Genomic DNA, 56,060 nt, shown 5'->3' with positions numbered 1-56,060 from the left:
TGCCACGCAGCAGGGCACTGTCGATCACTTGCTGGTCCAGTCGTCCGGCGAGCTCGAAACCGGTCACATCCATCGGCGACGTCCCCTCGATTCTATGAAATCAAAGTTTTTATTATGAAATCATAGTAGTGGATCGAAGCTACGATCTGTCCATGCCGGCCCGGGACTCGATCGACCGCCACATCGCCTACTGGCGCGCGGAGGTGCCCGGCCTCGATCCCGACGTCGAAGGTGTCGTCACCCGGATGCAGATGCTGGTCCGGCACCTGCAGCGCCGGCGCACCGAGGCCCTCGGCGAACTGGGACTGCTCAGCTGGGAGTACGACATCCTCTGGCAGTTGCGCGCCGCCGGACCGCCGTACCAGGTGACGCCGACCGCTCTGGCCATCGCACTGGACACGCATCCGGCCACGCTGACCCACCGACTCGACCGACTGACCAGGGCCGGCCTGGTCGAACGGGCCCGGGACCGGGCCGACCGCCGCAGCGTGGTCGTGGTGCTCACCGACCAGGGACACCGGGCCTGGGAATCCGCAATCGGCTCGCAGGCAGACGCGGAGGGACTGCTGCTCGCCCCACTGTCCGAAAGCGAACGTCGAACTCTGGTCCGGCTGCTCCGCAAGGTGGTACTGGCAAGCGAGAAGGACGGCACGGAGCTGATGGTCGTCCCGCGATCGGTCCAGCGCCCGGAGCACTGAACCACTCGGGAGAGGGAGGCTGCTCCCTCGCGGGGGTGAGGGTCCAGCGCGTGGGACCCGACAGGCTGGAGGCATGACAGAGAACCCAGTACCACCGTGGGCGAATCGGCTCGCCCACCTCATCCCGTTCCTGGTGCTGCCGTCGGGGCTGTGGCGGCTGGGCCTGGTGGCCGGCTCCTCGATGGGCATGCTGGACGACGGGGGCCGGCCGGCGCAGCTGCACGGGTGGGGTGAGCACGTCTACATCGTCTGTCTGACGCTGTTCTCGGAAGCCGTCGCGCTGACCGCGTTCGGTTTGGTCCGCCGCTGGGGCGAGGTCGTGCCGGGCTGGATCCCCTGGCTGGGCGGCCGCCGGGTCGCGCCGTACGCCGCCATCGTGCCGGCCACCCTCGGCGGCCTCAGCCTGATCGCGATCTGGACCTACGGCTTCCGGGACGCGTTCAGCGGTGACTTCCTGCCGTTCGCCTCCGACGCCGGAGCTGCCTTGATGATCGCCTGCTACGCCCCGCTCCAGCTGTGGGGCCCGGCCTTGCTGGTGCTGACCTGGGCCTACTACCGGCGCCGGGTGACGACCGTTCAGCGCGCCCGAGGCCGCGGTTTCAGCCGGGTTCCGGGCAGCGGTGGGGCCGGCAGCGGGTCACCGACGTAGCCGGCCACGGCCGGGAACCGGTCCGAGCCGCCGGCCTCGATCGACGCCATCCACTCGGTGCGCGCGGCCACCACTTCCTCGTGCGAGCGCCCGATGAAGTTCCACCACATCACCAGCTGCTCGTCGAACGGCTCGCCGCCGAGCAGCAGGCAGCGCGCTCCCCCGGACGACGCCGCCAGCTCGATCGCGTCCCGGCCGGTCCCGAAGTACGCCATCTCCCCGAACGCCGGAGTGAGGTCACCGACGCGCAGCGACCCGTCGACCACCAGGACGGCGTACTCGAACTCCGGCGTGAGCGGAACCGTGACGGTCCGGCCGGGTTCGAGCAGCAGGTCCGCGCCGACCAGCGGGGTGTAGGCGGGCGCGGGTGAGGTGACGCCGCCGACGGTGCCGACCATCACGGTCCCGCGGGCGCCGTCGAGGTCGAGCACCGGCAGGTCGGCGTACGCACTGAAGGCCGGCGTCACCGTGTTCCGCTCCGCGTCGGGCAGCGCGACCCAGAGCTGGGCGCCGTGCAGCAGCGGCGGTGCCGACGGCAGCGTCACCTCCGAGTGGGCGATGCCCGGCCCCGAGGTCATGATGTTCAGCTCGCCGGGCCGGACCATCGCGTGCGATCCGGCCGAGTCGCGGTGCTCGATCTCGCCGGCGAACAACCAGCTCACGGTCTGCAGGCTGGTGTGCGGATGGGGTGGCACCAGCATGCCGCGCTCCCCCGGCCCGTCGTACGGGTCGACGCGCGCGGTCAGGTCGTCGGGGCCGTAGTGGTCGACGAAGCACCAGGCGCCGACATCCGGCGGTTCTTGTTCGGCAGCAACCTGCGCACCTTGGTGGTCCGGCCGAGCACCACTTCGCGCGGCGCCAGCAGCTCGAGCACCGGACCGTCGGCCTGCGACGCGCAGAGCAGTTCGGCCGGGTCCTTCTCCAGATCGCTCATTGCACGAGTATGGACTCCGACCTGTGATCGCTGGAGGAGCACCCGTGCACGACGTCCTGGACCTTCGGGACCTCGCCCCCGACGACGCCGAGCAACTGGCCGTACGACGAGCTCGACCCGGCGCTGTCCGACGCGCCGGGCGTCGCGAGCACTCCGAGCAGCGGACCTAGGAGTTGGTCCAGTCCAGCAGGGCCTGCTGGTCCCAGGTGTTGATCACCGAGTCGGGGTCGACGCCGCACTCCTCGGCGCGTTCGCAGCCGTAGACCTGCCAGTCGAGCTGGCCGGGGGCATGCGCGTCGGTGTCGATCGAGAACTGGCAGCCGGTCTCGACCGCCAGGGTCAGCAGGCGCTTGGGTGGGTCGAGGCGTTCGGGGCGGGAGTTGATCTCCACCGCGGTGCCGAACTGGCGGCAGGCCTCGAACACCACCTCGGCGTCGAAGTCGGACTCCGGCCGGGTGCCGCGGCCGCCGGTGACCAGCCGGCCCGTGCAGTGGCCGAGCACGTCGACGTGCGGGTTGGCGATCGCACGGACCATCCGCTCGGTCATCGGCTCCGAGGCCATCCGCAGCTTGGAGTGCACGCTGGCGACGACGAGGTCGAGCCGGGCCAGGATCTCGGTGTCGCAGTCCAGCGACCCGTCGTCCAGGATGTCGACCTCGATGCCGTTCAGGATGGTGAAGCCGTCCAGCTCGTCGGCCAGCTTCTTGTTGAGCTCGGCAACGACGTCGAGCTGCTGCAGCCGGCGCTCCCGGGACAGGCCGTTGGCCACCGTCAGCCGGGGCGAGTGGTCGGTCAGTGCCATGTAGCGGTGCCCGAGCCGGGCCGCCGTCCGGGCCATCTCCTCGATCGGGCTGCCGCCGTCGGACCAGTCGGAGTGCAGGTGCAGATCGGCCTTCAGCGCCGACCGCAGCGCCGTACCGGCCTTCGTCAGGTCCTCGGCGCCCTGCTCCAGCTTCACCAGGTACGCCGGGGTGGCGCCGTCCATCGCCTCGACGATCACCGCCTCGGTCTTCGGCCCGATACCCGGCAGCTCGGTCAGCGTGCCGGCCCGGCGCCGGGCCCGGACCTCGGCCGCGGGCAACGCCTCGATCGTGTCCGCCGCCCGCCGGTACGCCTTCACCCGGTGGGTCGGCTGCCGGTCGCGCTCCAGGTAGTACCCGATCGCCCGCAACGCCTCGACCGCCGCCACCACCCCAGCCTTGTCGCTCATGGACCCCATCATGGCGGGTCGGGGGGACAACCCGGGCGAGCTATGGTCGTGCCGTGGCGAAGGGTGAGCGGAACGCGCACGCGGCACGCGCCGAGCGGCTGCAGAACGCGACCGGCGCCCTGTCGACGGCGGCGATCACGGCGATGGACGAGAAGCTGCCCTGGTTCGGCAAGCTGTCGGCGCAGGACCGGTCCTGGATCGGGCTGGTGGCGCAGTCCGGCATCACCGCGTTCGTCGACTGGTTCCGCGACCCCGAGGCGCACTCGTCGATGCCGACCCGGATGTTCGGCTCGGCGCCGCGGGAGTTCACCCGGGTGATCAGCCTGCACCAGACCGTCGACCTGGTCCGGACCACGATCGAGATGATCGAGAACACCATCGGCGACCTGCTGCCGCCCGCCGACGTACCGGTGGTCCGGGAGGCGATGCAGCGCTACGCCCGCGAGGTGGCGTTCGCGGCGGCCACGGTCTACGCGCAGGCGGCCGAGATGCGCGGCGCGTGGGACGCCCGGCTGGAGGCCCTGGTGGTCGACTCGGTGATCCGCGGCGAGGCGGACGAGTCGGTCCGCTCCCGCGCCTCGGCGCTGGGCTGGACCGGTACGGCGGTGTCGGGCGCGGGAGGTTCGTCGGAGGTCGCGGTGGTGGTCGGCCGGGCCCAGCCGGCCGAGTCCGGGACGGCGAACGTGGCCGACGCGGTCCGGCACGCGGCCCGGGAAGCCGGGGCGGACGCACTCTGCGCGATGCAGGGCGACCGGCTGGTGGTGGTACTCGGGGGTACGAGCAAACCTGTCGAGATCGTACAAAAGCTGGAGCGCTGGTTCGGACCGGGACCGATCGTCGTCGGACCGGTGGTGCCGGACCTGATGGCCGCGGTCACCTCGGCCCGGGCAGCGGTCGCCGGACTGCGTGCCGCGCCCGCCTGGCCCGGTGCGCCGCGCCCGGTGCAGGCCGACGAACTGCTGCCCGAGCGGTCCCTGTCGGGTGACGGTCACGCTCGCCGGCAACTGGCCACCGAGGTGTACGGCCCGCTCACGATGGGCGACGGAGTGCTGCTCGACACGGTCGCGGCGTACCTGGACTCGGGAGGTTCGATCGAGGCCACGGCCCGGGTGATGTTCATCCATCCCAACACCGTCCGGTACCGGCTGAAGCGGGTCGGCGACCTGACCGGCTACGCGCCGGGCAACCCCCGCGACGCTTTCACACTTCGTGTCGCACTGGCCCTGGGTCGCCTGCTCAACCCGGAACCGGGTGCGCACGTTTTGTAGGTTTCCCACAAAGTCGGGGCGGTAGAATTCGTGCTGCCTTCCGGTCCGCGGACGGCCCGGCTCAGGGAGAGTTGTCACGTGCTCGTCATCGTCGCGCCCGGACAGGGCGCCCAAGCCCCAGGATTCCTCGAGCCGTGGCTGGAGGATCCCGTCTTCGAGAACCGGCTGCACTGGCTGTCCGCGGTGGCCGGTCTCGACCTCGCCCACTACGGCACCAAGGCCGACGCGGACACCATCCGCGACACCGCGATCGCCCAGCCGCTGCTGGTAGCCTCCAGCATGCTGGCCGCGCTGGCGGTGTTCCCGCACCCCGGCGACGCGTTCACCAAGATGGGCGCGCTGGCCGGCCACAGCGTCGGCGAGATCGCCGCGGCCGTCGGCGCCGGCGTGATCAGCGCCGAGCAGGCGATGGTCCTGGTCCGCGAGCGCGGCAAGGCGATGGCCGCCGCGGCCGCACAGACCGCGACCTCGATGACCGCGGTGCTCGGCGGCGACCGGGACGAGATCCTGGCCAAGCTCGAGCAGTACGGGCTGACCGCCGCCAACGACAACGGCCCCGGCCAGATCGTTGCCGCCGGCACGGTCGAGGAGCTGGCCGCGCTGGCCGCCGACCCGCCCGCGAAGACCCGGCTGGTACCGCTCTCGGTGGCCGGTGCGTTCCACACCAAGCACATGGAGCCCGCCGTCCGGACGCTGGCCGGCTACGCCCGCTCGATCACCACGCACGACCCGCGCAGCCGGCTGATCTCGAACCGGGACGGCCAGATCGTGCACGACGGCCGCGACGTGCTGCAGCGGCTCGTGCAGCAGGTCAACGCGCCGGTCCGCTGGGACCTGTGCATGCAGACGATGGCCGACCTGCAGGTCACCGGCATCCTGGAGATGACCCCGGCCGGCACCCTGACCGGGATCGCCAAGCGCGTGCTCAAAGGCGTCGAGACGTTCGCCCTGAAGACGCCGGACCAGCTGGACGACGCCCGCGCGTTCGTCGACAAGCACGGCAGCCCCTCGGAGATCGACGCCTCGCCGACCTGGCGGCTGCTGGTCGCGCCGATGAAGGGCACGTTCACCCGCGAGTCCCAGGTCACCCGTGAACCGGGTGACACCGTAGAAGCCGGTGAGGTGGTGGCGACCGTGAAGAGTCTGCGCGACGAGCTGGAGGTGCGCGCCCCGCACGGCGGCATCGTGGTGGAGTGGCTGGTCGAGGAAGGTGACCCGGTCGCGCCGGGGCAGCCCCTGGTCCGCCTGCACCCGAGCGCGGTGAACTGATGAGCGCCCCGATCAGCACGTCCACCGGCGCCGAGCACGCCGCCGTTCTCGGGCTCGGCTCCTACCGCCCCCGCCGGGTCGTGCCGAACTCGGAGATCCTCGAGCACATCGACTCCAGCGACGAGTGGATCCAGACCCGCTCCGGGATCAAGGAGCGGCGCTGGGCCGAGGCCGACGAGACCGTGCTGATGATGTCGACCGAGGCCGCCAAGGAGGCGCTGGCCGACGCCGGCGTCGACCCGGCCCAGATCGGCTGCGTCGTCGTCGCCACCGTCACGCACCTCTACCAGACCCCCGCGATCGCGACCCAGATCGCCGTCGCGGTCGGCGCGCCGACGGCCGCCGCCTTCGACATCTCGGCCGCCTGCGCCGGCTTCTGCTACGGCATCGCGCTGGCCAACGACCTGGTCCGCGGCGGCAGCGCGAAGTACGTGCTGGTGATCGGCGTCGAGCGGCTCAGCGACATCACCGACCGGACCGACCGCGGTACGGCGTTCATCTTCGCCGACGGCGCCGGCGCGGCCGTGGTCGGCCCGTCCGACGAGGCCGGCATCGGCCCGGTCGTGTGGGGCTCGGACGGCACCCAGCACCACGTGATCAGCCAGAAGGAGTCCTGGCAGGAGGCGTCCGGCAGCTACCAGTGGCCGCACCTCACGATGGACGGCAACCCGGTGTTCCGCTGGGCGTCGTTCGAGATGGCCAAGACCGCGCAGCAGGCGCTGGACGTGGCCGGCGTGAAGGCCGAGGACCTGGACCTGTTCGTGCCGCACCAGGCGAACATGCGGATCACCGACGCGATGCGGCGCACGCTGAAGCTGCCCGACCACGTCACGGTGGCCCGCGACATCGAGCGGCAGGGCAACACCTCGGCCGCCTCCGTCCCGCTCGCGATCAGTACGCTGCGCGAGAACGGCGAGGCGAAAAGCGGCGACCTGGCCCTGATCATCGGCTTCGGCGCGGGCCTGGTCTTCGCCGCCCAGGTGATTCGCCTGCCGTGACGAAGACGTCCGGGACGGCTCAGGTGGCCGGCCCGGCACACAGGTACGACACCGGAAATCCGAAAGGGAACAAACACTGATGGCCAGCACCGAAGAGATCCGCTCCAGCCTCGCCGAGATCGTCAACGAGATCGCGGGCATCCCGGTCGAGGACGTCCAGCTGGACAAGTCCTTCACCGACGACCTCGACGTCGACTCGCTCTCCATGGTGGAGGTCGTGGTGGCCGCCGAGGAGAAGTTCAGCGTGAAGATCCCCGACGACGAGGTCAAGAACCTGAAGACCGTCGGCGACGCGGTCGCGTTCATCGAGCGCGCCCAGAACGGCTGATCGAGTCCTCTCGATCGTGCTGGCAGCCGTGCGCTCACCGGGCCACCCGCCCGGTGAGCACCGGCCGCGGGCCGATCGCCCGTTGTCCCGAACCCGCTGCACCGCCGAAGGATTGAGGTAACCATGTCGAAGACCCGAGTCGTGATCACCGGGCTCGGAGCGACGACCCCGGTCGGGGGCGACGTCGCCAGCACCTGGGAGGCGCTGCTGGCCGGCCGGTCCGGCGCCAAGCTGCTGACCGCGGACTGGGTGGAGGAGCTGCCGGTCAAGATCGCCGCGCCGGCCGCCGTCGAGCCCACCGAGATCATCGAGCGGGTCAAGGCCCGGCGGCTGGACCGCAACGCGCAGTTCGCGGTGGTCGCCGCCCGGGAGGCCTGGGCCGACTCCGGTCTGGCCGACGTCGAGCTGGACAAGACGCGCCTCGGTGTCTCGATCGCCACCGGCATCGGCGGCCTGCTCACCACGCTGACCAACTACGACGCGCTGCGCAACGGGCCGCGCCGGGTCTCGCCGCTGGCGATCCCGATGCTGATGCCGAACTCGGCCGCCGCCAACGTCGGTCTCGAGCTCGGCGCCCTGGCCGGTGTCCGCACCCCGGTGTCGGCCTGCGCCTCCAGCAACGACGCGATCGCGCTGGCCGCCGACCAGCTGCAGCTCGGCCGCGCCGACATCGTCGTCGCCGGCGGCGCGGAGGGGTCGATCGCCGGCCTGCCGCTGGCCGCCTTCGGCCAGATGATGGCGCTGAGCCGGCGCAACGACGAGCCCGAGCGGGCCTCCCGGCCGTGGGACGCCGACCGGGACGGCTTCCTGCTCGGCGAGGGTGCCGGCATCCTGGTGCTGGAGACCTACGAGCACGCGGTCGCCCGCGGCGCCAAGATCTACGCCGAACTGGCCGGCTCGGGCATCACCGCCGACGGCCACGACATCGTGCAGCCCGACCCGGCCGGTTCCGGCGCGGAGCGGGCGATGCTGATGGCGCTGCAGGAGGGCGACCTGGCCGCCGACGACATCGTGCACATCAACGCGCACGCCACCTCGACCCCGGCCGGTGACGTCGCCGAGTCGGTGGCGATCCGCAAGGCGCTGGGAAGCGCCGCCGACCGGGCGGTCGCGACCGCGCCGAAGTCGATGTTCGGGCACCTGCTCGGCGCGGCCGGTGCGGTCGAGTCCATCGCGACCGTGCTCGCGCTGCACCACCGGGTGGTTCCGCCCACCATCAACCTGGACAAGCAGGACGACGCCGTCGAGCTCGACATCGCCACCGAGCAGCGCAAGCTGGGTGACGGGGACCTGGCCGCGCTGAACAACTCCTTCGGCTTCGGCGGCCACAACGTCGCCCTGGCCTTCAAGACGGTGTGACGACTCGCTCGTCAGCCCTTCGGCCGGCCCGGGTCTTCCTGGGCCGGCCCACATCCCCGGCTCGCCACCCGGCCGGCGTTGTTTCCTCCGAGCACCGGGAGATGCCATGACCACCGCCCCCGTGAAACCGGCCAAACTGCCGCGCGAGCAGGACCCGCGTAACCCGGTCGCCCGGCTGACGGCCCTGCTCGACCCGGGTTCGCTCGACCTGATCACCCCGGACGACCTGTCCGGCATGCTCGCGGTCCGCGGCACGATCTCCGGTGCGCCGGTGGTCGCGTTCTGCTCCGACGCCACCGTGATGGGCGGCGCGATGGGCGACGCGGGCTGCGACGTGGTCGTGACGGCGTACCAGGTGGCGCGGCAGGAGGAACTGCCGATCATCGGGTTGTGGCACTCCGGCGGCGCCCGGCTGGCCGAGGGCGTGCTCAGCCTGCACGCGGTCGGCAAGATCTTCTTCGAGATGACCCAGGCCTCGGGCAAGATCCCGCAGATCTCGGTGGTGCTCGGCCCGGCCGCCGGCGGCGCGGCGTACGGGCCGGCGCTGACCGACGTGGTGGTGCTCGGGCCGGAGGGCCGGATCTTCGTCACCGGCCCGGACGTCGTTCGCTCGGTCACCGGCGAGGACGTCGACATGCTGCGGCTGGGCGGTCCCGAGCCGCACGGCCGGCGGTCCGGGGTCGTGCACATCACCACCGACTCCGAGGCGGCCGCGATCGAGCAGGCCCGCCGGCTGGCCGACCTGTTCGCGAACCAGGGCGAGGTGTCCGGCGACGTCCCGGACACCGACCTGTCCGGCCTGCTGCCGGAGTCGGCCAAGCGCGCGTACGACGTCCATCCGCTGGTCGGCGGCGTGCTCGACGAGGACTCCGGCGTCGAGCTGCACCAGCGGTGGGCGCCGAACATCGTCACCACGCTCGGCCGGCTCGGCGGGCGCACGGTCGGCGTGATCGCCAACAACCCGTTGCGGCTGGGCGGCTGCCTGGACGCGCTGAGCGCGGAGAAGGCGGCCCGGTTCGTCCGGATGTGCGACGCGTTCGGCGTCCCGATGGTCGTGCTGGTCGACGTCCCGGGCTACCTGCCGGGGGTCGGCCAGGAGTGGGACGGCGTCGTCCGCCGGGGTGCCAAGCTGCTGCACGCGTTCGCGGAGTCCGTCGTACCGCGGGTCACGCTGGTCACCCGCAAGACCTACGGCGGCGCCTACATCGCGATGAACGCGCGCTCGCTCGGCGCGACCCGGGTGTTCGCCTGGCCGCGGGCCGAGGTGGCGGTGATGGGCGCGGTGGCCGCGATCCGGATCCTGCACCGGCGCAAGCTGGCCGAGGTCCCGGTGGAGCTGCGGCCGCAGGTCGAGGCCGAGCTGGCCGCCGAGCACGAGAAGATCGCCGGTGGCATCGAGCGGGCCCGCGAGATCGGCGTTGTCGACGAGGTCGTCGAGCCGGCCAAGACGCGCTCGGCCCTGGCCGCCGCGATCGCCGCCGCGGAGTCCACCGGCCGGGTCCGCGGCCGGCACGGCAACATCCCGCTCTGAGCTCCCCGCAGCAGAAAGGGCGCGAACCCGAGGGGTTCGCGCCCTTTCACGTGGTGCGGCCGCTGTTTGCGACAACCGGGGGTGTCCCGACACCCGGTGGCCCAGCGGCCACGGCCTGGTCCGCAGCCGGTGGCTGCGGAAGTTCTGGGTCCAGCATGGAGCAAACCGCCGCCGAAAGCTCCTGCCTTCAGGGCATTCTTGCCAAGTTCTCAGGTTTGTCGAGCGGTTGATTCACTGGTCAGACCACCTGGTGCAGCCAGCGGACCGGAGCACCGTCACCCGCGTAGCGAAAGGGCTCGAGCTCGTCGTCCCACGGCCGGCCGAGCAACCGCTCCACCTCCTCGCTCAGATCCGCCTCGCCGCTGGCGGCCTTGAGCATCGCGGCCTTCAGCCGGTCCTCGGGCACCATGATGTCGCCGTGCACCCCGGTCGTCGCGTGGAACACCCCGAGCGTCGGCGTGAACGAGTAGCGCTCACCCTCGACGCCGTTGCTGGGTTCCTCGGTGACCTCGAACCGCAGCTTCTGCCATCCGCGCAGGGCCGACGCCAGCTTCGCCGCCGTGCCGGCTTCCGCCTGCCACGACAGCTCGGCCCGGTACGTGCCCTGGGCCGCCGGTTGTGGCGTCCAGTCCAGCTTCACAGGCACGCCAAGGATGCCGCCCGCTGCCCACTCGACATGCGGGCACAGCGCTGACGGCACCGTGTGGACGTACAAAACGCCACGAGTCGTCGCCACCAGGACCTCCTTGTGCTCGAGCTGCGCCTTCCCCAGCGTTCTCGAACACGGTCTCGAAAGTCCCGGACAGCGAGACCCATCTTGCACCACCGGCCCCGCTGACACCAGCCACCTCGCCGTGTCAACTACATCACCGTCGTGTCGCAATCCGGCACCGATCGGTCCGAAACCCCACCAGGGCAAGCGTGAACACGGACCGCGGACCGCGAACAGGTCGTGCCTTGTTCACGGTCCCGGTGAGGTGGTCGCGGCCGTCAGACCGCCGTACGCGGCGTCCTACGGGAAGCGGGTGGCCATCGCGACGCAGGCTCCGGCGGCGCCGAGCGTGAAGAGCATCGCGATTCCGGCGAACCGCGACGTGACCTCCTTGTCGACCTTGTCGTAGCCGACCGAGGAGCCGATGTCCTTGTAGACGTCCTCCAGCTCGCCGGCCGACTCCGCCGTGTAGGCCTCGCCGCCGGTGATCTCGGCGACGCTGCGCAGCTCGGCGCGGTCCGGGGGAACCCGCTGCCGGATCCCGTCCATCTCGATGAAGCCGGAGTCGGTGCCGAAGGTGATCGTGTAGATCGGGGTGTTCTTCTCCTTCGCCGCCTGGGCGCCTTCCTGCGCGGTCCGGCCGACGGTGCGCTTGCCGTCGGACAGCAGCACGATGCGCGCCGGGGCCGGGTCGTTCGGGTGCTCCGGGTCCGGCGGAACCTGAGTCAGCGCCTGCAGTGAGGTGAAAATGCCCTCACCGGTCGCGGTCGACTCGGCCAGCTCCAGCCCGTCGATCGAGCGCTGCACGGTGGCCCGGTCGGTGGTCGGCGGCACGATGATCGACGCGGTCCCGGCGAAGTTCACCAGCGCCACGTTGAACTTCGACGGCAGCTGGTTGACGAAGTTCTTCGCCGACTTCTTCGCCGCCTCCAGCCGGTTCGGGTCGACGTCAGTGGCCATCATCGACAGCGAGACGTCGATCGCGACCACGATCGTGGCCCGTTCCCGCGGCACCTTGACCTCGTCCTTGGGCTGCGCGAACGCGACGATGCAGGTCGCCGCGGCGAGCAGCGCCAGCGCGACGGCGACGTGCCGGCGCCACTGCGGCCGGCGGGGCGCCACCCGGTCGAGCAGCGCGATGTTGGTGAAGCGCAGCGCGTACTGCGCGCGCCGGTGCTGCAGGTAGATGTACGCCGCGACCACCAACGGGATCAGCAGCAGGAACCAGAGTCGGGCCGGAGACAGGAACTCCATCAGCGAGCCACTCCCTTCGGCGGTTGGTGCAGGCGCGGTGCGACTCGCTTGTAGGCGAGCACGAACCGCACGGTGTCGGCGACCCAGTCACGGTCGGTCCGCAGAACCAGGTGTCCGGCTCCCACCCTACGCAGGGCGGTCCTGGTGCGTTCCCGCTGTGCGAGTGCCGCCGCGGCGTACTCCTGGCGGACCCGGCGTTTGCGGGTGTCGATCTCACGGACCGCACCGGTCTCCGGGTCGCCGATCATCACCACACCGATGTTCGGCAGCTCGAGCTCGCGGGGGTCGACGATCTCCACCGCGAGCACCTGGTGCTGCGCGGTCAGCTTGCGCATCGCGCGCTCCCACGACGGTTCCATCCGGGCGTCGATCTCGCCGTCTTCGGGGGTGAGGAAGTCGGACACCACCACGCGCAGGCCGCGCTTGCGCTGCGTCCGGGCCATCGACTCCAGTGCGCCGGCCAGGTCGCTGCGGGCCTTGTGCTCGCCGTGGTCCTTCTCGGCGAGCAACGCCCGGAGCAGCCCGTACAGCGCGAGCCGCCCGGAGCGGGCCGGCCAGCGTCGCAGCGTCGAGTCGCGCAGCATCAGCCCACCGAACCGGTCGCCGAGCCGATGGGTCAGGAAGCCGACCGTGGCGACGGCGGCGACCGCCAGCTCGCGCTTCTCCAGCTGCGAGGTGCCGAAGTCCATCGAGGCGGACAGGTCGACCAGGGCCCAGGTCTCCAGCTCGCGGTCCGCGATCAGGTCGCGCACGTGCGGCATCGTCGTCCGGGCAGTGACGGCCCAGTCCATCCGCCGGACGTCGTCGCCCACCTGGTACTCCCGCGCCTCGGCCAGCTCGGTGCCGGGCCCGGGCAGCAGGCCGAGGTGCTCGCCGTGCAGGTACCCCTCCAGCCGCCGTACGACGGTCAGCTCGAGCCGCCGCAGCGCGCGTTCGGGAGCGAGCTGCGAGATCGTCATCGCAACCCGCGGGTCTGGTCGGTTGGCCATTATCAGACGAACTCGGGGCGGCCGCTGTCGTGGCCGTCGCGCCAGACCGGCTGCGGCGGCGGCACGGTGGCGAGGATCCGCTCGACCACCGCACGCGGGTCGATGTTGTCCGCGACCGCGTCGAACGTCAGGCCGAGCCGGTGACCCATCACGTCCAGCGCGACGGTCTGGACGTCGCTCGGCAGCAGGTAGTCGCGGCCGTGGATCAGCGCCAGCGCCCGGCCGGCGGAGATCAGGCCGAGGGTGGCGCGCGGGCTGACGCCGAGCTCGATGATCGGCTCCAGGTCGGGCAGGTGGAAGTCGGTCGGGGTCCGGGTCGCCATCACCAGCCGGACGGCGTACTCGGCGACCAGGTTGTGCACGAACACCTGCTCGGCCGAGCGCTGCAGCTCCATGATCGTCTCCGGCTGCAGCACCTGGCGCGGCTGCGGCGGGTCGACGCTCATCCGGCGCAGGATCTCGAACTCCTCGTGCCCGCGCGGGTGCGGGACGTCGATCTTGACCAGGAACCGGTCCCGCTGCGCCTCCGGCAGCGGGTAGACGCCCTCGCCACGTCGCATCCCCTGATTTGCGCAGCAGGTTGTCGCGCGCCGTACCGGAGAAGCTCGGGTCCGGCCACGGAATAGGCACCTTGACGGTGTCCCCGAGAACCTCGTTCGAGGTGCCGACAACGGCGTCCGAGCCGACCTGCCGAGCACCGTCGACGCCGGTGAGCCAGGTCGTCGGTGCAACCGCGAAGCTCGTGGCCAGCAGACCAGCGGCGAAGACCCAAACCAGCTGTCCCATAGCGCTGCCGTTCGCTCGGCGTTGCGCGTACGCGGCGATGCCACCGAAAGCCAGAGCCGACGGCAACAGCCAGCCCACCAACTCTGTATTCACAGAGCCGATCGCAGCTGCCGCAGTGTCGGTGAGCGGCTTGATGTCGGTAAAGGAGAACAGCCACCATCCGACCGAGATCGCCGCCCGGGTGATGGCGACGATGTAGAGCATCACCATGTGGGCGTAGCCGTTGAAGACCGCTTCCACCGGGTCCCGGAAGCTGCTCTCGAAGTCCAGCCCATAGACGGTCGGACTGTACTGCTCGAACAGGGTTCGGGTGTCGCCGTGGGTCAGGTCGGGGGTGGGGAGAAGGTCGCCGAAGCCGGTGGGGTTGGTGGGGCCGGTGTCGGGGTCGGCGGCCAGGGCGGTCTGGCAGGTGAGGATGGTGGTGACGGCGAAAACGGTGAGCGCAGTTCGAAGCCTGCGCACCCGCCTCATCCGACGTGCTCCTTCTTGCCGGGACTGGGGCTCGTTTCGGGTGGGGTCGGGTTGTACATGGCCTTGTTGTAGCCGGGGTCGTCGGCCTCTTGGTCGTAGACCTCGTCGGGGCCGATGGGGGCTTCGTGGCGGGAGGGGTGGGGGGTGTGGCCGTTGCCGTTGGGGGCGGCGGGGGCTGGGGCGGTGCCGCTTTGCTGGGCTACCGGAGGGGTGGCTTGGGAGGGGGCGGCGGGGTGGGGTGCGGGGGTGCTGCCGTTGGCAGGGGTGTGGGGGGTGGCGGAGGCGGCGCCGTTGGGGTGAGGGGCTGGAGGTACCTGCGTCCCGTCTCCTGGGTGCGGCATCCGGGTTGCGCTGCTGGGTTGGGCGCCCGGGAATGACTGGGCCTGGGTGGCGCCGGTCAGTTGAGGGACAGCAGGCGCCGGGGTGGCGCCGTTGGAGTGCGTTGCCGGACTGGCCGCGGGGGTGGCGCCGTTGGTGTAGGCAGGGGTCGGCTCGTCCTGCGGGAGAAGGGTTGGGTCCTCCGGGTGGACAGGCGGGTCGACCTGGGTGTGCGCCTCGGCCTGGGCGTGGGCCGTGGAGGCCGGCTCGGGCAGGAGGTCTTCCTCGTCGTCGGCGAACGGGTCCGGCTCTTCGTACGGCGCGATGATCGGCTGGGTCGGTTCGAGGTCGCGGTCGGACTCCGGGGTGGTGCGCAGGAGGTCGGCGACGCGCTGGCTCGGGATGTCGATCTGGACGGTGGCGACCTCGTCCCAACGGTCGCGCATGATGCAGTGACCGTGCCGGATGCTCTTGCCGTTGCCAGCGGTGTTGATGCCGCGGACAAGCGTCTGGTACGGCGGGGTCTGCGGCCGGCCGAGGAGCTCGAGCAGGGAGTCGACCTGCTCGCGGGAACGCAGCGAAAAGGCGAACAGGGTGGTGATCTGCTCGACCAGACCGGGCAGCTTCAGGATCGACGCCGGGTCCTGCGTGTCCAGCACCAGCGAGGCGCCGAGGGCACGGCCGACACGGGCGATGTAGTCCAGGAAGCTGGCACCGTCCGGAGTCTTGGTGAGCAGGTGGACCTCGGGCACGATGACGACCTTGGAGCGGCCGCGGAACTCCCGGCGACCGGTCGTCCGGACCATCCAGGCCAGGCAGCCGCGCAGGCAGGCCATGCCGACGCGCTCGATCGGGGACCACGACTCGGGCGCGGACTCCGGCGAGGGCAGGGTGAGGCCTGGCATCTGGACGACCCAAAGGCCCGGGTTCGTGGTCAGCGAGGAGAGACCCGAAGGAGGGCCGGCGACGACCGAACCCAGGCCGGTCTCGACGAGGTCGCGCAAGGCGAAGCCGACGGTCCTGGTGGTCTCCGACTCGGAGGCGCAGAGCCGTTGGATGACGCCCCACGACGATGGATCGGGCGACTGGATCTCGGCGCGCGTCGCGGCGACAACGGGAGCTTCGGCCGCGCCGCGCAGATGTGGAGGTAGCAGAAGCATCAGCTGCGACGGGGCTTGCAGCAACGCGTCGTCCATCGGCAGCACGCGAAGCAGGTCCGCAGCACCGGAGAACTGGGCGGTGATCTCGATGACAGCCGTCGGTACGCCGTACTCCGCGGCGACGGCCGAGACGCCGCCCGCGTCGCCCTTCAGGTCGAGCAGCGGCACCCAGGCCCCGGCGAACGCGGAGTCGAGGCCCCCGAGCATCGCGGCCGTCGTCTTGCCTCGACCGGATCGGCCGAGGAACAACGTCGTGGTCGCGTCACCGAGCGCCGAACCGGCGGCCGCGTCGAAGCGGACCAGTCCGGGCGTGGAGCCGGTGAGGTAGCCGATCGCAGGGCCGGTCGCGTCACCGATCGACGCGCCGCCCCAGAACCAGGAACCGAAGAACGCGGTCGACTCACGGACATGGCCGAGGTCGGGCACCCGGAGCTGGTCGCCGGGCAGCGACTCCAGCCACAGGTCGCGCTGCTCGTCGGCGCCGGCGGCCACGGTGATGCCGCGGTCGGCGTAGTGCGCGATGACCGCGTCGACGTACGTCTCGAGGTCCTCGCGGGTGTCCGCGCTGACCAACAGACGGGGGTGGTCCTCGACCAGGGTCAGGCCGCTGCGGTTGATATCGCGCTTGACCTCGCGCATCACCCGCTCGGTCTCGACGATCTCGTCGGCGGTCTCCTCGGCGGTGCCCTTGGCGGCCGAGCGGCGCTGCTCCTTGGCGCTCTTACGGGTCTCGTCGACCAGGTGCCGCGCGGTCTTCTTGGTCAGCACCCGGAACCGGACCGACGCCTCGACGGTGACGTCGATCTCGTCGCCGTCGTCGTCGATCGCCTTGATCTCGGACAGTGTGCGCAGCCACTCCCCCGGGCCCGGGGTTTCGAGCTCCTCCGGGAAGTCGGTCATCGCCAGCACGGTCGTGTACGCCGCGATCTGGCCGCGGGTGTCGTAGATGCGCAGGTGGTCGGTGTACGGCACGACTCGTCCGGCCGTGAGGCGGGCCAGCGAGGCGCCGGTGATCAGACCCCGGCGGGGAGCCGCGACGGCGCCGCGGTGCATCTCACGGCTGATCAGCCAGGAGATCACCTCGGCCGGCGCGGTGTGCGCGCGCCAGACCGTCGAACCGAGCTGACGGGCGAGCTTGCGGACCCGCTCATCGAGGTGCGCGAGCTCGCGGGCGCTGACCCGCCAGGACGTCGTACCGAGGGCGTCGCTGATCGAACCGCGGACCTGCGCGGTGGCGCGCGGATCCCGGTCACTCAGGTGGACACCGAGCGCGACGTACCGCTCCGGCATGCGCATCTCGTCGATCCGGTCCGCGCGGGTCTGCGCCCAGGCCTCGTGGTCGCCGAGGCGGTAGTGGCCGGCGATGCTGTCCAGGTAGTCCTGGCCGGTGGAGCGGCCCCAGACCACCTTGAGGTGGCTGAGCCGGTCGCCGAGGATCGTCGCGGCCGCGCTGACCGCGGCGTCGAGAGCGGCGTCCTGCTCGGCCTCGGTGGCCAGGTCGGTGTTCGCGACCGAGATCAGGAACCACGCCTCGGCGCTGCGCTCGGTGACCAGCAGGCCGTCGGCGATGGCGACCAGGCGCGGCGGCGGCAGTCCGCGTTCGCGGCCGACCCCGACCAGGTTCAGGAGCTTGTCAGCGATCTTCATCAGTGCCTCTTCCCCGACGTCGTCCTGCGACTGACCCTCTGCACGTGGTCTGCCCCCAGTAGGCGGGCCCGCTGGTTCACGGTGATGTCCGCACCGGCGCGGACCTGGGGGTCGAGCTCCTCCACAACCTCGCGATCCCACTCCGGGGTCACCCGGGCCTTGGCCAGGCCGGCCATCTTCTGGGTCGCGACGCGCTCACGCCATGGCAGGTACTCCGTCTTGTCGGCGGCCCGGGCGCCGAGACCGATGATCGGGCGGTGCGCGCGCAACGCGTAGCGGACGGCCAGCGCCCACTCGGTCACCCGGCGGCGGCGTTCGTGGTGCTTGCCCGCGCGCCAGCCGAACGCGGTGATCACGAACGGCGGTACGACGTACAGGCTGACGGTGGGTTTCTGCGGCACCCCGATGATCGGGACGAGCAGGGCGATCCAGAGCAGGATGATCACCGCGCCGAAGATGATCATCCGCCGACGGGCGCCTTCTCCGAGGTCGATGCCGAGCAGGTCGTACTGCCGGGTCTCGATCTCGAAGTGGTGGGTCAGGGTCCGGCCGACACGCATTCAGCTACCTCCGGAGAGCAGTCCCCAGAAGCCCTTGAGCACGTTGATGGTCTGGTTGTTGGCGTAGATCAGCCCGCCGACCAGGACACCGGCGGCGATGTGCCCGAAGAGCTCGCCCCACTCCCGCTTGAAGTAGTGCCCGATGGCACGCAGCACGAGGATGGCGATGAAGATGTTCCCCGCGATGACGAGGACCCAGTCCTTGAAGTCCGCGCCGGTCGGGACGTTGGGGTCGGCGAGCGGCGCGGCGAGCTCCACCACGCTCGCGGCCAGTTGGTAGGTCGTCATCATTGCGGTGTCTCCCAAGGTGTTCTGGTGGTCCGACGGCGGTCAGCTGTGGTCATCCGACGGCAGCCACTTGCCATCGTTGTGCTCCGTCCGCGGCGACGGTCCGCCGCAAGGTGAGCGTGTAGGTCTGGTCGAGGGTGGTGTCCCCCGTCCCGTCCCAGGTGACGGCGGCGGTGGCCCGGCGCTCGTCATCGTTTCCGGTGAAAACCTGCCAGTCCTTCACGTCCGCGAGCTTGACGGCCCCGTTCAGGCTGCGGATCCCCGCGCCCGGTGCGGTCACCGCCTCGACCTTCGCATCGGACTCCGCGAACGCGCTGAAGAACGCCTCGGCGTCCTTCAGGGTGGCCGCGGTCAGGTTGTCGTCCGGTACGCCGGCCTCGGGCATGTTGTCCGGCAGCGGCACCCGCTCGTCCGCGACGAACGTCGGCGGGCCGCTGGCGACGACCCGCGAGGACGTCCGGGCGACCGGCACCGAGACGCGCTGCCAGGTGTAGGCGCCGCCGACCCAGCCGCGGCCCTGCTTGGTGAACGGCCGGACCTGCACCCGGACGTCGACGACCGCCGCGACACCGCCCGGGTCGACCTTGACCTCACCCGGGTACGCCGCGTTGGCGGTTTGCTTGCCACGCCCGTTCCAGCCGGCCCGGGCGTCGAGCCCGGCGGCGAGGTCGATGCCGACCTGGGCCGGACGCGCGTCCGGGTTGCCCTCGTCCCAGTTCAGGTACGAGACGGCGTACCGGGTGGCGACGGCGCGGGCTTCGTCGGTCGGGTAGCCCGACTGGTTGGTGACGACGGTCGACGGGCCGTTGACCGGCCGGATCCAGGACCGGACGCCGCTGATCGCCGCAAGCAGCAGAACGGCGACGACGAGGCCGCGGAAGAACCGCCGGGCCCAGGTCGAGAACGACGACTCTGGCTCGGTGGCCCACGGGGTCTGACTCGGCTCCACCGGTCCACGCGGCGGCTGGGGTGCCGCGTGGGCTCCGTGCGGAGACCGTTGCCTGAGCCGCTCGGGCGGCCGCGGGCCTGGGGCCACGTGCTGCGGCGGGGCCGCCGTACGAGCTGCGTCAGGGGGTTGCGGCCGTCGCGGAGGCGCCATCACGCCGCCGGGAGCCGGTGGGCCGCTGTACTGCGAGGCGACTCCCTGAGCCTGGCGAGGGGTGGGCAACACCGGGCCGTCGGGGTGCTGCCACCACTCCGGTGCGGTGTCCTGCGGGCTGGACTTCTTGCCCGGCTTCTTTGTCCGTCGCTGATCCGACCAGTGCTCACCTTTTGGCGGCAGATTCAGCAACGTTCGCCACCAACTCATCTCTCCCCGCCCCTCAGACAGCAGTTATGCGGACAGTAGCCGGGAGGATACGGCAAGCAACTGTCCACCGGGAGTCCTGAGACCAGGATCCGGATGCTCCATCGCTCCCCGCAGCCATACTGTTACCCCACTCGGAGGCAGATGCACACTTCCGTCCGAAGCGTGACACCTTCGACACCGTCGCCATAGCTCCTCTCTCATGCCTGCTCTCGGCTCGATCAGGCAGCGCACACCATGCCACACGCCGCGGACAGGTTCGAAAATCCGTGCGAAGGACATGGTAAGGAACGCATCAACCCGTCACGCATAGTAATGGGTTCCCGTGATCGGCCTGTGGAAAACTCTGTCGTGGCGCGGGGTCAAAGTAATAGGTTCTTCGTGACTGTGCTGACCCCTGGAAGGACTGGTTATGGAGACTCGACGGCTGGGACGGCTTGAGCACCAGAGCTCGGTCCTGATCTACGGCGCGGCCGCGCTGGGAGCGGTGGATCAGGACCGGGCCGACGCCTCGATCCAGGAGGCGCTCGACGCCGGCATCAACCACTTCGACGTCGCCGCCGACTACGGCGACGCGGAGCGGCGGCTGGGGCCGCGGATGGGCGAGATCAGGGACCGGATCTTCCTGGCGACCAAGACCGGACGGCGCACGTATCACGAAGCGTGGTCGGAGATCAATCGTTCGCTCGAACTTCTGCAAACCGACCGGATCGACCTGATCCAGATGCACGCTGTCTGCGATCTGGAGAATCTCGACCTGGTCACCGGCAAGGGCGGCTCGCTCGAGGCCGCGATCCGGGCGAAGGAGGAAGGCATGGTCGGTGCGATCGGCATCACCGGTCACACCGCCGCGGCGCCGTCGGTGCACCGGGAGGGGTTGCGGCGGTTCGACTTCGACTCGGTGCTGACGCCGCTGAACTACCGGCTCGCCTCCGACCCGCAGTACGCCGACGACTATGCCGCGCTGGTCGAGGTGGTGAAGGCGTCGGACGCGGCGCTGATGACGATCAAGATGATCGCCCGGCGGAACTGGCAAGAAGGCGAGCAGAAGAACTACGACACCTGGTACCAGCCGTTCGACGAGCAGCGCTACATCACCGCTGCCACCGCTTGGCTGCTGAACGGCCATCCGGAGATCACCGGTCTGGCGACGGCCGGCGAGACCCGGTTGCTGCAGCAGATGATCGTTGCCGAGCGCGAGCGGGCCGAGCTGACGCCGGAGGCGGCCGCGGCGATTCTCGACGAAGTGCACGACTACACCTCCCCGTTCGTGGACATGCCGTTCTGATCCTGCCCACCGAACACGTCGCACACCCCTCGCCGGAAGGGCAGATTCCCCGGGTTGCTGCGCTGCCCGGGGGATCTTGGGCTCGGTCAACCGTTTGTTCGTGAGAGGTTGGTCGGGTCATTCAGTTGTTGGTTGGTGGGCGTTCATGAGTGGGGTGCGCTAAGCCGGGCGGGCGCACCTTCGGCCGCTTGGTGCGGATCACGTCGACGGGCGGTTGCTGGCGTGGGGGCCAGTTGGCCGGCAGGAGTCGCTGGGGCGCGGCCTGAGTCGCTGGTGCGCGGCTGGGGTTCGTCGGCGGCGTCCCGGGGGACGGCCGCCGCTCGGGTCGGGCAAGCGATGAAGCCAGGTTGCGGACGTGCGGCGGGGCGACGATGCGCGGGCCTCGAGGTGCCGTGCCGGTGGAGCCGGCCCGGGTGAACGAGTCGGTCATCGCGTGCAACGGCCGGTGCCAGGACAACGGGATGGGGCGTACGGGATCGGCGCGGGGCCGGGGCGTCACAGGATGGGACACCGGCTGCCGGGCGTCGGATGGTGCCGTGGCGGTGCGACGGTGGTGCGGGGTTCAGAGCCAGGTGAGGGCGGAGTCTGCGAGGGCTCGACGGCGCGCGGCGGACAGGTCTGCGCGCAAGGCCAGCGCGTCGGAGGCGCCGTGGGGGTGGGACGGCGATGCGGCGTAGGCGGTGACGGGACGGTGGCGTCGGAAGTGATGCGCAAGGGGGCTGCGGCGTCGGAAGTGGGGGTGGCGGGCCGCTGCATCGGAAGTTGGGGTGGCGGGCCGCTGGGTCGGACGTTGGTGCGGGCGGGACCACCGGCCGCAGCGTCGGAGGTGCCACGGGGGGGTGGGGCGGCGGGCGGCGTCGCCGGACGTCCTGTGCCGGTGGAACGGCGATGCGTCGGCATCGGAGGTGCGGGGTACGGCGTCGTCGGGTGTCCGGGCGGGGCGGCGGCGGTGGCGAGCGCGTCCGAGGAGTCGAGTGGCTGGTCTCGCTGCTGCGTGGAGGCGGGGGCGGGACGGCGGGCGACTGCCGGATCGGAGCCAGGCGGGGTCGAAGTTCGAGGGCTGCTGGCCGGGATCCCGGTGAGCGGCGTCGGACTTCCAGTGCGCGTGAGAGGAGGTGCGGCGTACGGGGCTCGGTGCTGGCGACGGTCGGAGCCGAGGCTGGACGGCGGGTGCGGCGTACGGGTCCGCGCGAGGCTGGCGGTGTCGGTTGTCAGATGCGGGCGGGTCCCGCGTCGGGCACGAGGCGGCGTGGGAGTTGGGGCTGCGCGGCGGGTGTGCCGTTGGTGTCCGCGCGGCCGGCGGCGTCGGAGGCCCGGTGCGGGCGGCGCGGCGTACCGCGTCGGGCACGAGGCGGCGTGGGAGTTGGCTGCGCGGCGGGTGTGCCGTTGGTGTCCGCGCGGCCGGCGGCGTCGGAGGCCCGGTGCGGGCGGCGCGGCGTACCGCGTCGGGCACGAGGCGGCGTGGGAGTTGGCTGCGCGGCGGGTGTGCCGTTGGTGTCCGCGCGGCCGGCGGCGTCGGAGGCCCGGTGCGGGCGGCGCGGCGTACCGCGTCGGGCACGAGGCGGCGTGGGAGTTGGCTGCGCGGCGGGTGTGCCGTTGGTGTCCGCGCGGCCGGCGGCGTCGGAGGCCCGGTGCGGGCGGCGCGGCGTACCGGGTGGGGCGCGAGGCGGAGTCGGGGCTACCGAGGTGCTCGAGGAGGCGCAGTGAGCATCGTCAGGCCGTACGGGCTGGACGGCGGCGCGGGGTACGGGTCCGCGCGAAGTTGGCGGCGTCGGAGCCGAGGCTGGCGGCGTGGGCGTACTGCTGGGGCGCGGAGACGGCGCCGGGCGTTCGAAACGGGCTGGGAAGGCGGTACGGGTGGCGTCCGGTGGGGGTGTGCGGGCGGTTCGCGGGGTTGGGGTGGGTGCTGGGTGGGGTTCTGGGGTGTGGTGTGTGAGGGTGGGAGTGCTGCGGTGCGTTCGGCGGGGTGGGGAAGCTGGTCGGGCGGTGCGTGGGAACACCGGCGGGGGTGGCGGTGTTGTACAGCGGGTATTCCCTATCTTCGGAGGTCGTAGTGGCAACGGTCGAGCTGTCCCAGCAGAACTTCGACGAGGTCGTCGGTTCCGACGGGCTCGTCCTGGTGGACTTCTGGGCTGAGTGGTGTGGTCCGTGCAAGATGTTCGGGCCGGTGTTCGAGAAGTCGTCCGAGACGCACAGCGACATCACCTTCGGCAAGGTGGACACTGAGGCGCAGGTCGAGCTGGCGCAGGCGTTCCAGATCCGGTCGATCCCGACGCTGATGGCGGTGCGGGACGGTGTGGTGCTGTACTCCCAGCCGGGTGCGCTGCCGGCGGCCGCGCTGGAGGATCTGATCAGCCAGCTGCGGGCGGTGGACATGGAAGAGGTGCGTGCGCAGATCGCGGCGCACGAGGCCGAGCACGGGACTGAGCCGCACACGCACTGAGTGCGCTTGGACTGAGTACGCGTGCACTGAGGGGCGCGGTTTGTGCTCGCTGAAGTGAGCGGGCGTTGGTGGTGCAAGCTGAGGTCAGCGAGCCATCGACGCGCGGTCGCGCAGTGGCTGACGCACGGATCAAGGCCCCGGTGGCCGTCTTCGGACGGGTACCGGGGCCTTTTGAGCGAAACCGCAGAGAGCGTGGTTCCCGCGCCTTGCAGGGAGGCGGGGAACCACGCTTCTGGTGACCGGTCTCGGGGAAATCCCGGTCAGGTGGTGCTGCCCGCTCCTGTTTGAACGGGATGGTGCTGTCCGCTCCAGCACGAGCGGAGTGGTGCGCCCCCTCAGGGGGTCGGGGGTGGTGCGACCCGCTCCAGGCGCGAGCGGGGGTACTGCGTCCCGCGCAGGGGCGGGGTGGTGCGTCCCGCGCAAACTGCGGGGTACTGCGTCCGTCCAGGCGCAGACGGAGGACTGCTGCCCGTCCAGCCGGGGACGGGTGGTGCGGTCCCGCTCAGGGAGGCGGGAGGTCGGGGGTCAGCGGAGGGGGTCGAAGGGGGCCAGTTCGGACGGGCGGCGGCCGGTGGTGATGGTTTCGGCGAGCAGCTGGCCGGTGACCGGGCCGAGCGTGATGCCCCACATGCCGTGGCCGCCGGCGGCGAAGACGCGCGGGGACGAGGTGGCGCCGATCAGCGGCAGGCCGTCGGGGGTGCACGGGCGCGGGCCGACCCACTCGAACGTGCGGGCGTCGAGGTCGGCGTCGCGCAGCAGCGGGCGGGCGGCCTCGACGATGGCGTCGATCCGGCGCGGGTCGAGGGCGGCGTCGGGCTTGCGGAACTCCATCATCCCGGCCACCCGGAGCCGGTCGCCGATCGGCGTGCAGGCGACGCGCTGCGCCGGGAAGTACACCGGGCCGGCCGGAACGTGCGCGATCGGCACGCTGAAGGAGTAGCCGCGGCCGGCCTGCACCAGGGTCCGAACGCCGAACCGGCGGGCCAGGTCGCCCAGCCAGGCGCCGGTCGCCATCACGACCGCGTCGTACGGCGTGCTCTCGCCGTCGGCGGTGACGATCCGGACGCCGCGGATCTCGTCGACCACGTCGGAGACGTTCGCGCCGGTCAGGATCCGGCCGCCGCGGGCGACGATGGAGTCGGCGAGCAGCTGGACGTACTCGCCGGGGTTGATGAACCGCTGGCCGTGCAGCCGGATCGCGGCGCCGATCTCGTCGGACAGCGACGGCTCGATCTCCCGGGCGTCGTCCCCGGTGATCGCCTCGAACTCGATGCCCTGGCCGGCGGCGTGGATGTGCTCGATCTCCTCCAGCAGCACCGACCGCTCGGCCTCGGTCCGGTAGGCGGCCAGGAAGGACTTCGCCTCGTACGTCTCGGCCTCGACGCCGGCCTTGGCCAGCAGGTCGAAAGCGCCGAGCGCCTGCCGGTTGATCGGGACCAGCGACTCCATCGCGGTCTTCCAGCGGCCGGCGGTGCTGTTGCGGGCGAAGCGGGTCATGAACGACAGCAGGCGCGGGCTGGCGGTCGGCGGCACGTAGACCGGCGAGGAGGGGCTCAGCACCGCACGGACGCCGTACTTCAGCACGGCCGGTTCCGGCAGCGGAGTGGCCAGGCCGGGGGTGAGCCAGCCGGCGTTGCCCCAGGAGGCGCCCGCGGCGACGCCGTCGCGGTCGTACACGGTGACCTCGATGTCCCGCTCCTGGAGGAACCAGGCGGTGGCGAGGCCGACCATGCCCGCGCCGACAATGGCGACCCGGTCGGGGACGGTGTGTGCGGAAGAACCTGCTGCGACCATGCTTCGATGGTGCGCCGCCGCGACAGCACTGTCATGGTGCGATCCCACCACTGATGACACTGATGACAGTGCGCAGCGCACAATAACCTCATGATCACTGCGCCTGACCTAGTCGTCGCTGTCGGACCAGCCCTGTTCGAGACCGTTGTCACCGGCCGCGGCGACGGCGAGGTGCGTGACGTCTTCCTGGCTGATCCGCAGGAGCCTGCTACCGGCCAGCCGGGCGACCTCGTGCTAGGCCTGGGACTGCGCAACGCCGAAGAGGCGGTTGAGCTCCTGGAGCGCTGCGCCGCCGGCAACGCCTCAGGCGTCGTACTGCGAACCGGGCTGGCGCAGGAGCCGGCAGTGGTGGCTACAGCCGAGCGGTGGCTTGTCACGCTCATCGCGCTCCAGCCGAGCGTCAGCTGGGCCCACGTGGTGTGGCTGCTGCGCGGTGTCATCGACCGGGCCGCCGCGCCGGACTCCCCCGTCGCCGGGGACGCTGGAGTTCACCAGGAGCTCTTCGCCTTGGCCGACGCGGCCGCGGCGATCGTGGACGCGCCGGTGACCATCGAGGACAACCAGTCCCGGGTGCTGGCCTACTCCTCCCAGCAGGACCTGTCCGACACCGATCCGACCCGGGTTTCGACCATCGTCGGCCGCCGCGTCCCGGCCGAGGTCATCGCGCACTTCAGGGCCCGAGGGATCTTCCGGCGGCTGGCCCGGTCGAGCGAGCCGTTCCTGGTTCCGGACGGGCCGAACGGCATCCGTCCGCGCCTCGTCGTACCGGTGCGGGCGGGTGGTGAGTGGCTCGGCTCGATCTGGGCCGTGGTGGACGGGCCGGTGAGCGACGCGGTGACCGAAGAGCTCAGCAACGCCGCTTCGGTGCTCGCGCTGCACCTGCTGCGCCTCCGGGCGCAGGCCGACGTCGCGCGGCGCTCCGCGATCGACCGGCTCAGGACAGTACTGCGGCAGTTCTCCCCGGAAGCGCCGGTCGAGGTACGACTCCCTCCGCCACCGTGGCGGGTGGTCGCGCTCAGCTCCCCCGACGCGTACGACGTACCGCAGCAGCTGGACCTCTGGGAGTCGACTGGTCGCCGGCACGGCTGGAGCGAGCCGTTGCTGGCGGACCTGGACGGCACCGTGCTGGCCGTTGTCTCCGACGGCGAGCAGATCCCCGGTTCATGGCGCTGGCTGCGCAAGCTGGTGGCCGACCAGGCCAAGGACTCCCCCGGTACGGCGGCAGCCGCCGGCGGTCGCGCCCGCTACCCCGCCGATCTCCCCAGCTCTCGCGCCGAGGCGGTAGAACTCCTGGGCCTCGTACGCCGTGGGCTCGCTCCCGGTCCGGCGCTTCGCGTCGAGCAGGCCTGGCACGTGCTGACGGTGCACCGGGCGGTCACGTCCCTGGACACCACCAAGCTCGACGGTCCACTGGCCACGCTGCTGCGGTACGACATCGAGAACGACACCTCGTTCGTCGACACGCTGCAGGCCTGGCTCAACCATCCCGGACAGCCGCAGCAGGCGGCGAAGGAGCTGCACCTGCACACCAACACGCTGCGGCACCGGATGAAGCGCATCGGCGAGATCGCCCGGCTCGATCTCTCCGATCCGCGCGAACGGCTGGCACTGCAGCTGCAAATCGCGGCAGTGCGCACAGAACACTGAAACCACTCGTGGCACTGGTGTGCGCACAGCGCCGGAGTTCCCGCACGGCCTGAGATCTACACCACAGCCCGAAGTAACAAGGCTTCACATTCCGGCAATCGACGAGCAACATCCGAATGGAAAAGTACTCATCAGAAGGAACGAGGCGCACCGCAGAAACACCGCGGGGCGAGCTTCTCCTCCCCGGATCGTCCCAGCATTTCACCAGGATGCTGGGGCACCGTCCCAGCCTTTCACCAGGAGGCTGGGGCGGCTTGGTCCGAGCTTTTCACCAGGAAGCTCGGGCCGCGGCGTGCGGGGCCCGGCGATTGTCTGAGCGATCGCCGGGCCCTCGCGCATCTCCTCCCCGCAGCCGCCCGATCAAGGCCTGACCAACGCCGCCGATCGAAGCCCGCCGCTCAGGCGAGCCGGTTCACGATCGCCCCGTACACCCCCGGCAGCGCCGCCGCCGCCGGCACGATGCGGGGAGCGAGCAACGACCTGTTGCGGGCCCAGAGCAACGAAGCCGTCAGCAGCCGGCACTCCCGCGACACCCGCCGCCAGGCTGCCTCGTAGTCCTCCGGCCGATCCGCCGCCACACACCGCACCAGTTCGGCTGACGTCCGCAGAGCCACAGCGATTCCCTCGCCGGTCAACGCGTCCACATACCCGGCTGAGTCCCCCACCAGCAGCACCCGCCCGGCCACCCGGCGCCGGACGCGCTGCCGCAACGGCCCCGCCCCCAGCACGCCGGACACAGCCGACGCTTCCTCCAGCCGCGCCTGCAACCGCGGAAAGGCCTGCAGATGGGCCGCCAACGACCCACGCTCAGCCGTGAGCACCGCGACCCCGACAGTCGACGAGCTCACCGGCGTCACGTACGCCTCACCCAGTGAAGACCAGTAGACCTCCACCAGGTCAGTCCACGGCTTGATCGCGTAGTGCTGCCGCAACCCCCGCCGCACCTCCCCCGGCCGGCCAGTCGCCCCAAGCCCAAGCTGCCGCCGTACAGGCGAGTGCAGCCCGTCAGCTGCGGCCAGATAGCGAGCAGTGATGCCCGCAGCTGTCACCGCCTCGGCTGACTGCCGCACCGTGCCGACCCGCTCCCGCAGTACCGGCACTCCCAAGGCCGCCAGCCGATCGTGCAAGCCCCGCTGCAGCTCAGTACGCCGTACGCCGAGTCCCGGCCCGGCCCGAAACCGGGCGTCGACGCAGCGCGACCCGTCGAGATACCGGATCCCGTAGAAGGGCCGACCGGTCAGCTCGACGCCCAGCCGAGCCAGGTACTCCACCGCGCTGTGCGCGATCCCCTCCCCGCACGCCTTGTCGATCGGCGCCTCGCGCGGCTCGACCACGACCACGTCCAGCCCGGCCATTGCCGCCCGGATGGCCGTCGCCGCTCCGGCCGGACCCGCACCGGCCACCAGCAGATCGATCACCTGGTCAGCGCGGTGTCCAGCGCCGCTTCCTCAGCCCGGATGCGGACCGCGAGCAGCGGGAGATTCAGCACGGTGAAGACGACCGCCGTCACCCAGGACGTGTGCACCAACGGGAGCGCGACGCCTTCCAGCACCACGGCCACGTAATTGGGGTGCCGGATCCAGCGGTAAGGGCCACCGGCAACCAGTGACAGCCCTGGCACCACGATCACCCGGGTGTTCCACTGCCGCCCGAGCACGGTGATGCACCACCACCGCAGGCCTTGAGCCAGCACAACGACGGCCAGCATCGTCCAGCCGAGCTCGGGCACGAACGGCCGGTCCGCCACGATCGCCTCGACCAGACAGCCCGCCAGCAACCCGGTGTGCAGCACGACCATGAACGGGTAGTGCCCCTTGCCGGACTCCACCCCGCCCTGCGCGAAGCTCCACTTCGCGTTGCGCAGCGACACCACCAGCTCGGCCACCCGCTCCAGGCCGACCAGCAGCACCAGGACGACGTACCACCACAAAGACGTTTCCATCACCACTCCAGCAGAACGAGCTCGGAACAGAACCCCGGGCCCATCGCCAGCAGCAGCCCAGGACCCGCAGGATCCAGGGTCATGGTGTCACCGAGCACGTGCAGCACCGACGACGACGACAAGTTGCCGACGGCGTCGAGCGATTTCCAGGTCAGGTCGAGCGCTCCGGGCCGGAGCTTCAGCGTCTCCGAGACCGCCTCGAGCACCTTCGGCCCGCCGGGGTGGCTGACCCACGTCCCGATCTCCGGCACGGTCAGCTCGTGCCCGGCCAGGAACGCCGCGACGTCGTCGCCGAGGTACTTGCGGACCACCTCCGGCACGTCGGCGCCGAGCACGATCCGGAAGCCGCCCGCCCCGACGTCCCAGCCCATCACCCGCTCGGAGTCCGGGTACAGCCGACTTCGGGTCGCCACCACCGACGGCCCGGTCCCCTCGACCTCGGCACCCGTCATCACCACCGCCGCCGCGCCGTCGCCGAACAAGGCGCCGCCGACGAGATTCGGCAGGGAGGAGTCGTCCCGCTGCAGCGTCAGCGAGCAGAGCTCCACCGACAGCAGCACCGCCACGTGCGACGGCCAGGCGGTCAGGTAGTCGTGCAGCCGCGCGATGCCCGCCGCGCCGCCGACACACCCCAGCCCGAACAGCGGCAGCCGCTTCACGTCCTCGCGCATCCCCAGCCGCGTCGCCACCCGGGCGTCGATCGACGGCGCCGCCAGTCCGGTCACGGTGGTGAACAGCAGCAGGTCGACGTCCTCGATCCCGAGCCCGGCCGTCGCCAGCGCTCCGGCGATCGCCTCGGCGCCCAGGTCGACGGCCATCGCGATCCAGGCGTCGTTCGCGGCGCCGAAGTCCTTGAGTTCGGCGTACTGCTCCAGCGGGATGGCGAGGTTGCGGTGGGAGACGCCGGCGTTGGCGTGCAGCCTGCGCAGCAGGGCGTGCCCCTTGCCGTCGGGCAGGCAGAGCTCGGCGAAGGCGTCGGTCAGCTCGGCCTGCGCGTACCGGTACGGCGGCAACGCGGGCTGGACCGCGGCGATCCGCGTCATCGTGGCATCGTTGCTTCGGTGAGCCGGCTCCCGCAGAACCCCGCAGCGCGCTCGATCGGCCGCACCCTCAAAGGGCTGGCGCTGGCCTGCCACCCCGGCCCGACCGTCGCCGTCACCGCCCTGGTCACCGTCATCGCCTGGTCCGCGGGCCGCAGCCTCGTCGGATGTCTCTTCGTCGCCGCAACGATCCTCACCGGCCACCTCTCAATCGGCTGGAGCAATGACGCGATTGATGCCGCCCGCGACACCATTGTGAACCGCCGGGACAAGCCGGTCGTGCTGGGCTTGGTGAGTCGTCGCACGTTGTGGGCCGGCGCCCTGGTCATGCTGGCCGCCACCATCGCGCTGTCGCTCGGCAACGGCGTCCCGGCCGGCCTGGCCCACCTGCTCTTCGTCGCCTGCGCCTGGGCGTACAACCTGGGTCTCAAGTCGACCCCGATCTCCTGGCTCCCGTACGCCGTGGGCTTCGGCGCGCTGCCGTCGTTCGTCACCTTCGGCGCCGTCGGGAGCTGGGCGCCGTGGTGGGCGACGACCGCGACGGCCCTGCTCGGCGTCGGCGCGCACCTCGCGAACGTCGTACCGGATCTGGCCGACGACCTGGCCACCGGAGTCCGGGGCTGGCCGCAACGACTCGGACCGGCCGCGCGGCTGCTCGCCCCGCTTCCGCTCGCGGCCGCCACCGTCCTGCTGACAGTCGCTCCCCCGGGCCCGGTCGGCGCGGCCGGCTGGATCGCGCTGGCCGTCGTCGCGGTCCTGCTCGCCGTGATCGTCGCCTGGTCCCGGGCGCCGTTCCTGCTCACCATCGCCGTCGCCGTGGTCAGCGTCGTCGTCCTGGTCGTTCGCGGCGACACGCTGGTGGCCTGACCGGTCCGGTCCTCCTGCGGTTCCCCTCCACCACCATGCTCGCCTCCCAGCGACGTCGAGGCTCTGTGGTTCCCCGCGGCGGCACTCGCATGCGGTCAGGTGGCGGCCGGTTTCAGCGGCGCGTTGCTGCCGAGGATCGCGGCGGTGAGCGCCTCGGCGGGCTCCTTGGCGGCGCGGGGATTGGTGATCAGCACCAGGTCGATCGGCGGGAGATCGGGCAGGCCGGCGCTCGGCGGCGGCTCGACCAGGTCGGCCGGCATCAGCGAACGGGCGAAGATCGCGATGCCCAGACCGGCCCGGACCGCGGCCAGTACGCCGTTGACGCCGCGGACGATGCAGGTGATCCGGCAGGAGCGCCCGGCCTGTTCGAGCGTCTGGACACCGAGTGAGCGGCTCAGGCTCGGAGCTTGGTAGGCGACCAGCGGGACCGGCCCGTCCGGCGCGATCCGCGTCCCCTCGATGCCCGCCCAGACCAGCGGGTCGCGACGAACCAGCCGGCCGTTCGGCTCGTAGCCCGCGCCGACGCTGTGCTTCACGTACGCCAGGTCGAGGTGACCCGACTCGACCCGGCGAAGCAGGTTCGGGCTCTGCGCGACGGTGAGCTCGAGGTCGATCCGCGGGTAGAGCTGACGGAAGTCGCGCAGGATCCGCGGCAGCGGTGTCAGCGCCAGGTCGTCGGTCACCCCGAACCGCAGCCGGCCGCGCAGCTCCGAGCCGGTGAAGTAGCCGATCGCCTCCTCGTGCGCGGCCAGGATCGTCCGGGCGAAGCCGGCCATCGCCTCGCCGTCCGCGGTCAGCGTCACCGTCCGGGTGTCGCGCACGAACAACGGCCGGCCGACCGCGGCCTCCAGCTTGCGGATGTGCTGGCTCACCGTCGGCTGCCGGATACCGAGCCGCTCGGCCGCCTGGGTGAAGCTCAGCGACTGGGCGACGGCCAGGAACGTGCGCAGCTGGTCGGGGTCGTAGGCCATCGATTTCCCTCTCATAGTGAGACGCAATAAGACTAATAGGAGTAATTCGCTGTCGGAATCCGGCCCGGACCGATGAGGATGGAGCAGACCTCCCCTGACACGTCCACTCCGTAAGGGTTGACTCTTGACCACCCGGGCCACCGGTTCTGTCCCTGTCCCCGACTTCCACACCCACCGCACCACCCCGAAGACCCCGCCGGACGAGTTGCCGCCGACGCAGCGGCGCCCCGGTTTCCGGGAAACCTTCACCGCTCTGGAGGTTCGCAACTTCCGCCTGCTGGTCAGCGGCCTGTTCGTCAGCTCGACCGGCGGCTGGGTACAACGCATCGCCCAGGACTGGCTGGTGCTGACGCTGACCGGCAGCGCCACCGCGGTCGGCATCACGACCGCCCTGCAGTTCCTGCCCACCCTCCTGCTCGGCCTGTACGGCGGCGTGATCGCCGACCGCTTCCCCAAGCGGCGCGTCCTGCTGGTCACCCAGTCCACGATGGGCGCGCTGGCCGCGATTCTCGCCGTCCTGGCCTTCGCCGGCGACGTGAAGGTGTGGCAGGTCTACGCGCTGGCCCTCGTCCTCGGCCTGGCGACCGCGGTCGACAACCCGACCCGGCAGTCCTTCGTCACCGAACTGGTCGGCAAGCGGCGGCTGCGCAACGCGATCAGCATGGTGTCCTCCACCTTCCAGCTCGGCGGCCTGATCGGCCCTGCGCTGGGCGGCGTGCTGCTCGGCACGGTCGGCGCGGGCTGGGCGTTCGCGCTGAACTCGATCACCTTCTTCGGCTCGATCTCGGCGCTGCTGATGATGCGCGAGCACGAGATGCCCGGCCTGCACGCCGCCCGGACGGCCGGCCAGGGCCTGCGGATCCGCGACGGCCTGCGCGACGGCGTCCGGTACGCCTTCCACGAGCCGGCGGTGCGCTGGGCGATCGTGCTGGTCGGCATCTTCGGCATGTTCACGATCAGCCTGCCGGTGACGCTGACCGCCTTCGCCGACGTCGTCTTCCACACCGGCGCCACCGGGTACGGCGTACTGAACTCGGTGGTCGCGGTCGGCTCGCTGGCCGGGGCGCTGCTGTCGGCGCGCCGGATCCGGCCCACCCGGCTGCGCAACCTGGTCGGCATCGCGGCGATCCTCGCGGTCACCGAAATCGTTGCCGCGGTCCAGCCGTCGCTGTGGACCTTCCTGCCGCTGCTGTGCGCGCTCGGCATGGCGACGCTGATGTTCCTCACCGCCGCCCAGTCGATGGTCCAGCTGACCACGCCGGACGGACTGCGCGGGCGGGTCGCCGGCATCTACAACCTGGTGTTCATCGGCGGCGGCGCGATCGGCGGTCCGACCGTCGGTGCGATCGCCGAGCACTGGGGCGCCCGCACCAGCCTGCTGCTGGCCGGTCTGGTCCCGGCCGTGGCAACGGTTGCGGTCGGCATCAAACTGGCGCGGGCCGGCCGGTTCCGCGTGGTCGTTGTCCGCAGCACCCGTTCGCCGTGGCGGCCGCCTCCGGTCCGGCTCGGGCTGGAGCAGCTGCCGGTCCAGGTGATCCGGCCCGAACCGCCGGTTCCGTCCCGCCCACGCCCCTTCCTGCTGGGTCGCCGCCGGCACCGGCAACCCGATCCGCACAGCCGCCCCACCCGGCCCCGGCGCAAGCCGCTGCACCGGTGAGGACCACCCGTCGCCTGCCGGCCAGCTGCCGGGCGGCAGGCGACGGGTTCCCGGTCACGGCGCGTCGATCACCCCCACCGGCGGCACCTGCACCGTGCGGTGCTGCGGCGTACCGCCGAGCACGACCTTGCGCAGCGACTCGTTGTTCGCGGTGCTCGCCTCGAACAGCCGCTTCTCCGGGTTGGCGACAACCTGTACGTAGTACGTGCCGTTCGGCAGGTCGGTGACGTCGAAGGACTGACCGGGCAGCGACTGCACGTAGGTGTCGCCCGAGCCGACGTCGAGCACCTCACGGACCGACAGCGAGCCCTGGTTGCCGCAAGCAGTGTGCAGGTCGGTGTTCATCGGGTGCCAGTTGGCGTTCTTCACGGTGTAGTCGATCGCGTCCGTCGCGGCCAGGCAGAACGCCTCCTTCTGGCTCCGGACCACCTCGGACTGGGTCGCGTTGAGCAGGCTGTACCGGGCGAAGTCGGTGAAGTGCCAGTGGTTGTGACCGTCGCGCGCGTCCCACTCCATCGTGCCAGTCTTCTGGAAGCCGACCTGCTTGCCGCTGGTGTCGTAGAAGTACTGGTACGCGTCCATCAGGTCCTTGCCGGGCTGCCGGAACCCGTCGAGCACGAGTGTGGACGGACCGGCGTTCCAGACGTTCGCGGAGAACTGCAGGAAGTCCTTGCCCTCGTTCGGCGTGCCCTGCTCACCGGGCTGGACGCTGATCTGCCAGGCCGGCAGCGCCCGCAGATCCGGCTTGGGCCCCTTCGGCACACTGGCCTTGCCGGCCGGCCGCTGCGCGTTCGGCGTCGGCGCTGCTCCCGTGGCGCGCGCGACGTCCGGCTCCTTCGCAGCGCCCGGCAGGAGCTTGACGGCCTTGCCCTCGGCGGCGGCACGGCAGCCTTCGACCGTGCCGTGCCCACAGTCCTCGGCCTCCTTCACGGTCAGCGCGAGCGAGACGCTCGCGTCGGAGGCGGGGATCTTGAAGAAGTCCCGGTAGGCCCGGTTGACGCTCACCTTCGCGGTGTACGTGCCGACCGGCAGGTCGACCGGCTCGGTGTCGTAGCTGAAGGTGCTCGCCGACCAGCCGCCCTGCAGTCCCCACACCGCGCCGACGGTGAACGGGTTCGCACTGCAGCCGTCCGGGTACGGCGACGTGTCCGGAGCGTCCGGCCTGGTCCGCGATCCCTCGCCGTTCAGGCAGACCGTCTGGTCCCGGTCGACCACCTTCTTGCCGGTCGCATCGGTGACGGTGACGTGCAGGAAGCGGCCGAGCCCGGCGAAGTCGGTGACCGCGCCCTTCGGCAGCGCCTTCGGCCGGCCGTTCACCAACTGGTGCGCGACGATCGGATCGTGGTACGACGCTCTGGTGGCGCGGACCTCGACCGGCGCCTTGCCGGCCACCAGGTGGGTGCCCAGGTCCAGGTTGACGCCGTCGTCCTGGTACCGCTCCAACGTCACGCTGTTGCTCCCGGCAACCAGCTTCAGCGGCGACTCGGCGGTGCGCTGCGCCGCGGCCCCACTCGCGCCGGCGGTGACCAGCACCAGCGACGCCGCACCGGCCAGCGCGAGCGCCGTCCGGGTGTTTCTCCTCGAGACGAAAATGATGAACCCCTCCCGTTTCGGGCCTGGTCCGCCTCACACGGAACCACTGAGCCCTGACGGCTGTACGACGTCCACGACCCGGACAAGGGTTTGTCTCAGTTGTCACCCAGTTGCGTCACGCCTTCACGGACAGTGATGCACATGTCAGTTCCTCGCCTACACCGGCTGATCCGCAGCGACACCGCGGGCCGGCCTTCCCTGGGCCGGCCCCGCGCCGTGTACTGATCGGATGAGCAACTACCCCGAAGCAATCGTCCCGCCCGGCCAGCTCGCCCCTGTCCCGCGCCGGATCCGCGCGACGCTCGGCGGCCGCACCGTGCTGGACACCACCAGTGCGCAGTACGTCTGGGAGATCCCACCGTTCCCCCAGTACTACATCCCGGTGGCCGACGTCGCCGGCGGCGTGCTGGCCGACACCGGCGACACCCGGCCGTCGGATCTCGGCGTCGGCCGGGTGCACACCGCCGGCGCGGGCCGGGCCTGGCTGTACGACGACGGGCCGCTCGCGGGGCTGGTGCGGTTCGAATGGGATGCGCTCGACAGCTGGTTCGAGGAGGACGAGGAGGTCTTTGTCCACCCGCGTAACCCCTACAGCCGGTGCGACGCGCTCAAGTCCGGGCGCAGGGTCCGGGTGTGCCTCGACGACGTCGTGCTGGCCGACTCCACGTCCACGGTGATCGTCTTCGAGACCGGTCTGTCGCCGCGCCACTACTTTCCCCGGACCGCCGTCGCCTTCGACCACCTGGAACCGAGCGACACCGAGACTGCCTGCCCGTACAAGGGCCGCACGTCGGCGTACTGGTCGATCCGCACCGACACCCTGCATCCGGACCTGGCCTGGTCGTACGACTTCCCCACCGCCGCCCTGCTGCCGATTGCCGGCCACGTCGCCTTCTTCACCGAGAAGCTCGACCTCACCGTCGACGGTGTCCCCGTGGCCCGCCCGGTCACCCCGTTCTCGAACTGACGCTCAGCTCTGCCACCAGCCGCTGGAAGTGCGGACACTCGACGAAGTCCGGGGCTTCGCAGCTGAGTGCGTGGTCGACCAGTCGCTTCGACTCCTGGGCGGCGCGGATCCGCTCGTCCAGCTTGGCGTGCTGCTCAGCGAGCACCGCACGACGCTCGGCGACGCCGGATGCGTCGAACATGCGGCCCAGTTGCTCGAGGCTCATACCGGCCGCTTTGCCGCGCTGGATCATCACCACCCGGGCGACGTGCGACTCGTCGTACCGGCGGCGGCCGGAGACGCGGGCCGCGGGGGACAGCAGGCCGACGTCCTCCCAGTGCCGGAGCACGTGCGTGGCGACGCCGCACCGGGCAGCCAGGTCGCCGATGCCGAGGCGGGGGTCCATGGGCCCTCCCGGGGTCAGATCGCGGAGGTGACGCCGCCGTCCATGGTGATGATCGCGCCGGTCACGTAGCCGGCCAGCGGGGACGCCAGGAAGACGGCGACGTTGGCGACCTCGGAGGGCTCGCCGGCGCGGCCCATCGGGATCCCGGCGACCATCTCGGTGAGCAGTTCCTCCTTCGGCCGGCCCGACGCCCGGACCGCGGCTTCGAGACCCTCGTCGACCCGGCCGGTGCGGGTCAGGCCCGGGTTGATCACGTTGACCCGGACGCCGCGTCCGGCGTACGCCTTGGCGTAGCCGACCGACGCCAGCATCAGCGCCGCGTTGGCCGCGCCGCCGCCGATGTGCAGCGGGTTCGCGGCCCGGCCGCCCTGGCCGACCACGTTCACCACCGCGCCGCTGCCCCGCTCGGCCATGCCCCGGATCACCGCTTCGGTGGCGTGCATGTAGGTGAAGTACTTCGCCTCCATCGCCGCGTGCAGCGCCTTGCTGTCGAGCTCGTCGACCGGCGTCCGCCGCGCCGCCCCGGCGCAGTTGATCAGGATGTCCGGTACGCCGATCCGCGCGAACACCCCCGCGGTCGCGTCGGCGTCGGTGAGGTCGACGGCCTCGGCGGCGTAGCTCAGCCCCTTCGCCGCGAGCTCCGCCTGCGCCTTGGCGAGATTGCCGGGATCACGCGAGATCCCGGTCACCGTCGCCCCCTCGCGCGCGAGCGCCTCCGCGCAGGCCAGTCCGATCCCCTTGCTGGCACCGGTGACGACCGCGGTCCGCCCTGACAACTGAAGATCCATCAACTCTCTCCCGGTTCGGCTGGTCCGATCGTAGTGCGGCCGGGCTCACCCGAGCTGTCGACGACCGGTGTCCGGACTGTCACCGGCAGCTGTCCGGCCGGCCGGAATCCGTGCGGTAGGCAACGATTTCGCCACGGTGCCGCTGACGTGCGCCGTGGGCAACCATTTCGGCTCGTCCGGCCTTGTGCCACTGGGTACTATGAGTGACCAGATCGACACTCTTTGTTTCGACGTTCTGATGCTTCTGTGCACCGACGCCGGAGGGACCCGTGCCGACCATGTCAACTTCCCACTCACCGCCTCCGCGCGAGCCTGCCACCGAGCAGATTTCGTGGAGGTCCATCGTCCGTCATGACCTGCCGGCCTCGCTGGTGGTCTTCCTGATCGCGATCCCGCTCTCGCTGGGCATCGCCGCGGCGTCCGGAGCCCCGCTGATCGCCGGGCTCGTGGCCGCCGTCGTCGGCGGCGTGGTCGCCGGCGCGCTCGGCGGCTCCCCCTTGCAGGTCAGCGGCCCCGCCGCCGGCCTCACCGTTGTCGTCGCCGGACTGGTCAGCCAGTACGGCTGGGCCGCCACCGCGGGCATCACCTGCGTCGCCGGCCTGCTGCAGATCCTGCTCGGCGTGACCCGGATCGGCCGGCTCGCCCTCTCGCTGTCCCCCGCGGTCGTGCACGGCATGCTCGCGGGCATCGGCATCACCATCGCCGTCCAGCAGTTGCACGTCGTGCTCGGCGGGCAGGCGCAGAGCTCGCTGATCGCCAACCTCGCCGAGCTTCCGGCCCAGCTCATGGCGCACCATCCGGCGTCCGTCCTGGTCGGGGTGCTCACCGTGGTGATCCTGCTGGTCTGGCCCCGGATCCCCAGGGTGAAAGCCGTGCCGGCGCCGCTGGTCGCGGTCGTCGCGGTCACCGCCCTGGCCGCGGTGTTCATGGTCGAGGTGACCCGGGTCGACCTGCCGGACAACCCGTTGCAAGAACTGATCGTGCCCACGCTGCCGACCGGCAGCGCGCTCGGTCTCGCCACCGCGGTGCTGACCGTCGCGCTGGTCGCCAGCGTCGAGTCGCTGCTCTCGGCCGTTGCCGTGGACAAGCTGCACAACGGCCGCCGGACCAACCTGGACCGCGAGCTGATCGGTCAGGGCGCGGCGAACGCGGTCTCCGGCGCCCTCGGCGGGATGCCGGTCACCGGCGTGATCGTGCGCAGTACGGCCAACGTCGCGGCCGGGGCCCGGAGCAGGGCCTCCACGATGATGCACGGCCTGTGGATCGCGGCCTTCGTGCTCGCGGCGGGCGCGCTGCTGGAGCTCATCCCGATGGCCGCTCTCGCGGGCGTGCTGCTCGTCACCGGGCTCCGGCTGGTCCAGCTCGCCCACATCCGCACCCTGCGCCGCCACGACGAACTGCTCGTGTACGTCGTGACCGCGGGCGGCGTCGCGGCCCTCGGTCTGGCCGAAGGCGTTCTGGCCGGCCTGGTGCTCGCGGTCGGGCGGGTGCTCTACCGGCTGGCTCGCGCCACCGTCACCGCGACCGAGGAGAACGGCGTCTGGACCGTCCGGATCCAGGGCACGCTGGTCTTTCTCGGCGTCGCTTCGCTGGTGCGGACCCTGCGGACCATTCCCACGGGTGCCGCCGTCCGGGTGCAGCTCCAGGTCGACCACCTGGACCACGCGGCGTACGAGGCGATCGAGGACTGGCGGCGCGGGCACGTCGCGCGCGGCGGTTCGGTCGAGGTCAACCGGGCCGCGTTCCGGGCCGCTCTGAACGGCGACTCGGCCCGCCCGCGCTGGCTGGTTCCGTGGCAGCAGCGCCGGCTGGTGCCGGAGCCCGACCAGCGCGCCTCGATGCTGGACGGCATCCGCGAGTTCGAGCAGTCGGCCGACTCGATCCGCCCGATGATGGCGAAGCTCGCGGCGGACGGCCAGCGGCCGACGCAGCTGTTCATCACCTGCGCGGACTCCCGGATCGTGCCGAACCTGATCACCACCACCGGTCCGGGCGAGCAGTTCTGCGTCCGCAACGTGGGCAACCTGGTCCCGCCGCACGGGGCGAACAGCAGTTCCGTCGACGCCGCGGTCGAGTACGCCGTGGAGGTGCTCGGCGTGACCTCGATCGTCGTCTGCGGCCACTCGCACTGCGGTGCGGCCGCCGCCGTGCTGGACGGGTCGGCGGACGACGGGTCGGGGCTGCGCAGCTGGTTGCGGCACCTGGAGCCGTCGATCCGCCGGGCCCTCGCGCTGCCCGACATCGCCGACCCGGCGACCGGCGTACGGCTGTCGCCCGCGGACAAGCTGTCGGTGGCGAACGTCGCCGTCCAGCTGGAGAACCTGCGCAGCTTCGCCTGTGTCCGCAAGGCCGAGCAGGAAGGCCGGCTCGAGCTGGTCGGTCTCTGGTTCGACATCGGCGCGGCCGCCGCCCGCCTGGTGCTCGAACGCGACCCCTACCTGGTCCGCGCCGACGAGGAACTGGCCACCGCGGCTGCCCCCGCCGACCGCTGACCCCCCGATTCCGCCCGTACGATCGCCGGCCCTCGCCCCGTTGCTCCCTCAGCCGCGGAGCGGGGGCCGGCCCCTAGACCTGCCGGCGCCGGGACGCGACCAGCACGCCGGAAGCGAAACCGTCCGCGCGCAGCCACTGGCCCGGCGACACGTCGAGAATGTCGATCTCGACCGGTACGCCGGTGAGGTCTTCCGAACTGATCGGCCGGTCGTCCAGGTACAGGTCGACCCGGTCCATCCCGTCCACGTCCAGCCCGACCGTCAGCGTCGTACCGGTCAACGTGGTGGCCAGCCCGAGCCGCCGGTGCGGCATCGCGGCGAGCAGCGCCCCCGCCGCGGCGAGCAGATCCGCGTTGCCGGCCAGCAGGTCCGCGCGGGTCATCCGGTGCGTGGCGTGCGGCCGGACGCCCAGATCCTCCACCGGTGTGCCCGACAGCTCACCGACCCGCAGTGTCCGGCGGATCGCCACCCGCAGGTTCGCCCCGTTCGGCAACGCCTCGTACGGCGTGGTCGGGTCGGCCGGCGGCGGCTCGTTGAGCAGGGTGGCGAGCAGTCCGTGCGTCCACACGTTCGCGCCGCCCGCGCCGGTGTTGTCGTCGACACCGAGGATCGTGCCGATCTCGTGGTCGGCGAACCCGGCCGCGAAGATGTCGGTCGCCGAGTAGCACCGCGCGTCGGTGATCAGCACGACCGGCCCGTGGTAGGTCTGGCCCAGGTCGTTCGCGCCGTGCTCCGGCGTGATCGGTTTGGCCGCCGAGTAGGCCGCGCCGGTCTCGGTGGCCAGCTCGAGCGAGTCGAACCACGGCCCGAGGTCGATCCCGGCCGGGTTGTCCTTGTGCCGCCGGCACAGCCGCAGGTTGAGCGGCGAACTGACGAACTGCACCGGCTCCGGCGCGATCCGCCGCGGCGTCATCGTCTGCAGGGTGAACTCGCTGGCGTGGATGTGCCCGCCGCCGTTGTCCCGGACGTCGACGATCAGCCCGTCCTGCGGCAGCGCGGCCGCCAGCCGGACGAACTCGTCGCGGAAGGCGACCGGATCGTTGACGCTGAAGGTGAAGATCCGCAGGTGGCCGAAGGTGCCGTGGGTGCCGGTCACCACCCGGGCGCGGAAGACGCCGGGCATCGTCGTCGGCAGGTCCGCCGCGCCGACCGCGACCGGAGCCGTCAGCTCGGCCGAGCTCTCGCCGCCTTCCAGCTCGACGACGTCGCGCACGTACAGCGCCTTCTTCGCCCGGGCCTTCTCGTCGGAGTCGAGGTCGAGGCCCATCACCGCCGACGCCTCGGTGACCGCGTCCAAGTCGGTCATCGGCGGCAGGTTGGTGGTCACCTTCCACTGCTCGCGCAGTTCCTGGACCGAGCCGTCCAGCCCGACGTACGTCACCGTGACCCAGTCCTCGTCCGGCGGCGCCTGGATCACCAGCGGGCGCAGGGTGAGCGACTCCAGGCCGCGGGCCAGGTTGGCCGCGTCGTTGCTGCCGGCGAACGCGGCACCGTTGAGCGCCACGGCGCGGGCGATCGGCGTACCGTTCCAGTGCGTCACCTCGGCGCCCGGGCCGAACTGCGGCGCGGTGAAGCCGGTGATCGTCCGGGTGATCAGGTAGTGCTCACCGGCGTTGTCGAAGCACTTCTCGATCAGGAACGGCAGGAACGCGATCTTGCCCGCGAACGGCGCCGGCAGCAGGTAGTTGGTGTGCAGGTCACGCACACAGTGGAAGATCCCGGACATCTGCCGGTGGAACAACCACTCGGCCTCCATCGACGCGTCGGTCTGGCGCTCGGTCCGGGCCCGCAGCACCCGCAACCGCTGCAGCGGGTTGACGGCGTGCATCGCTTCCTTGAGCGGCAGGTGCACGTAGTTCTGCTCGAGCATCAGCAGCGCCTGGTCGATCAGCAACGTGCGCTGCGCGAGCGTCAGCGTGCCGGCTCCGGCGAGGAACTGCGGCAGCGGTACCGCGGCCGCCGCCGTCTCGGTGGCCCGCCTGCGGCTCCCGGTACGCCGGTTCGGCGGCGCACCGCGATCCGCCTTCCGGGCAACGGATTTCTGGGCGGTGGTCTTCTGGGCGGTGGTCTTCTGGGCGGTCTTGCGTGGTCCGGCCATGGCATCCCCCAACGAGGCGGCCCCTCCCCTGGGCCGCGATCCCTCCACCGTCCGCCGCACCCCCACCGATGTCAACGCCTGGCTCCACCGGCCTGGCGCTAGTGTGCAAGGACAGAAGGAGGCCCACCCATGGATGCGTCCCACACCGACGGCCTGCCGCTCGTCGACGAGCACGCTCGCACCATCAACGCTGCTCGCGACGCGGTGTGGCGAGGTCTCTACGACCACGCGACCGGCGGCCTGCTGCTGGGACCGCGCAACCCGCTCGCCACCGTTCTCGGGACCACTCCGCGGGGCGGCTTCGAGATCGTCGACAGCGTCGACGGCGAGTCACTCACCCTGGCCGGCCGCCACCACTTCTCGCGGTACCGGCTGATCTTCACGCTGGCGGACGCCGCGGCAGGCGGCACGGTGCTGACCGCCCTGACGTACGCCGTGTTTCCCGGCCTGCACGGACGCGTGTACCGGGCTCTCGTCATCGGCTCCGGCGCCCATGTCGTGGCGACACGTGGCATCCTCCGCACCATCGACCAGCGGTGCACGGCACTGTCCCGGTGAATGGTGAAGGGTTACCCGGCCGGCCTGCAAGGATGTCCAGGTGACTGAGGTGTGGGACAACATCACGTCCGTGCAGGCCGACCCGTCGCTGCAGGTGGTGATCGGAACGGGCCTCGCGGCGCTGCTGCTGATTGCCTGGCGACCGGTCTGGCGGCAGACCCGGCAGGTGGTGACGATCGCCCACGAGGGCGCGCACGGGCTGATCGCGCTGCTGGTGGGCCGCAAGCTCGCCGGCATCCGGTTGCACTCGGACACCTCGGGCGTCACGGTCTCCCGCGGCAAGCCCAACGGCGCCGGAATGATCGCTGTGCTGCTCGCGGGCTACCCCGGTCCGGCCCTGTTCGGACTCGCCGCCGCCTTCGTGCTGAGCCGTGGGTACGCCGTGGCACTGCTCTGGGGACTGCTGCTCGCGCTGCTGATCCTGCTGCTGCAGATCCGGAACCTGTTCGGCCTGTGGTCGGTGGTCGCCTTCGGCGCCGTGGTGTTCGCGGTGTCGTGGTGGGGTTCGGAGCAGGTGCAGTCGACCTTCGCCTACCTGCTGACCTGGTTCCTGCTGCTGGCCGCGCCCCGGGCAGTGCTGGAGCTGCAGAGTTCCCGGCGGCACGGCGGAGGCCGCAACTCGGACGCCGATCAGCTCCGGCGCCTCACCGGCGTACCGGCGATCCTGTGGGTCGGCATCTTCGGTCTGATCACGCTCGGCTGTCTCGTGCTGGGCGTGCTCTGGTCGGACGTCCTGCCAACCTGACCGCGACGCCCAGCTGCGAGCGGCGGAATCAGCCTCGACCGCCGGTGATCGAGCGGCCGCGCTGCTCGACCCCTGGTACGCCGTACGGGTAGTCGGCCGCGCCCGGGTCGCTCGCTTCGTCCAGCCGAGCCCGCTCCTCGTCGGTGAGGTGCAGGTCGGCCGCCGCCAGGTTGTCGTCGAGCTGCTCCAGCGTGCGAGCGCCCAAGATCACCGACGTCACCGCCGGACGGTCGACCAGCCAGGCCAGCGCGACCTGGGCCATCGAGATCCCGCGTGCCTCGGCGACCTCGCGCACCGCCTCGACGACGGCGCGGACCCGCTCGTTCTTGTTGCGCCGAGCCCAGGCCTCGACGCCGCGGTCCGGGTTCTCGCCGAGCCGGGTGGAGCCGGTCGGCGCCTCGTCGAACGAGTACTTGCCGGTCAGCCAGCCACCTCCCAGCGGCGACCAGGGCAGCAGGCCGAGCCCGTTGTCCTGCGCGGCGGGCACGATCTCCCACTCGATCTCCCGGACCAGCAGGTTGTACTGCGGCTGCAGCGTGACCAGTGGCGACCAGCCCCGCCGGTCGACCAGGTCGCAGGCCTTCTGCAGCTGCCAGCCGGTGAAGTTGGACAGGCCGCCGTACGAGATCTTGCCGGCCCGGATGGCGTCCTCCAGGAAGCTGAGCGATTCCTGCAGCGGGGTGATCGGGTCCCAGGAGTGCAGCTGGTACAGATCGATGTGGTCGACCCCGAGCCGCCGCAGCGACGCGTCCAGCGCGCGGCGGAGGTGCCGGCGCGACGTACCCACGTCGTTCGGGCCGTCGCCGGTCGGGAACCGGCCCTTGGTGGCCAGGACGATGTCGTCGTGGGCGGAGCTCCTGGCCAGCCAGCTGCCGACGATCTGCTCCGACGCGCCGGCGGAGTACACGTCGGCGGTGTCGACGAAGGTGCCGCCGGCCTCGACGTACCGGTCGAGCTGCCGGTGCGCGCCGGTCTCGTCGGTCTCGTGGCCGAACGTCATGGTGCCGAGCGCGTACGTCGAGACGACGGCGCCACCGGCTCCCAGGGTGCGGTACTCCACTGCTGCTCCTTCGGTCGGTTCCCACCACTCTAGGACGCCTTGACCGAGCCGCCCCGGACCGAACCGGCACGCCGTCTCGGCGACCGCACGAACTGTCCGGAGCGCGGAGTACGGTGGCAGACGTTCCGCGTGACGAAGGGAAGACGATGAACACCAGCGAACTGCTGCTCGACGGTTTCGGCCGGATCCAGGAGGTCGTGCAGGAGGCCGTCGACGGACTGAGCGACGACGTGCTGAGCACCCGTCCCGACGGCTCGGGCAACTCGATCGCCTGGCTGGTCTGGCACCTCACCCGGATCCAGGACGACCACCTCGCCGACGCCGGCGGCTACGAGCAGGTCCTCACCGCCGACGGCTGGCACGAGCGGCTCGGCCTGCCCTTCGACCCGGCCGACACCGGCTACGGGCACGGCCCGGACGACGTCGCCGCGGTGAAGCTGTCCGCCGAGCAGCTCACCGGGTACTACGAGGCCGTGCACACCCGCACACTGCGGTACCTCGAGGGCCTGACCGACAAGGACCTCGACCGAATCGTCGACCACCGCTGGAACCCGCCGGTCACCCTCGGCGTCCGGCTGATCAGCGTGCTGTCCGACGACCTGCAGCACGCCGGCCAGGCGGCGTACGTGCGCGGCCTGCTGACCTGAGCCTCCGGGTACTTCGGCGTCGGCCGTGCCGGGTCTTCCACAGCCTCCGGGGGCGTCGGCGTCGGCCGCCGTCCTCCACAGCCTGGCGGTTACGTCGGCGTCACCCGAGGTCGGTCTTCCACAGGGTGGCGGGTGCGTCGGTCGCGCCCGCCAAGAGGTAGAGCGTCCGGCCGACCAGCCGGGCCTCCTTCACCTCTCCCGACGGTCCGGTCGACGCGCGGACCGTCCACGCCCCGTCCCGTCCGCCGACCACCTTGATTTGATTGCCACCAGCAACCATCTGGATCACCTCGTCGCCGGCCAGCACCGGAGCCGGCAGCGGCGCCTTGTCTCCGACCGCGATCTCGGGCAGCCCAGTGAGCCGCTTCGCCCCCGCGCCGTCCTTGGCCGACGGGTCGAACTGCCACAGCGCCAGCTTGCCCTCGACCCACCCGGCGACCGTGCACAGCTTCTCTCCGCACGTCACCCGCAGCCCCTGACTGCGCGCCCCCGGCTCCGGCAGCGCGAACCGCGACCAGCCGTCGTTCAACTTGGTGGACCGCCAGACGGCGGCTTCCTGCTGAACGACGTTCGGTGCGAGCCGCACTTGCGAACCCGTCTGCACGATCGCGTCTCCCCAGCTGGTGGCAGCTCCCGGCCCAGCCAGCAGAGTCGGCGTACTGCGCAGCACGGTGCCGGTCGAGTCCTGCCGGATCCATTTGGTGCCCTGCGGCAACCAGACAGCCGCGTCCAGGCCGGACGTCGTACTGGCCCAGGAACCGAGCAGCGCCTGACCAGCCGGGGTGATCACCGCGGAATAGAGGTGGCCGGCGTCCTGCCCGCCGAAGGTGTTGAACGTTTGCGGGAGCTCCGTGAGGCCGGCCGTCGTCCCGGTCCATACGGTCCACCGCACGTTGGAGTGCGCGCCGCCGGCCGCTCCGCCGAGCGCCAGCACCCGGCGTCCGTCGTACGCGATGGACGTCCAGACCGCGAGGAAGGCGTACGGGCTGGTCGGCGCGACCTTGATCTCCTGCTGCCGGTCGCCGTCGACCAGCAGCAGCCGCGGCACCACCTTCGCCCCGCGGTCGCGCAGTCCGACGACAAGCTGATCGCCGCTGCCCGCCAGGACGACCGGCTCGGCGGGCAGTTGCACCCGCGACCAGGTGATCGGCTGCGGCTCCGCCGACTGATCCGCACTGCACGCGGCGGCCATGCTCGCGCCGGCCAGCAGGAGCGCGAGCAGTCGGACCGTCCGCATCAGCGGTTCTGCGGCAGCTTGGTGGTCCGCTTGCGGCCACCGCGCGGGTTCGACGGCGGCGGCACCACCGGCCCGATGTCACCGTCCGGCGCGACGTCCAGGTCGACGATCACCGGCGCATGGTCGCTCGGGCCGGTGCCCTTGCGGGCCTTGCGGTCGATCCAGGCCGCCTTCACCCGCTCGGCCACCGGGTCCGAGGCCAGCGTGAGGTCGATCCGCATGCCGAGGTCCTGGTGGAACATGCCGGCGCGGTAGTCCCAGTAGCTGAACACGCGCTCGGTCGGCCAGCGATCCCGGACGACGTCGTGCAGCCCGGTGGCCATCAACTCGGCGAGCGCCTGCCGCTCCGGCGCCGTCACGTGCGTCGAGCCCTGGAACGCGGCGGGGTCGAAGACGTCGGCGTCGGTCGGGGCGATGTTCATGTCGCCGCAGACGATCTGCTCGGCCGGGCCGCCCGCGACCACGTCCCGCAGCGCGGCCAGCCAAGCCAGCTTGTAGTGGTAGTGCTCGGAGTCCGGGACCCGCCCGTTCGGCACGTAGAGGGAGTGGATCCGGATGCCGCCGCAGGTCGCCGCCACCGCGCGGGCCTCCGGGTTCGGGAAGCCGGGCGCGTTCGCGACGCCGGTGACGACGTCGTCCAGCCCGACCTTGGACAGGATCGCCACGCCGTTCCACTGCACCTCGCCGTACAGGGCGGTCTCGTAGCCCCGCGCGGTCAGCTCGGCGCCGAGCAAGCTGCTGAACGCGTCGTCGGCCAGCTTGGTCTCCTGCAGGCACACCACGTCCGGCGCCCGCTCGTCCAGCCAGTCGAGCAACCGCGGCATCCGCTGCTTCACCGAGTTCACATTCCAGGTCGCCACTCGCACTCGCCTACGGTAGCCCGCCGACCGGATCGTGCAACCCGACCTCGCGGTGCATCCTCAGGGCACTCTCAGGGCATTGGCGCTGCACCGGACCGGCACTTCGGTCGATTCGGCGCTCGCCGCCGGTGATGATGGACCGGTGCCCAGACTTCCAGGACTTGTCGTCACCGATCACACGTTCACCGTGCCGCTCGACCACGCCCGGCCGGACGGGCCGACGATCGAGGTGTTCGCGCGGGAGGCCGTCGCGCCGACCAAGGTGGACGCCGACCTGCCGTGGCTGGTCTTCTTGCAGGGCGGTCCCGGCTCCGGGTCGCCGCGGCCGACCAGCGCGAGCGGCTGGCTCGAGCGCGCGACCCGCGACTTCCGCGTCCTGCTGCTCGACCAGCGCGGCACCGGCCGCAGTACGCCGGTCACGCGGCGGACGGCGACGGCGCGAACGCCCGAGGAGCTGGCGGCGTACCTGAAACACTTCCGCGCCGACTCGATCGTGGCCGACGCCGAGCTCATCCGCGCGCAGCTGAGCCCGGGCAGGCCGTGGTCGACGCTAGGCCAGAGTTACGGCGGCTTCGTCACGCTGACCTACCTGTCGAAGGCGCCGGAGGGGCTGAAGGCCTGCTACGTCACCGGGGGTCTGGCCGGGCTCGACGCGACCGCGGACGACGTGTACCAACGGACCTATCCACGCGCGAAGGCGAAGAGCCTGCGCTACTACCAACTGTTCCCGGACGACGTGGCGAAGGTCAGGCGGATCGCCGACCATCTTCGGTCCCACGACGTGCGGCTGCCGAACGGCGACCGGCTCAGCGTCGAGCGGTTCCAGGCGCTCGGGTTCGGCCTCGGGATGAGCGAGTCCGCGGAGTCGCTGCACTGGTTGATCGACGAGGCCTGGGACCGCGACGAGCTCGCGGACACCTTCCGGTACGCGGTGATGGACCGGACCGGCTTCGGCCAGACCCCGCTCTTCGTCGTTCTGCACGAGGCCGCCTATGCCCAGGACAACCGGCCGACCAGCTGGGCCGCGGCCCGCGCCCTGCCGGCCGAGTTCGCTGCGGACGCCGACCCGCTGCTGTTCACCGGCGAGATGATGTTCCCGTGGATGGTGCGCGAGATCGACGGCCTGCACCCGTTTGCGGAAGCCGCCGACCTGCTCGCCGCAGCGACCGACTGGACGCCCCTGTACAACCCCGAGCGCCTCGCGACGAACCGCGTGCCGGTCGCCGCCGCCATCTACCATGACGACATGTATGTCGACGCCACGCTCTCCCTGGAGACGGCCGCGCGCCTCGGCAACGTGACCACCTGGATCACCAACGAGTACGAGCACGACGCCACCCGCACGTCCGGCGGCCGAGTCCTCGACCGCTTGATCCACCTGGCCAACGATCTGCCCCCGGCCTGACATGCCTGGCCGCTCCTCTCGCCCCGGTGCCTCGCGCCCCGCTGCGCCTTCCTCCAGCCCCGCGACCACGCGCGTCGACGCCTCCGCTCCCACCGGTGCGGCGTCTTCTCCGCGCTCCGCGCCTTCGTCGCCGCGCACTGCAGGGCTTTCTCCACGGCTGGCGGCCGTCGTCGACGCCTTGCCGCTGGTCCCCGGCCTGCGGGTGTTCGAGATCGGCTGCGGACCAGGCGCCGCGGCTCGCGAAGTCGCGCGGCGGGTGCAGCCCGACGGACACGTGCTCGCCATCGACCGCTCCGCCACAGCGATCGCCCTCGCATCGGCCCAAGCCGTGCCCGGCCTGACCTTCCGCCAGGCCACCATCGAGACCTTCACCCTGGACCCGGACGAACCGCCGTACGACCTCGCCTTCGCCGTCCGCGTCGGCGCCCTGGACGGCCGCCATCCCGACCTGGAGCAAGCTGCCCTCGAACGAATCGCCGCCGCACTCACGCCCAACGGCCGCTTCTTCCTCGACGGCGGCGACCCCTTGCGTGAGGTCAGCCTCTGAACGCGCTTTCGATCCAGTTCACGACAGCTCGAACGACACGCTCGGCGTCGAACAACCAAACCTCTGCCTTACCAACCACCCCACGCACCCCGACCCCCGCCGCGACTGCCTGAGCAGCGAGGGTTCCAACGGCACTGCCCTCCCACTCGCGGTCAGGCAGCGCACCGTAGAACGTGTCGAGCGTCGTGTACTCCCGCCAAACATCTCCGCCACTCGTCCGGACCGGCATGCGATAGCTGTGATACCGCTTGCCCGCCACCTCGGCCATCGCCTCGGCGTGATGGCACAACGTCAACGTCTCCAACGGCGCCCCCAGCATCAGCACCTTGCCACCGAGCCCTACCAGCCGCCCCAACGCCCCGTCCCGCCCCCACGGGTCTCCGTCGTCCGGCTCCGCAACCAACCCTCCGCTCGCCGCCCGAGCGCCGCGAAGCTGACCTCCGGATGCGTACTCTGCACCGCCCCGGGCCAGGTCCGCAACCGCTCCGGAAACCGCCCGAAGTCCCGCCGCGCCGACGACACCGCCGGGTCGAAACCAGGCATCTCGGCGTACGCCTCCTGCCAGCGCGGCGGCCAGAACCCAACGTGGTAAGGGCTGTCGTCCCAACCGCAGGTCAGCAACGTCCCGTTCTCCCCGACCGCCTCCCGCAACGCCGCCACCACCGTGTCGATCCCACCCACCACCCACCCGAACGCCGACAGCCGCACATGGACCATCACCGTGTCGCCCGCCACCACACCCAACTCCACCACCGAGCGCCGAATCTGCTCCCGCGTCACCGGAACAAAGCCCTCGTCACCCAGCAACTCCGCCGAAGGAAACGCCACAGTCCCCACCCGTCCCAGCCGGCAGACCGCCAGCCTCCGTCGTCGTGCTCGCGGGGACGGCGCCGCATGGGGCAACGGCCGGCCCCACACGGTTTCGCCCAGGCCGCACAACACACTCAGCACCACGGTGATGCTGGCGACATGCCCCACCAGCGCAACCGTCTCACGCTCTTGTGGGGTGGCCACCCGCTCCAACGCCCCCACCATCCGCCCGACCACCTCATGCCCACTCTCCCCCGCCAAGAACCACCGCTCCAGCTCCCCCTCAACCGCCCATCTCCGAAGCACCTCGCCGCCATGGTCCCTTGATCTGCCCCGGCCGGTGGCCTGGCAGGATCTGCCCCGGCCGGCGCCCCGGCTAACGGTCCGCCGGACTCCACCCCGGCAAGCTTTGCGGCCGTGACCACCTCTGTCCCGCGCGCTTCAGCGATGATCGCAGCGGTTTCCACGGCCCTCATCGCAGTGCTCGCACAAACGCGGGCGAGCGGCTCGCTCGCCAGCCGGGCCACCGCTGCCTCCGTGTGGCTGCGTCCCAGAGGCGTCAGTCGTGCGTCCGGCATCGCTCCCATCGCCCGCGCAACGTTGCTCCCGCCTCACCGTGCCGCAAGCACCAGAGCCGCACACCGACCATCTCCGCGCGCCCGAGACTCCCACAGCAAGACGTCCGCAGTTTGCATGATCATGCAGGACACTGCATACTTATTCTCATGTCCAAGGTGATCTCCTCCCTGCCCGTCGGCGAGCGCGTCGGCATCGCCTTCTCCGGAGGGCTCGACACGTCGGTCGCGGTCGCCTGGATGCGCGACAAGGGCGCGGTGCCGTGCACCTACACCGCCGACATCGGGCAGTATGACGAGCCCGACATCGCCTCGGTCCCCGGCCGCGCGAAGGCGTACGGCGCCGAGATCGCGCGCCTGGTCGACTGCCGCGCGGCGCTCGTCGAGGAAGGACTGGCCGCGCTGACCTGCGGCGCGTTCCACATCCGCTCCGGCGGCCGGGCGTACTTCAACACCACCCCGCTCGGCCGCGCGGTGACCGGCACGCTGCTGGTCCGCGCGATGCTGGAGGACGACGTCCAGATCTGGGGCGACGGCTCGACCTTCAAGGGCAACGACATCGAGCGGTTCTACCGCTACGGCCTGCTCGCCAACCCGAACCTGCGGATCTACAAGCCCTGGCTCGACGCCGCGTTCGTCACCGAGCTCGGCGGCCGCAAGGAGATGAGCGAGTGGCTGCTCGCCCACGACCTGCCGTACCGGGACAGCACCGAGAAGGCCTACTCCACCGACGCCAACATCTGGGGCGCCACCCACGAGGCGAAGACGCTGGAGCACCTGGACACCGGCATCGAGACGGTGCAGCCGATCATGGGCGTGCGGTTCTGGGACGCGGACGTCGAGATCGCGCCGGAGGACGTCACGATCGGCTTCGAGCGCGGCCGGCCGGTGACGATCAACGGCAAGGAGTTCGGCTCGGCGGTCGACCTGGTGATGGAGGCCAACGCGATCGGTGGCCGGCACGGTCTGGGCATGTCCGACCAGATCGAGAACCGGATCATCGAGGCGAAGAGCCGCGGTATCTACGAGGCCCCAGGGATGGCGCTGCTGCACGCGGCGTACGAGCGGCTCGTCAACGCGATCCACAACGAGGACACCGTCGCGTCGTACCACAACGAGGGCCGGCGGCTCGGCCGGCTGATGTACGAGGGCCGCTGGCTCGACCCGCAGTCGCTGATGCTGCGGGAGTCGCTGCAGCGCTGGGTCGGCGCCGCCATCACCGGTGAGGTCACGCTCCGGCTCCGGCGCGGCGAGGACTACTCGATCCTCGACACCACCGGCCCGGCGTTCAGCTACCACCCGGACAAGCTGTCGATGGAGCGCACCGAGGACTCCGCGTTCGGCCCGCTGGACCGGATCGGCCAGCTGACCATGCGCAACCTCGACATCGCCGACTCCCGCGCCAAGCTCGAGCAGTACGCCGGCCTCGGCATGATCGGCACCGCCCACGCCGAACTGATCGGCACCGGCGTCCCCCAGCTCATCGGCGACATGCCCGAAGGCGGCGCCGACCTGATCGCCTCCCGCGGCGAGGTCGACCCCGACGACGAACTCCTCGACCGCGCCGCCATGGAGTCCGGCACCGACTGACTCCCTCCCACCGCCTCCTCGCCCCGACGCCCACGCGCCGGCTACTCCTGGCTGACGCATACGCACCGGACCGAGGCCTCTCGGTCACCTACCGCGGGTACAGGAGACGGGGTCCGCGCCGCACAGCACCGGCCCCAGCCCGGAAGCGCCGGGCCGAGCTCGGCTGGTCTGGCTGGTCCGGGCGAGCTGGGCTGGCTGTTCCGGCCTGGGCCGGGCCGGGCTGGGCTGGGCTGTTCCGGTCCGAGCTGGGCCGGGCCGGGCTGGGCTGGGCTGTTCCGGCCTGGGCCGGGCCGGGCCGGGCTGGGCTGGGCCGGGCCGGGCTGTTCCGAGCTGGCTGGGCCGAGTTCGGCTGGTCCGTGCTGGTCTGGGCCGACCTCGGCTCGTCCGGGCAAGCGGACACCCGCGACGCAGACCGCTGGACCCGCTGGCCTGCCGGAATCCGCGCGGACGGCGATGGACGCGGACGTCAGCGCCACCCGACCGCAGCCGCCCGCCTGAACCACCGCTGCCTCCACCTGCGTCTCCACCTCCACCTCAGCCGTTTCAGGGGTTAACCCACGAACTACAGGGTTGGCCCACCAAATTCCGGTGGGCCAACCCTGCCTTTGACGGGTTAACCCCTGAGAGGTTCACGGCTGACCCCGCGGCTTCCAGGCTCGACGCGGCTGCGACGTTCTTGACGGTCAGCATGCGGCCGCACGCCTGGCGGTCCTGTCCGCTCCAGCGGCCGGTTCGCAACGCCAGCGCATGTTCCCCGTGCTGCCCCTGCACCAGGGGCTCGGTCGCCGGAGTCTCGAACCGCCGCGGCGGAACTCGTTGCCAACGGCTACGAAGGACACCGAGAAGTCCGCGTCGTTGCCGCCGACCCGCAACGACGTAACGCCTAATGCACTTGTCGACAAGCCCGTTCAGCGGTCAGGATCACCGGATGACCCGCGTCCCTGACCCCCTCGAAGCCGCCCGCCGGCTGGCCGCCGAATTCTTCCCCGACGCCACGTGGGTCATCCTGTCCGGCAGCGTTCTCACCTCGGCACGCACCGACGGTTCGGACCTCGATCTGGTCGTGCTGCTGCCCGAGGGCAGCCCCGAAGTACCTCGCCGCGAGTCGCTGTACTACGCCGGCTGGCCGGTCGAACTCTTCCTCCACGACACCGCGAGCCTCGACCATTACCTAGCCAAAGAACTGCCCGGCCGCCGCCCCGTGATGAACCGCATGATCGCCCAAGGCACCCCGGTGACCGGCGACCCGGGCTCCCTCCGGACGGACTGTCAGCGAATCCTCGCCGCCGGGCCCGGCTCACTCACCGCCGCGGAGACCGACAGCCTGCGCTACGCCCTGACCGACCTGCTCGACGACCTGACGCACGCCTCCCCCGACGAGCGCCCGGTGATCGCCACCGTCCTCTGGCTGCGCACCGCCGACGCCACCCTCGGGCTTCACCGCCACTGGATCGGCACCGGCAAGTGGATGTTGCGCGAACTCCGCGACCACGACCCGCAGTACGCCGCCCAGTGGCTCGCCGCGCAGACGGACCTCGACCAGCTCACCGCCCTCGCCCGCCAGGCCCTCGCTCTGGCCGGCGGCCCGCTGTTCGCCGGCTACCGCGTCCAGGGCGAACGCCCTCCGTCCTGAAAGCCGTACCTCCTGAAGAGGGCCAGCACAGCGAGAGCCTCGCCGACGACCATCGGCGAGGCTCTCAGCGAAGCTGCGGCAGATCAGGGCTTCTTGGCGACGCCGACCCAAAGGCTGCACATGACGTCGGTGAACTCGCCCTTCTCGACCAGTTCCTCGGTCTTCTCGTCCGGGTGCCAGCGGAACGGCGCGGACACGCCCGGCTCGACGAGCTCCAGGCCTTCGAAGAAGCGGGTGATCTCTTCCTTGCTGCGGACCTGCGCGTCACCGCCGTCGGCCTTGTAGACCTGGATCGCCTTCTCCCACAGCTCGGGGGCGAAGTCCGGCGTGCAGTGCGAGAACAGCAGGTACGACCCCGGCGCCAGCGCGTCGACGAGCTCCCGGACCAGGTCGTACGGCTTGAGCGCGTCGGGCAGGTAGTGGAACACCCCGACCAGGCTGAGCGCGACCGGCTTGCTCAGGTCGAGCGTGTTCTTCACCTCGTCGGAGGTCAGGATCGACTGCGGGTCGGTGACGTCGGCCTCGAGGTACGCCGTCTTGCCGCGCGGCCCGCTGGTCAGCAGGGCGCGGGAGTGGGCCAGCACGATCGGGTCGTTGTCGGCGTAGACGATGCGCGCCTCGGGCACCACCTCCTGCACGACCTCGTGCAGGTTGGGGCTGGTCGGGATACCGGTGCCGATGTCGAGGAACTGGGTGACGCCGCGCTCGGCGACGTACCGGGCCGCCCGGTGCATCCACATCCGGTTCGAGCGCGCCGCCGTCCGGAAGCCGGGGAACGCCTCGAGCAGGTGCTCGGCGGCCTGTCGGTCGATGGCGAAGTTGTCCTTGCCGCCGAGAAAGTAGTCGTACACCCGAGCACCGTGGGGCCGGTCCAGCCCGAGGCGTGCGTCCACGGATTTCTCGTCCTGGTCGACCATCAAAGCTCCCGAGTTCCTACGCCAACACGACAAGGGCGATCGTAGCCGATCCGCGACGCCACGTGATCCCCACGACTCAACCCTTTGCAGAAGGTTGACTACTGTCCTGTCGTACCGACCGGCGATGCGACGCGGAGGACGACGTGAACCCAGGCGAGAAGCTGGTGCGGGACCGCATCCCCGAGCTCATCCGCGCCAACGGCGAGGTCCCGATCAGCCACCAGGCCGACCCATCGGAGTACCGTCAACGCCTGCGCGACAAACTGACCGAGGAGGTCGACGAGTACCTCACCGCCGCCGACGAACAGGCGGTCGAGGAGCTCGCGGACGTGCTCGAAGTTGTCTACGCGCTGGCGGCCGATCTCGGCGTCGGCAAGGAAGAACTGGAGAAGCTGCGGCGAGCGAAAGCCGACCAGCGGGGAGCCTTCAACGACCGGGTAGTGCTGCGTGGCGTGATGCCTCGCGTCAGGCGGGGTTCTTGACACCGTAGCGGAGGTAGACGACGCCGTTGGCGAAGTGGCGTTGGTCGAGCAGTTCCAGGTCGACGCGGATGTCGTCGGGGAAGAACCGGTGGCCGCCGCCGACGATCGCCGGGCCGAGGAGGAGCTGGTACTCGTCGACCAGCCCGGCCCGGATCGCCTGCGCTGCCAGCACGGGGCCGTCGACGGTGAGGTTCAGCTCGGTCTCGGCCTTGAGCTTGCGCACCAGCTCCGGGTCGAACGACCGCTCGATCCGGGTCCGCTCGCTGGAGACCTGCTCGAGCGTGGTGGAGTACACGATCTTGTCGGCCGCCTGCCAGATCCGCGCGCAGTCCACGATGTACGGCGGTGCGTCCGGCAGCAGGTGCGCGGTCTCCCAGAAGACCATCGTCTCGTACATCCTGCGACCGACGAGGTAGGTCCCGGTCGAGCGCATCAGCTCGTTCATGAACACGTGCGACTCCTCGTCCGGGGCACCCCAGCCGAAGTTGCCCTCGGAGTCGCTCACGTAGCCGTCGACCGACGTGATCATCGAGTAGATCAGCGTGCCCATCGCCCACCTCACCTGCCGTAGAACCGCTTGCGATCTGCAAGCAGTTCGAGCAGCCTAGGGTAGACTGCTTTCAGAACGCAAGCGGTCGAACCCGCAGGAGGAGGAGACCGGATGACCGACGAGCACCGCTCGGGCTGCCCGATCAACCTCTCGCTCGAGGTCTTCGGCGACAAGTGGAGCCTGCTGATCCTGCGGGACATGATCTTCGGTGCGCAGCGGCACTTCCGCGACCTGCAGAAGGGCTCCCAGGAAGGCATCGCGTCGAACATCCTGGCCAGCCGGCTGAAGCACCTGGTCGAGCTCGGCATGCTGACCAAGCGCCCCGATCCCGCGCACAAGCAGAAGGCGATCTACAGCCTGACCGAAGCGTCGATCCAGCTGGTCCCGGTGATGGCCGCGCTGGGCAGCTGGGGTCTTCGCTGGCAGCCGGCCAGTGAGGAGCTGTCGATCCGCGCGCAACTGCTGGAGGAAGGCGGCCCCGAGCTGTGGAACCGGTTCATGGCCGAGCTCCGCGACGAGCACCTCGGCATCCCCGCGGAGCCGTCCGCCGACGGCAAACTCGTCCGGGAACGCCTGCAGGAGGCGTACCTCGCAGTGCTCGCCGAACGCGGCAAATCGCTTCCGTCAAAGGCCTGACTCGACCGACACGTGCGGAGCCAACGCCCGCAGGAAGTCCACCGCGTCGAACACGGCACCGGCCGAGCCCAGCCCGGTCCTCCGTGTCCGGCCCGCGAGGA

At 71.1% G+C, this 56,060-nt stretch carries 52 protein-coding genes and 4 pseudogenes (2 of these 56 only partly in view); 26 read left to right on the top strand and 30 right to left on the bottom strand.

What is annotated here, in order from left to right:
- Positions 1-73 carry the 5' portion of an alpha/beta hydrolase-fold protein gene (locus KFLA_RS12730; protein WP_012920198.1) on the bottom strand. It extends 953 nt beyond the left edge of the window, so the window shows 73 of its 1,026 coding nt (coding positions 1-73); its start codon is at positions 71-73; its stop codon lies beyond the left edge, outside the window.
- A gap of 79 nt (positions 74-152) precedes the next feature.
- On the opposite strand from KFLA_RS12730, the gene KFLA_RS12725 reads away from it, so the two are divergent.
- On the top strand, positions 153-698 hold the full coding sequence (locus tag KFLA_RS12725) for a MarR family winged helix-turn-helix transcriptional regulator (protein ID WP_012920197.1): 546 nt from the start codon (positions 153-155) through the stop codon (positions 696-698).
- 73 nt (positions 699-771) lie between these two features.
- Complete coding sequence (locus KFLA_RS12720) at positions 772-1,347, top strand: hypothetical protein (RefSeq protein ID WP_012920196.1); 576 nt, start codon at positions 772-774, stop codon at positions 1,345-1,347.
- Here KFLA_RS12720 and KFLA_RS12715 read toward each other — a convergent pair.
- Both KFLA_RS12715 and KFLA_RS38805 read right to left on the bottom strand, forming a co-directional pair.
- Positions 1,275-2,093, bottom strand: coding sequence for a pirin family protein (locus tag KFLA_RS12715; RefSeq protein ID WP_237706856.1), 819 nt, complete (start codon positions 2,091-2,093; stop codon positions 1,275-1,277). The genes KFLA_RS12720 and KFLA_RS12715 overlap by 73 nt on opposite strands.
- A complete protein-coding gene (locus KFLA_RS38805) occupies positions 2,090-2,281 on the bottom strand; it encodes a hypothetical protein (protein WP_237706788.1) in 192 nt (63 codons plus the stop codon). The genes KFLA_RS12715 and KFLA_RS38805 overlap by 4 nt, the downstream gene beginning before the upstream one ends.
- Before the next feature lie 44 nt (positions 2,282-2,325).
- Here KFLA_RS38805 and KFLA_RS39310 point away from each other — a divergent pair, with 44 nt between their 5' ends.
- Positions 2,326-2,451 carry a hypothetical protein gene (locus KFLA_RS39310; protein ID WP_272941296.1) on the top strand — a complete coding sequence of 42 codons (126 nt, stop codon included), beginning with the start codon at positions 2,326-2,328 and terminating at the stop codon, positions 2,449-2,451.
- Here the strand turns inward: KFLA_RS39310 and KFLA_RS12710 are convergent.
- A complete protein-coding gene (locus tag KFLA_RS12710; protein WP_041289298.1) occupies positions 2,448-3,491 on the bottom strand; it encodes a PHP domain-containing protein in 1,044 nt (347 codons plus the stop codon). The genes KFLA_RS39310 and KFLA_RS12710 overlap by 4 nt on opposite strands.
- A 53-nt stretch (positions 3,492-3,544) precedes the next feature.
- Here KFLA_RS12710 and KFLA_RS12705 point away from each other — a divergent pair, with 53 nt between their 5' ends.
- The 6 genes from KFLA_RS12705 to KFLA_RS12680 all read left to right on the top strand — a co-directional run bounded on the left by KFLA_RS12705 (position 3,545) and on the right by KFLA_RS12680 (position 10,244).
- Positions 3,545-4,759, top strand: a complete 1,215-nt coding sequence (locus tag KFLA_RS12705) for a PucR family transcriptional regulator (protein ID WP_012920194.1) — start codon at positions 3,545-3,547, stop codon at positions 4,757-4,759.
- Positions 4,760-4,837: 78 nt separating this feature from the next.
- Entirely contained in the window at positions 4,838-6,028 is a 1,191-nt protein-coding gene (locus tag KFLA_RS12700) for an acyltransferase domain-containing protein (RefSeq protein WP_012920193.1), read from the top strand.
- Positions 6,028-7,026 (top strand): beta-ketoacyl-ACP synthase III, encoded by a 999-nt coding sequence (locus KFLA_RS12695; RefSeq protein WP_012920192.1) that lies wholly within the window; start codon positions 6,028-6,030, stop codon positions 7,024-7,026. The genes KFLA_RS12700 and KFLA_RS12695 overlap by 1 nt, the downstream gene beginning before the upstream one ends.
- A gap of 79 nt (positions 7,027-7,105) precedes the next feature.
- On the top strand, positions 7,106-7,354 hold the full coding sequence (locus KFLA_RS12690) for an acyl carrier protein (RefSeq protein WP_012920191.1): 249 nt from the start codon (positions 7,106-7,108) through the stop codon (positions 7,352-7,354).
- 123 nt (positions 7,355-7,477) lie between these two features.
- Positions 7,478-8,713: a beta-ketoacyl-[acyl-carrier-protein] synthase family protein gene (locus KFLA_RS12685; RefSeq protein ID WP_012920190.1), complete on the top strand. Its 1,236-nt coding sequence runs from the start codon at positions 7,478-7,480 to the stop codon at positions 8,711-8,713.
- A 106-nt stretch (positions 8,714-8,819) separates the two neighbouring features.
- Positions 8,820-10,244 (top strand): acyl-CoA carboxylase subunit beta, encoded by a 1,425-nt coding sequence (locus KFLA_RS12680; RefSeq protein ID WP_012920189.1) that lies wholly within the window; start codon positions 8,820-8,822, stop codon positions 10,242-10,244.
- 238 nt (positions 10,245-10,482) lie between these two features.
- Here KFLA_RS12680 and KFLA_RS12675 read toward each other — a convergent pair whose 3' ends face one another.
- From KFLA_RS12675 to KFLA_RS12660, 4 genes and pseudogenes are all read right to left on the bottom strand, one after another.
- Positions 10,483-10,980, bottom strand: a complete 498-nt coding sequence (locus KFLA_RS12675) for a DUF3145 domain-containing protein (RefSeq protein WP_012920188.1) — start codon at positions 10,978-10,980, stop codon at positions 10,483-10,485.
- A 276-nt stretch (positions 10,981-11,256) separates the two neighbouring features.
- The gene (locus KFLA_RS12670; RefSeq protein ID WP_012920187.1) at positions 11,257-12,210 is read right to left on the bottom strand and encodes a VWA domain-containing protein; all 954 of its coding nucleotides are present in this window, start codon (positions 12,208-12,210) and stop codon (positions 11,257-11,259) included.
- Complete coding sequence (locus KFLA_RS12665; protein WP_012920186.1) at positions 12,210-13,169, bottom strand: DUF58 domain-containing protein; 960 nt, start codon at positions 13,167-13,169, stop codon at positions 12,210-12,212. Before KFLA_RS12665 ends, KFLA_RS12670 begins: the two co-directional genes overlap by 1 nt.
- Positions 13,170-13,201: 32 nt before the next feature.
- A pseudogene (locus KFLA_RS12660) lies at positions 13,202-13,798 on the bottom strand (AAA family ATPase); the annotation flags it as partial.
- Between the two features lie 110 nt (positions 13,799-13,908).
- Here KFLA_RS12660 and KFLA_RS37425 point away from each other — a divergent pair.
- Complete coding sequence (locus KFLA_RS37425) at positions 13,909-14,184, top strand: hypothetical protein (protein ID WP_148256624.1); 276 nt, start codon at positions 13,909-13,911, stop codon at positions 14,182-14,184.
- A gap of 268 nt (positions 14,185-14,452) precedes the next feature.
- On the opposite strand, the gene KFLA_RS12655 is transcribed toward KFLA_RS37425, so the two are convergent.
- Genes KFLA_RS12655 through KFLA_RS12640 form a run of 4 tightly spaced genes read right to left on the bottom strand, consistent with a single transcriptional unit; the run spans position 14,453 to position 19,378 of the window.
- Positions 14,453-17,581 carry an ATP-binding protein gene (locus KFLA_RS12655; protein WP_012920185.1) on the bottom strand — a complete coding sequence of 1,043 codons (3,129 nt, stop codon included), beginning with the start codon at positions 17,579-17,581 and terminating at the stop codon, positions 14,453-14,455.
- Positions 17,581-18,141, bottom strand: a complete 561-nt coding sequence (locus KFLA_RS12650; RefSeq protein WP_012920184.1) for a hypothetical protein — start codon at positions 18,139-18,141, stop codon at positions 17,581-17,583. The genes KFLA_RS12655 and KFLA_RS12650 overlap by 1 nt, the downstream gene beginning before the upstream one ends.
- The gene (locus KFLA_RS12645; RefSeq protein WP_148256951.1) at positions 18,142-18,429 is read right to left on the bottom strand and encodes a hypothetical protein; all 288 of its coding nucleotides are present in this window, start codon (positions 18,427-18,429) and stop codon (positions 18,142-18,144) included.
- A gap of 52 nt (positions 18,430-18,481) precedes the next feature.
- A complete protein-coding gene (locus KFLA_RS12640; protein WP_012920182.1) occupies positions 18,482-19,378 on the bottom strand; it encodes a conjugal transfer protein in 897 nt (298 codons plus the stop codon).
- 769 nt (positions 19,379-20,147) lie between these two features.
- Here KFLA_RS12640 and KFLA_RS12635 point away from each other — a divergent pair.
- Positions 20,148-21,023 (top strand): aldo/keto reductase, encoded by an 876-nt coding sequence (locus KFLA_RS12635; protein ID WP_012920181.1) that lies wholly within the window; start codon positions 20,148-20,150, stop codon positions 21,021-21,023.
- A gap of 2,053 nt (positions 21,024-23,076) precedes the next feature.
- Positions 23,077-23,466 carry a thioredoxin gene (trxA, locus tag KFLA_RS12625; protein ID WP_012920179.1) on the top strand — a complete coding sequence of 130 codons (390 nt, stop codon included), beginning with the start codon at positions 23,077-23,079 and terminating at the stop codon, positions 23,464-23,466.
- 525 nt (positions 23,467-23,991) lie between these two features.
- Here trxA and KFLA_RS12620 read toward each other — a convergent pair.
- Entirely contained in the window at positions 23,992-25,260 is a 1,269-nt protein-coding gene (locus KFLA_RS12620) for an NAD(P)/FAD-dependent oxidoreductase (RefSeq protein WP_012920178.1), read from the bottom strand.
- A gap of 90 nt (positions 25,261-25,350) precedes the next feature.
- Here KFLA_RS12620 and KFLA_RS12615 point away from each other — a divergent pair, with 90 nt between their 5' ends.
- Positions 25,351-26,907 (top strand): helix-turn-helix domain-containing protein, encoded by a 1,557-nt coding sequence (locus KFLA_RS12615; RefSeq protein ID WP_012920177.1) that lies wholly within the window; start codon positions 25,351-25,353, stop codon positions 26,905-26,907.
- A gap of 398 nt (positions 26,908-27,305) precedes the next feature.
- On the opposite strand, the gene KFLA_RS12610 is transcribed toward KFLA_RS12615, so the two are convergent.
- Genes KFLA_RS12610 through KFLA_RS12600 form a run of 3 tightly spaced genes read right to left on the bottom strand, consistent with a single transcriptional unit; the run spans position 27,306 to position 29,892 of the window.
- Positions 27,306-28,325, bottom strand: coding sequence for an NAD(P)/FAD-dependent oxidoreductase (locus KFLA_RS12610; protein WP_012920176.1), 1,020 nt, complete (start codon positions 28,323-28,325; stop codon positions 27,306-27,308).
- Positions 28,322-28,849 carry an isoprenylcysteine carboxyl methyltransferase family protein gene (locus tag KFLA_RS12605; RefSeq protein ID WP_012920175.1) on the bottom strand — a complete coding sequence of 176 codons (528 nt, stop codon included), beginning with the start codon at positions 28,847-28,849 and terminating at the stop codon, positions 28,322-28,324. The genes KFLA_RS12610 and KFLA_RS12605 overlap by 4 nt, the downstream gene beginning before the upstream one ends.
- On the bottom strand, positions 28,849-29,892 hold the full coding sequence (locus tag KFLA_RS12600) for a type III polyketide synthase (protein ID WP_012920174.1): 1,044 nt from the start codon (positions 29,890-29,892) through the stop codon (positions 28,849-28,851). The genes KFLA_RS12605 and KFLA_RS12600 overlap by 1 nt, the downstream gene beginning before the upstream one ends.
- A gap of 18 nt (positions 29,893-29,910) precedes the next feature.
- On the opposite strand from KFLA_RS12600, the gene KFLA_RS12595 reads away from it, so the two are divergent.
- Positions 29,911-30,756 (top strand): UbiA family prenyltransferase, encoded by an 846-nt coding sequence (locus KFLA_RS12595; RefSeq protein ID WP_012920173.1) that lies wholly within the window; start codon positions 29,911-29,913, stop codon positions 30,754-30,756.
- Between the two features lie 95 nt (positions 30,757-30,851).
- Here KFLA_RS12595 and KFLA_RS12590 read toward each other — a convergent pair whose 3' ends face one another.
- Positions 30,852-31,742 (bottom strand): LysR family transcriptional regulator, encoded by an 891-nt coding sequence (locus KFLA_RS12590; protein ID WP_237706787.1) that lies wholly within the window; start codon positions 31,740-31,742, stop codon positions 30,852-30,854.
- 109 nt (positions 31,743-31,851) lie between these two features.
- Here KFLA_RS12590 and KFLA_RS12585 point away from each other — a divergent pair, with 109 nt between their 5' ends.
- The gene (locus KFLA_RS12585; protein WP_012920171.1) at positions 31,852-33,384 is read left to right on the top strand and encodes an MFS transporter; all 1,533 of its coding nucleotides are present in this window, start codon (positions 31,852-31,854) and stop codon (positions 33,382-33,384) included.
- Between the two features lie 54 nt (positions 33,385-33,438).
- Here KFLA_RS12585 and KFLA_RS12580 read toward each other — a convergent pair whose 3' ends face one another.
- Complete coding sequence (locus KFLA_RS12580; RefSeq protein WP_012920170.1) at positions 33,439-34,917, bottom strand: lysyl oxidase family protein; 1,479 nt, start codon at positions 34,915-34,917, stop codon at positions 33,439-33,441.
- Positions 34,918-35,206: 289 nt separating this feature from the next.
- Here KFLA_RS12580 and KFLA_RS12575 point away from each other — a divergent pair, with 289 nt between their 5' ends.
- Positions 35,207-35,944: a DUF427 domain-containing protein gene (locus KFLA_RS12575; protein ID WP_012920169.1), complete on the top strand. Its 738-nt coding sequence runs from the start codon at positions 35,207-35,209 to the stop codon at positions 35,942-35,944.
- Here the strand turns inward: KFLA_RS12575 and KFLA_RS12570 are convergent.
- Both KFLA_RS12570 and KFLA_RS12565 read right to left on the bottom strand, forming a co-directional pair.
- Positions 35,925-36,329: a MerR family transcriptional regulator gene (locus KFLA_RS12570; RefSeq protein WP_012920168.1), complete on the bottom strand. Its 405-nt coding sequence runs from the start codon at positions 36,327-36,329 to the stop codon at positions 35,925-35,927. The genes KFLA_RS12575 and KFLA_RS12570 overlap by 20 nt on opposite strands.
- A 14-nt stretch (positions 36,330-36,343) precedes the next feature.
- A complete protein-coding gene (locus KFLA_RS12565; RefSeq protein WP_012920167.1) occupies positions 36,344-37,117 on the bottom strand; it encodes an SDR family NAD(P)-dependent oxidoreductase in 774 nt (257 codons plus the stop codon).
- Between the two features lie 278 nt (positions 37,118-37,395).
- On the opposite strand from KFLA_RS12565, the gene KFLA_RS12560 reads away from it, so the two are divergent.
- A complete protein-coding gene (locus KFLA_RS12560) occupies positions 37,396-39,609 on the top strand; it encodes a bifunctional SulP family inorganic anion transporter/carbonic anhydrase (RefSeq protein ID WP_148256622.1) in 2,214 nt (737 codons plus the stop codon).
- Positions 39,610-39,682: 73 nt separating this feature from the next.
- Here KFLA_RS12560 and KFLA_RS12555 read toward each other — a convergent pair whose 3' ends face one another.
- Positions 39,683-41,707, bottom strand: a complete 2,025-nt coding sequence (locus KFLA_RS12555) for a S41 family peptidase (RefSeq protein ID WP_012920165.1) — start codon at positions 41,705-41,707, stop codon at positions 39,683-39,685.
- A 129-nt stretch (positions 41,708-41,836) separates the two neighbouring features.
- Between KFLA_RS12555 and KFLA_RS12550 the strand changes: the two genes are divergently transcribed.
- Together KFLA_RS12550 and KFLA_RS12545 are read left to right on the top strand one after the other, a co-directional pair.
- Entirely contained in the window at positions 41,837-42,265 is a 429-nt protein-coding gene (locus KFLA_RS12550; RefSeq protein ID WP_012920164.1) for a hypothetical protein, read from the top strand.
- A gap of 40 nt (positions 42,266-42,305) precedes the next feature.
- Positions 42,306-43,010: a M50 family metallopeptidase gene (locus tag KFLA_RS12545; protein ID WP_012920163.1), complete on the top strand. Its 705-nt coding sequence runs from the start codon at positions 42,306-42,308 to the stop codon at positions 43,008-43,010.
- Positions 43,011-43,038: 28 nt separating this feature from the next.
- Here KFLA_RS12545 and KFLA_RS12540 read toward each other — a convergent pair whose 3' ends face one another.
- Positions 43,039-44,070, bottom strand: a complete 1,032-nt coding sequence (locus KFLA_RS12540; RefSeq protein WP_012920162.1) for an aldo/keto reductase — start codon at positions 44,068-44,070, stop codon at positions 43,039-43,041.
- A gap of 146 nt (positions 44,071-44,216) precedes the next feature.
- Between KFLA_RS12540 and KFLA_RS12535 the strand changes: the two genes are divergently transcribed.
- Positions 44,217-44,717, top strand: a complete 501-nt coding sequence (locus KFLA_RS12535; RefSeq protein WP_012920161.1) for a mycothiol transferase — start codon at positions 44,217-44,219, stop codon at positions 44,715-44,717.
- Positions 44,718-44,817: 100 nt separating this feature from the next.
- Here KFLA_RS12535 and KFLA_RS12530 read toward each other — a convergent pair whose 3' ends face one another.
- The gene (locus tag KFLA_RS12530) at positions 44,818-45,954 is read right to left on the bottom strand and encodes a hypothetical protein (protein ID WP_012920160.1); all 1,137 of its coding nucleotides are present in this window, start codon (positions 45,952-45,954) and stop codon (positions 44,818-44,820) included.
- Positions 45,954-46,820 carry an exodeoxyribonuclease III gene (locus tag KFLA_RS12525; protein WP_148256621.1) on the bottom strand — a complete coding sequence of 289 codons (867 nt, stop codon included), beginning with the start codon at positions 46,818-46,820 and terminating at the stop codon, positions 45,954-45,956. The genes KFLA_RS12530 and KFLA_RS12525 overlap by 1 nt, the downstream gene beginning before the upstream one ends.
- Before the next feature lie 136 nt (positions 46,821-46,956).
- Between KFLA_RS12525 and KFLA_RS12520 the strand changes: the two genes are divergently transcribed.
- The gene (locus KFLA_RS12520) at positions 46,957-48,219 is read left to right on the top strand and encodes an alpha/beta fold hydrolase (protein WP_012920158.1); all 1,263 of its coding nucleotides are present in this window, start codon (positions 46,957-46,959) and stop codon (positions 48,217-48,219) included.
- A 157-nt stretch (positions 48,220-48,376) separates the two neighbouring features.
- A complete protein-coding gene (locus KFLA_RS12515; RefSeq protein WP_041290024.1) occupies positions 48,377-48,766 on the top strand; it encodes a class I SAM-dependent methyltransferase in 390 nt (129 codons plus the stop codon).
- Here KFLA_RS12515 and aac(3) read toward each other — a convergent pair.
- From aac(3) to KFLA_RS39640, 3 pseudogenes are all read right to left on the bottom strand, one after another.
- Positions 48,756-49,573 (bottom strand): annotated as a pseudogene (gene aac(3), locus KFLA_RS38800) (aminoglycoside 3-N-acetyltransferase). The gene KFLA_RS12515 and the pseudogene aac(3) overlap by 11 nt on opposite strands.
- Before the next feature lie 120 nt (positions 49,574-49,693).
- A pseudogene (locus KFLA_RS39645) lies at positions 49,694-49,882 on the bottom strand (histidine phosphatase family protein); the annotation flags it as partial.
- A gap of 98 nt (positions 49,883-49,980) precedes the next feature.
- Positions 49,981-50,166 (bottom strand): annotated as a pseudogene (locus KFLA_RS39640) (histidine phosphatase family protein); the annotation flags it as partial.
- Positions 50,167-50,301: 135 nt separating this feature from the next.
- Between KFLA_RS39640 and argG the strand changes: the two are divergent.
- Together argG and KFLA_RS12500 are read left to right on the top strand one after the other, a co-directional pair.
- The gene (gene argG, locus KFLA_RS12505) at positions 50,302-51,741 is read left to right on the top strand and encodes an argininosuccinate synthase (protein ID WP_012920157.1); all 1,440 of its coding nucleotides are present in this window, start codon (positions 50,302-50,304) and stop codon (positions 51,739-51,741) included.
- 928 nt (positions 51,742-52,669) lie between these two features.
- Positions 52,670-53,374: a nucleotidyltransferase domain-containing protein gene (locus tag KFLA_RS12500; protein ID WP_012920156.1), complete on the top strand. Its 705-nt coding sequence runs from the start codon at positions 52,670-52,672 to the stop codon at positions 53,372-53,374.
- Positions 53,375-53,457: 83 nt separating this feature from the next.
- Here KFLA_RS12500 and KFLA_RS12495 read toward each other — a convergent pair whose 3' ends face one another.
- Positions 53,458-54,291: an SAM-dependent methyltransferase gene (locus KFLA_RS12495; protein ID WP_012920155.1), complete on the bottom strand. Its 834-nt coding sequence runs from the start codon at positions 54,289-54,291 to the stop codon at positions 53,458-53,460.
- 143 nt (positions 54,292-54,434) lie between these two features.
- Here KFLA_RS12495 and KFLA_RS12490 point away from each other — a divergent pair, with 143 nt between their 5' ends.
- Positions 54,435-54,773: a nucleoside triphosphate pyrophosphohydrolase gene (locus KFLA_RS12490; RefSeq protein WP_012920154.1), complete on the top strand. Its 339-nt coding sequence runs from the start codon at positions 54,435-54,437 to the stop codon at positions 54,771-54,773.
- On the opposite strand, the gene KFLA_RS12485 is transcribed toward KFLA_RS12490, so the two are convergent.
- The gene (locus KFLA_RS12485; RefSeq protein ID WP_012920153.1) at positions 54,757-55,323 is read right to left on the bottom strand and encodes a dihydrofolate reductase family protein; all 567 of its coding nucleotides are present in this window, start codon (positions 55,321-55,323) and stop codon (positions 54,757-54,759) included. The genes KFLA_RS12490 and KFLA_RS12485 overlap by 17 nt on opposite strands.
- Before the next feature lie 111 nt (positions 55,324-55,434).
- On the opposite strand from KFLA_RS12485, the gene KFLA_RS12480 reads away from it, so the two are divergent.
- Entirely contained in the window at positions 55,435-55,959 is a 525-nt protein-coding gene (locus KFLA_RS12480) for a winged helix-turn-helix transcriptional regulator (RefSeq protein ID WP_012920152.1), read from the top strand.
- On the opposite strand, the gene KFLA_RS12475 is transcribed toward KFLA_RS12480, so the two are convergent.
- Positions 55,948-56,060 carry the final stretch of a saccharopine dehydrogenase family protein gene (locus KFLA_RS12475; RefSeq protein ID WP_012920151.1) on the bottom strand. Its footprint extends 913 nt past the window's final position, so the window shows 113 of its 1,026 coding nt (coding positions 914-1,026); its start codon lies off the right edge, out of view — the gene reads right to left on this strand; its stop codon occupies positions 55,948-55,950. The two genes, KFLA_RS12480 and KFLA_RS12475, sit on opposite strands and share 12 nt — an antisense overlap.

The sequence above is a fragment of the Kribbella flavida DSM 17836 genome (genome assembly GCF_000024345.1).
Taxonomy (GTDB): Bacteria; Actinomycetota; Actinomycetes; order Propionibacteriales; family Kribbellaceae; genus Kribbella; species Kribbella flavida.
This window is presented reverse-complemented; position numbering and strand designations above follow the sequence as displayed.

Bases quoted from the DNA above. Each gene is read 5' to 3' on its own strand.
- KFLA_RS12725 (WP_012920197.1), top strand. From the start codon at position 153: ATGCCGGCCCGGGACTCGATCGACCGCCACATCGCCTACTGGCGCGCG.
- KFLA_RS12720 (WP_012920196.1), top strand. From the start codon at position 772: ATGACAGAGAACCCAGTACCACCGTGGGCGAATCGGCTCGCCCACCTC.
- KFLA_RS38805 (WP_237706788.1), bottom strand. From the start codon at position 2,281: ATGAGCGATCTGGAGAAGGACCCGGCCGAACTGCTCTGCGCGTCGCAG.
- KFLA_RS12710 (WP_041289298.1), bottom strand. From the start codon at position 3,491: ATGAGCGACAAGGCTGGGGTGGTGGCGGCGGTCGAGGCGTTGCGGGCG.
- KFLA_RS12695 (WP_012920192.1), top strand. From the start codon at position 6,028: ATGAGCGCCCCGATCAGCACGTCCACCGGCGCCGAGCACGCCGCCGTT.
- KFLA_RS12690 (WP_012920191.1), top strand. From the start codon at position 7,106: ATGGCCAGCACCGAAGAGATCCGCTCCAGCCTCGCCGAGATCGTCAAC.
- KFLA_RS12685 (WP_012920190.1), top strand. From the start codon at position 7,478: ATGTCGAAGACCCGAGTCGTGATCACCGGGCTCGGAGCGACGACCCCG.
- KFLA_RS12680 (WP_012920189.1), top strand. From the start codon at position 8,820: ATGACCACCGCCCCCGTGAAACCGGCCAAACTGCCGCGCGAGCAGGAC.
- KFLA_RS12670 (WP_012920187.1), bottom strand. From the start codon at position 12,210: ATGGAGTTCCTGTCTCCGGCCCGACTCTGGTTCCTGCTGCTGATCCCG.
- KFLA_RS12665 (WP_012920186.1), bottom strand. From the start codon at position 13,169: ATGACGATCTCGCAGCTCGCTCCCGAACGCGCGCTGCGGCGGCTCGAG.
- KFLA_RS12655 (WP_012920185.1), bottom strand. From the start codon at position 17,581: ATGAAGATCGCTGACAAGCTCCTGAACCTGGTCGGGGTCGGCCGCGAA.
- KFLA_RS12650 (WP_012920184.1), bottom strand. From the start codon at position 18,141: ATGCGTGTCGGCCGGACCCTGACCCACCACTTCGAGATCGAGACCCGG.
- KFLA_RS12645 (WP_148256951.1), bottom strand. From the start codon at position 18,429: ATGACGACCTACCAACTGGCCGCGAGCGTGGTGGAGCTCGCCGCGCCG.
- KFLA_RS12635 (WP_012920181.1), top strand. From the start codon at position 20,148: ATGGAGACTCGACGGCTGGGACGGCTTGAGCACCAGAGCTCGGTCCTG.
- KFLA_RS12620 (WP_012920178.1), bottom strand. From the start codon at position 25,260: ATGGTCGCAGCAGGTTCTTCCGCACACACCGTCCCCGACCGGGTCGCC.
- KFLA_RS12615 (WP_012920177.1), top strand. From the start codon at position 25,351: ATGATCACTGCGCCTGACCTAGTCGTCGCTGTCGGACCAGCCCTGTTC.
- KFLA_RS12605 (WP_012920175.1), bottom strand. From the start codon at position 28,849: ATGGAAACGTCTTTGTGGTGGTACGTCGTCCTGGTGCTGCTGGTCGGC.
- KFLA_RS12600 (WP_012920174.1), bottom strand. From the start codon at position 29,892: ATGACGCGGATCGCCGCGGTCCAGCCCGCGTTGCCGCCGTACCGGTAC.
- KFLA_RS12590 (WP_237706787.1), bottom strand. From the start codon at position 31,742: ATGAGAGGGAAATCGATGGCCTACGACCCCGACCAGCTGCGCACGTTC.
- KFLA_RS12575 (WP_012920169.1), top strand. From the start codon at position 35,207: ATGAGCAACTACCCCGAAGCAATCGTCCCGCCCGGCCAGCTCGCCCCT.
- KFLA_RS12570 (WP_012920168.1), bottom strand. From the start codon at position 36,329: ATGGACCCCCGCCTCGGCATCGGCGACCTGGCTGCCCGGTGCGGCGTC.
- KFLA_RS12565 (WP_012920167.1), bottom strand. From the start codon at position 37,117: ATGGATCTTCAGTTGTCAGGGCGGACCGCGGTCGTCACCGGTGCCAGC.
- KFLA_RS12560 (WP_148256622.1), top strand. From the start codon at position 37,396: ATGTCAACTTCCCACTCACCGCCTCCGCGCGAGCCTGCCACCGAGCAG.
- KFLA_RS12555 (WP_012920165.1), bottom strand. From the start codon at position 41,707: ATGGCCGGACCACGCAAGACCGCCCAGAAGACCACCGCCCAGAAGACC.
- KFLA_RS12550 (WP_012920164.1), top strand. From the start codon at position 41,837: ATGGATGCGTCCCACACCGACGGCCTGCCGCTCGTCGACGAGCACGCT.
- KFLA_RS12535 (WP_012920161.1), top strand. From the start codon at position 44,217: ATGAACACCAGCGAACTGCTGCTCGACGGTTTCGGCCGGATCCAGGAG.
- KFLA_RS12530 (WP_012920160.1), bottom strand. From the start codon at position 45,954: ATGCGGACGGTCCGACTGCTCGCGCTCCTGCTGGCCGGCGCGAGCATG.
- argG (WP_012920157.1), top strand. From the start codon at position 50,302: ATGTCCAAGGTGATCTCCTCCCTGCCCGTCGGCGAGCGCGTCGGCATC.
- KFLA_RS12500 (WP_012920156.1), top strand. From the start codon at position 52,670: ATGACCCGCGTCCCTGACCCCCTCGAAGCCGCCCGCCGGCTGGCCGCC.
- KFLA_RS12495 (WP_012920155.1), bottom strand. From the start codon at position 54,291: ATGGTCGACCAGGACGAGAAATCCGTGGACGCACGCCTCGGGCTGGAC.
- KFLA_RS12485 (WP_012920153.1), bottom strand. From the start codon at position 55,323: ATGGGCACGCTGATCTACTCGATGATCACGTCGGTCGACGGCTACGTG.
- KFLA_RS12480 (WP_012920152.1), top strand. From the start codon at position 55,435: ATGACCGACGAGCACCGCTCGGGCTGCCCGATCAACCTCTCGCTCGAG.